54 protein-coding genes, 1 tRNA gene and 1 pseudogene (1 of these 56 running past the window's edge) are annotated in these 56660 nt (G+C 63.3%); 25 read left to right on the top strand and 31 right to left on the bottom strand.

Going from position 1 to position 56660, the window contains the following annotated elements; genetic code table 11:
* The 3 genes in view from RMN73_RS08130 to RMN73_RS08120 are tightly spaced (at most 31 nt apart) and all read right to left on the bottom strand, a layout consistent with a single transcriptional unit that may run on beyond the window.
* On the bottom strand, positions 1-969 hold the 5' portion of the coding sequence (locus RMN73_RS08130; RefSeq protein WP_309602817.1) for a DUF445 domain-containing protein. The gene continues 291 nt to the left of window position 1, outside the view; 969 of the gene's 1260 nt are visible here — the first part of the coding sequence; its start codon is at positions 967-969; the stop codon falls past the left edge of the window.
* 31 nt (positions 970-1000) lie between these two features.
* On the bottom strand, positions 1001-4087 hold the full coding sequence (locus RMN73_RS08125; RefSeq protein WP_309602816.1) for an efflux RND transporter permease subunit: 3087 nt from the start codon (positions 4085-4087) through the stop codon (positions 1001-1003).
* A 12-nt stretch (positions 4088-4099) separates the two neighbouring features.
* Positions 4100-5299 carry an efflux RND transporter periplasmic adaptor subunit gene (locus RMN73_RS08120; protein WP_405051555.1) on the bottom strand — a complete coding sequence of 400 codons (1200 nt, stop codon included), beginning with the start codon at positions 5297-5299 and terminating at the stop codon, positions 4100-4102.
* Between the two features lie 215 nt (positions 5300-5514).
* Here RMN73_RS08120 and RMN73_RS08115 point away from each other — a divergent pair, with 215 nt between their 5' ends.
* A complete protein-coding gene (locus tag RMN73_RS08115; RefSeq protein WP_405051552.1) occupies positions 5515-5781 on the top strand; it encodes a GlsB/YeaQ/YmgE family stress response membrane protein in 267 nt (88 codons plus the stop codon).
* 82 nt (positions 5782-5863) lie between these two features.
* Positions 5864-6583 (top strand): SIMPL domain-containing protein, encoded by a 720-nt coding sequence (locus tag RMN73_RS08110; RefSeq protein WP_309602814.1) that lies wholly within the window; start codon positions 5864-5866, stop codon positions 6581-6583.
* A gap of 56 nt (positions 6584-6639) precedes the next feature.
* Here RMN73_RS08110 and RMN73_RS08105 read toward each other — a convergent pair whose 3' ends face one another.
* From RMN73_RS08105 to RMN73_RS08095, 3 genes are all read right to left on the bottom strand, one after another.
* Positions 6640-6900, bottom strand: coding sequence for a GlsB/YeaQ/YmgE family stress response membrane protein (locus RMN73_RS08105; protein ID WP_309602813.1), 261 nt, complete (start codon positions 6898-6900; stop codon positions 6640-6642).
* 170 nt (positions 6901-7070) lie between these two features.
* Complete coding sequence (locus tag RMN73_RS08100; protein WP_309602812.1) at positions 7071-7370, bottom strand: DUF1153 domain-containing protein; 300 nt, start codon at positions 7368-7370, stop codon at positions 7071-7073.
* A 93-nt stretch (positions 7371-7463) separates the two neighbouring features.
* Entirely contained in the window at positions 7464-7697 is a 234-nt protein-coding gene (locus RMN73_RS08095) for a hypothetical protein (protein WP_309602811.1), read from the bottom strand.
* Between the two features lie 72 nt (positions 7698-7769).
* Here RMN73_RS08095 and mnmA point away from each other — a divergent pair, with 72 nt between their 5' ends.
* The 5 genes from mnmA to RMN73_RS08070 all read left to right on the top strand — a co-directional run bounded on the left by mnmA (position 7770) and on the right by RMN73_RS08070 (position 12327).
* Entirely contained in the window at positions 7770-8885 is a 1116-nt protein-coding gene (gene mnmA / locus RMN73_RS08090) for a tRNA 2-thiouridine(34) synthase MnmA (protein ID WP_309602810.1), read from the top strand.
* Between the two features lie 111 nt (positions 8886-8996).
* Positions 8997-9920: an alpha-L-glutamate ligase gene (locus RMN73_RS08085; protein ID WP_309602809.1), complete on the top strand. Its 924-nt coding sequence runs from the start codon at positions 8997-8999 to the stop codon at positions 9918-9920.
* Positions 9917-10957 carry an LLM class flavin-dependent oxidoreductase gene (locus RMN73_RS08080; protein WP_309602808.1) on the top strand — a complete coding sequence of 347 codons (1041 nt, stop codon included), beginning with the start codon at positions 9917-9919 and terminating at the stop codon, positions 10955-10957. Before RMN73_RS08085 ends, RMN73_RS08080 begins: the two co-directional genes overlap by 4 nt.
* A gap of 41 nt (positions 10958-10998) precedes the next feature.
* Entirely contained in the window at positions 10999-11484 is a 486-nt protein-coding gene (locus RMN73_RS08075) for an FKBP-type peptidyl-prolyl cis-trans isomerase (protein ID WP_309602807.1), read from the top strand.
* 9 nt (positions 11485-11493) lie between these two features.
* Positions 11494-12327 carry a PhzF family phenazine biosynthesis protein gene (locus RMN73_RS08070; RefSeq protein WP_309602806.1) on the top strand — a complete coding sequence of 278 codons (834 nt, stop codon included), beginning with the start codon at positions 11494-11496 and terminating at the stop codon, positions 12325-12327.
* On the opposite strand, the gene RMN73_RS08065 is transcribed toward RMN73_RS08070, so the two are convergent.
* Together RMN73_RS08065 and pdxH are read right to left on the bottom strand one after the other, a co-directional pair.
* A complete protein-coding gene (locus tag RMN73_RS08065) occupies positions 12324-13259 on the bottom strand; it encodes a cation diffusion facilitator family transporter (RefSeq protein ID WP_309602805.1) in 936 nt (311 codons plus the stop codon). The two genes, RMN73_RS08070 and RMN73_RS08065, sit on opposite strands and share 4 nt — an antisense overlap.
* Positions 13256-13834, bottom strand: coding sequence for a pyridoxamine 5'-phosphate oxidase (gene pdxH / locus RMN73_RS08060; protein WP_309602804.1), 579 nt, complete (start codon positions 13832-13834; stop codon positions 13256-13258). The genes RMN73_RS08065 and pdxH overlap by 4 nt, the downstream gene beginning before the upstream one ends.
* Positions 13835-13899: 65 nt before the next feature.
* On the opposite strand from pdxH, the gene RMN73_RS08055 reads away from it, so the two are divergent.
* The 4 genes from RMN73_RS08055 to RMN73_RS08040 are packed head-to-tail and all read left to right on the top strand — an operon-like array spanning position 13900 to position 17187.
* Complete coding sequence (locus RMN73_RS08055; protein ID WP_309602803.1) at positions 13900-14841, top strand: DnaJ C-terminal domain-containing protein; 942 nt, start codon at positions 13900-13902, stop codon at positions 14839-14841.
* The gene (locus RMN73_RS08050) at positions 14841-15866 is read left to right on the top strand and encodes a YihY/virulence factor BrkB family protein (protein WP_309602802.1); all 1026 of its coding nucleotides are present in this window, start codon (positions 14841-14843) and stop codon (positions 15864-15866) included. Before RMN73_RS08055 ends, RMN73_RS08050 begins: the two co-directional genes overlap by 1 nt.
* The gene (fabI, locus tag RMN73_RS08045; protein ID WP_309602801.1) at positions 15863-16666 is read left to right on the top strand and encodes an enoyl-ACP reductase FabI; all 804 of its coding nucleotides are present in this window, start codon (positions 15863-15865) and stop codon (positions 16664-16666) included. Before RMN73_RS08050 ends, fabI begins: the two co-directional genes overlap by 4 nt.
* Positions 16667-16668: 2 nt before the next feature.
* Complete coding sequence (locus RMN73_RS08040) at positions 16669-17187, top strand: hypothetical protein (protein ID WP_309602800.1); 519 nt, start codon at positions 16669-16671, stop codon at positions 17185-17187.
* Here RMN73_RS08040 and RMN73_RS08035 read toward each other — a convergent pair.
* The gene (locus RMN73_RS08035) at positions 17184-19616 is read right to left on the bottom strand and encodes a DUF305 domain-containing protein (RefSeq protein WP_309602799.1); all 2433 of its coding nucleotides are present in this window, start codon (positions 19614-19616) and stop codon (positions 17184-17186) included. The two genes, RMN73_RS08040 and RMN73_RS08035, sit on opposite strands and share 4 nt — an antisense overlap.
* A 61-nt stretch (positions 19617-19677) precedes the next feature.
* Positions 19678-20967, bottom strand: a complete 1290-nt coding sequence (locus tag RMN73_RS08030) for an adenylosuccinate synthase (RefSeq protein ID WP_309602798.1) — start codon at positions 20965-20967, stop codon at positions 19678-19680.
* A gap of 86 nt (positions 20968-21053) precedes the next feature.
* On the opposite strand from RMN73_RS08030, the gene RMN73_RS08025 reads away from it, so the two are divergent.
* The gene (locus RMN73_RS08025; RefSeq protein ID WP_309602797.1) at positions 21054-22049 is read left to right on the top strand and encodes an alpha/beta hydrolase; all 996 of its coding nucleotides are present in this window, start codon (positions 21054-21056) and stop codon (positions 22047-22049) included.
* Here the strand turns inward: RMN73_RS08025 and serA are convergent.
* Positions 22046-23623: a phosphoglycerate dehydrogenase gene (gene serA, locus RMN73_RS08020; RefSeq protein WP_309602796.1), complete on the bottom strand. Its 1578-nt coding sequence runs from the start codon at positions 23621-23623 to the stop codon at positions 22046-22048. The two genes, RMN73_RS08025 and serA, sit on opposite strands and share 4 nt — an antisense overlap.
* Before the next feature lie 84 nt (positions 23624-23707).
* Positions 23708-24826, bottom strand: a complete 1119-nt coding sequence (locus RMN73_RS08015; RefSeq protein WP_309602795.1) for a phosphoserine transaminase — start codon at positions 24824-24826, stop codon at positions 23708-23710.
* Between the two features lie 273 nt (positions 24827-25099).
* Between RMN73_RS08015 and RMN73_RS08010 the strand changes: the two genes are divergently transcribed.
* From RMN73_RS08010 to xth, 4 genes are all read left to right on the top strand, one after another.
* Positions 25100-26272: a serine hydrolase domain-containing protein gene (locus RMN73_RS08010; protein WP_309602794.1), complete on the top strand. Its 1173-nt coding sequence runs from the start codon at positions 25100-25102 to the stop codon at positions 26270-26272.
* 338 nt (positions 26273-26610) lie between these two features.
* Positions 26611-27561, top strand: coding sequence for a M23 family metallopeptidase (locus RMN73_RS08005; RefSeq protein ID WP_309602793.1), 951 nt, complete (start codon positions 26611-26613; stop codon positions 27559-27561).
* Between the two features lie 37 nt (positions 27562-27598).
* A complete protein-coding gene (locus tag RMN73_RS08000) occupies positions 27599-27925 on the top strand; it encodes an iron-sulfur cluster assembly accessory protein (RefSeq protein WP_309602792.1) in 327 nt (108 codons plus the stop codon).
* A gap of 2 nt (positions 27926-27927) precedes the next feature.
* Positions 27928-28701 (top strand): exodeoxyribonuclease III, encoded by a 774-nt coding sequence (gene xth, locus RMN73_RS07995; RefSeq protein ID WP_309602886.1) that lies wholly within the window; start codon positions 27928-27930, stop codon positions 28699-28701.
* Here xth and RMN73_RS07990 read toward each other — a convergent pair.
* Positions 28693-29854 (bottom strand): annotated as a pseudogene (locus tag RMN73_RS07990) (N-acetyltransferase). The gene xth and the pseudogene RMN73_RS07990 sit on opposite strands and share 9 nt — an antisense overlap.
* Before the next feature lie 118 nt (positions 29855-29972).
* Here RMN73_RS07990 and RMN73_RS07985 point away from each other — a divergent pair.
* Positions 29973-31064 (top strand): fatty acid desaturase family protein, encoded by a 1092-nt coding sequence (locus RMN73_RS07985; RefSeq protein WP_405051554.1) that lies wholly within the window; start codon positions 29973-29975, stop codon positions 31062-31064.
* A gap of 6 nt (positions 31065-31070) precedes the next feature.
* On the opposite strand, the gene lptG is transcribed toward RMN73_RS07985, so the two are convergent.
* Positions 31071-32168, bottom strand: a complete 1098-nt coding sequence (gene lptG / locus RMN73_RS07980; RefSeq protein WP_309602790.1) for an LPS export ABC transporter permease LptG — start codon at positions 32166-32168, stop codon at positions 31071-31073.
* Positions 32165-33331, bottom strand: coding sequence for an LptF/LptG family permease (locus RMN73_RS07975; protein WP_309602789.1), 1167 nt, complete (start codon positions 33329-33331; stop codon positions 32165-32167). Before RMN73_RS07975 ends, lptG begins: the two co-directional genes overlap by 4 nt.
* Positions 33332-33525: 194 nt before the next feature.
* Here RMN73_RS07975 and RMN73_RS07970 point away from each other — a divergent pair, with 194 nt between their 5' ends.
* On the top strand, positions 33526-34503 hold the full coding sequence (locus RMN73_RS07970; RefSeq protein WP_309602788.1) for a diacylglycerol kinase family protein: 978 nt from the start codon (positions 33526-33528) through the stop codon (positions 34501-34503).
* A gap of 7 nt (positions 34504-34510) precedes the next feature.
* Positions 34511-35365, top strand: a complete 855-nt coding sequence (locus RMN73_RS07965; protein WP_309602787.1) for a hypothetical protein — start codon at positions 34511-34513, stop codon at positions 35363-35365.
* Here the strand turns inward: RMN73_RS07965 and RMN73_RS07960 are convergent.
* Genes RMN73_RS07960 through RMN73_RS07950 form a run of 3 tightly spaced genes read right to left on the bottom strand, consistent with a single transcriptional unit; the run spans position 35322 to position 38808 of the window.
* Positions 35322-37313 (bottom strand): ATP-binding protein, encoded by a 1992-nt coding sequence (locus RMN73_RS07960; RefSeq protein WP_309602786.1) that lies wholly within the window; start codon positions 37311-37313, stop codon positions 35322-35324. The genes RMN73_RS07965 and RMN73_RS07960 overlap by 44 nt on opposite strands.
* 45 nt (positions 37314-37358) lie before the next feature.
* The gene (spt, locus tag RMN73_RS07955) at positions 37359-38591 is read right to left on the bottom strand and encodes a serine palmitoyltransferase (protein WP_309602785.1); all 1233 of its coding nucleotides are present in this window, start codon (positions 38589-38591) and stop codon (positions 37359-37361) included.
* A complete protein-coding gene (locus RMN73_RS07950; RefSeq protein WP_309602784.1) occupies positions 38563-38808 on the bottom strand; it encodes an acyl carrier protein in 246 nt (81 codons plus the stop codon). The genes spt and RMN73_RS07950 overlap by 29 nt, the downstream gene beginning before the upstream one ends.
* Before the next feature lie 68 nt (positions 38809-38876).
* On the opposite strand from RMN73_RS07950, the gene RMN73_RS07945 reads away from it, so the two are divergent.
* Together RMN73_RS07945 and RMN73_RS07940 are read left to right on the top strand one after the other, a co-directional pair.
* Positions 38877-39389: a Pycsar system effector family protein gene (locus tag RMN73_RS07945; protein ID WP_309602783.1), complete on the top strand. Its 513-nt coding sequence runs from the start codon at positions 38877-38879 to the stop codon at positions 39387-39389.
* A gap of 9 nt (positions 39390-39398) precedes the next feature.
* Complete coding sequence (locus tag RMN73_RS07940; RefSeq protein WP_309602782.1) at positions 39399-39974, top strand: Pycsar system effector family protein; 576 nt, start codon at positions 39399-39401, stop codon at positions 39972-39974.
* Here RMN73_RS07940 and RMN73_RS07935 read toward each other — a convergent pair.
* The 3 genes from RMN73_RS07935 to RMN73_RS07925 form a co-directional block, all read right to left on the bottom strand.
* Positions 39971-40873, bottom strand: coding sequence for an NAD(P)-dependent oxidoreductase (locus tag RMN73_RS07935; RefSeq protein ID WP_309602781.1), 903 nt, complete (start codon positions 40871-40873; stop codon positions 39971-39973). The genes RMN73_RS07940 and RMN73_RS07935 overlap by 4 nt on opposite strands.
* Positions 40858-41898 (bottom strand): GTPase ObgE, encoded by a 1041-nt coding sequence (gene obgE / locus RMN73_RS07930; RefSeq protein ID WP_309602780.1) that lies wholly within the window; start codon positions 41896-41898, stop codon positions 40858-40860. Before obgE ends, RMN73_RS07935 begins: the two co-directional genes overlap by 16 nt.
* 61 nt (positions 41899-41959) lie before the next feature.
* The gene (locus RMN73_RS07925) at positions 41960-42514 is read right to left on the bottom strand and encodes a TetR family transcriptional regulator (RefSeq protein ID WP_309602779.1); all 555 of its coding nucleotides are present in this window, start codon (positions 42512-42514) and stop codon (positions 41960-41962) included.
* Between the two features lie 76 nt (positions 42515-42590).
* Between RMN73_RS07925 and RMN73_RS07920 the strand changes: the two genes are divergently transcribed.
* Positions 42591-43466, top strand: coding sequence for a metal-dependent hydrolase (locus tag RMN73_RS07920; protein WP_309602778.1), 876 nt, complete (start codon positions 42591-42593; stop codon positions 43464-43466).
* On the opposite strand, the gene RMN73_RS07915 is transcribed toward RMN73_RS07920, so the two are convergent.
* From RMN73_RS07915 to RMN73_RS07895, 5 genes are all read right to left on the bottom strand, one after another.
* Complete coding sequence (locus RMN73_RS07915) at positions 43463-44005, bottom strand: GNAT family N-acetyltransferase (RefSeq protein WP_309602777.1); 543 nt, start codon at positions 44003-44005, stop codon at positions 43463-43465. The genes RMN73_RS07920 and RMN73_RS07915 overlap by 4 nt on opposite strands.
* A 174-nt stretch (positions 44006-44179) precedes the next feature.
* The gene (gene rpmA / locus RMN73_RS07910) at positions 44180-44455 is read right to left on the bottom strand and encodes a 50S ribosomal protein L27 (RefSeq protein WP_309602776.1); all 276 of its coding nucleotides are present in this window, start codon (positions 44453-44455) and stop codon (positions 44180-44182) included.
* 11 nt (positions 44456-44466) lie between these two features.
* Complete coding sequence (gene rplU / locus RMN73_RS07905; RefSeq protein ID WP_309602775.1) at positions 44467-45003, bottom strand: 50S ribosomal protein L21; 537 nt, start codon at positions 45001-45003, stop codon at positions 44467-44469.
* A gap of 129 nt (positions 45004-45132) precedes the next feature.
* Positions 45133-45498 carry a heat shock protein HspQ gene (gene hspQ / locus RMN73_RS07900; protein WP_309602774.1) on the bottom strand — a complete coding sequence of 122 codons (366 nt, stop codon included), beginning with the start codon at positions 45496-45498 and terminating at the stop codon, positions 45133-45135.
* Positions 45499-45538: 40 nt separating this feature from the next.
* Positions 45539-46219 (bottom strand): SDR family NAD(P)-dependent oxidoreductase, encoded by a 681-nt coding sequence (locus RMN73_RS07895; RefSeq protein WP_309602773.1) that lies wholly within the window; start codon positions 46217-46219, stop codon positions 45539-45541.
* 109 nt (positions 46220-46328) lie between these two features.
* On the opposite strand from RMN73_RS07895, the gene RMN73_RS07890 reads away from it, so the two are divergent.
* Positions 46329-46418 (top strand) — tRNA-Ser (locus tag RMN73_RS07890).
* Between the two features lie 33 nt (positions 46419-46451).
* Here RMN73_RS07890 and RMN73_RS07885 read toward each other — a convergent pair.
* From RMN73_RS07885 to RMN73_RS07870, 4 genes are all read right to left on the bottom strand, one after another.
* On the bottom strand, positions 46452-47627 hold the full coding sequence (locus tag RMN73_RS07885) for an acetyl-CoA C-acetyltransferase (RefSeq protein ID WP_309602772.1): 1176 nt from the start codon (positions 47625-47627) through the stop codon (positions 46452-46454).
* Between the two features lie 53 nt (positions 47628-47680).
* Positions 47681-48739 carry a PrsW family glutamic-type intramembrane protease gene (locus RMN73_RS07880; protein ID WP_309602771.1) on the bottom strand — a complete coding sequence of 353 codons (1059 nt, stop codon included), beginning with the start codon at positions 48737-48739 and terminating at the stop codon, positions 47681-47683.
* Between the two features lie 9 nt (positions 48740-48748).
* Entirely contained in the window at positions 48749-51820 is a 3072-nt protein-coding gene (locus RMN73_RS07875; protein ID WP_309602770.1) for a hypothetical protein, read from the bottom strand.
* Positions 51821-51927: 107 nt separating this feature from the next.
* A complete protein-coding gene (locus RMN73_RS07870; protein WP_309602769.1) occupies positions 51928-53547 on the bottom strand; it encodes a hypothetical protein in 1620 nt (539 codons plus the stop codon).
* 188 nt (positions 53548-53735) lie between these two features.
* Here RMN73_RS07870 and RMN73_RS07865 point away from each other — a divergent pair, with 188 nt between their 5' ends.
* Together RMN73_RS07865 and pgl are read left to right on the top strand one after the other, a co-directional pair.
* Positions 53736-54467 (top strand): TonB family protein, encoded by a 732-nt coding sequence (locus RMN73_RS07865; RefSeq protein ID WP_309602768.1) that lies wholly within the window; start codon positions 53736-53738, stop codon positions 54465-54467.
* Between the two features lie 4 nt (positions 54468-54471).
* Complete coding sequence (pgl, locus tag RMN73_RS07860; RefSeq protein ID WP_309602767.1) at positions 54472-55173, top strand: 6-phosphogluconolactonase; 702 nt, start codon at positions 54472-54474, stop codon at positions 55171-55173.
* A gap of 285 nt (positions 55174-55458) precedes the next feature.
* On the opposite strand, the gene RMN73_RS07855 is transcribed toward pgl, so the two are convergent.
* A partial coding sequence (locus RMN73_RS07855) for an MFS transporter (protein ID WP_309602766.1) occupies positions 55459-56660 on the bottom strand: 1202 nt, incomplete at its 5' end.

Here is a 56660-nt window from a genome sequence, read left to right as displayed (position 1 = left end):
CATTGCCGCATCGGGGTTACGTGCGGCGCGAATCATCGCCTCGCGACCTTTTTGCCATAGCGTATCGAGCCATAATCCGACCGACTGATTGTCGAGCAATTGCAACTTGAGATCCTCGACCTTGCCCTGGGTTTCGGGATTGGTCTGGAGGTCGTTAGCTAGGTCGGCCAGCGCCTGCTCAATCCGGATTCGCACCGGGTGCGCGGGGTCGGTGTGCATGTCGACGGTGAGCTTTTTCAGCCCGTCGATGATCGAGTCCGACAGTCGTGAATCGACCCCGGCGAGCTTAAGCACCCAATTGGTGCGTTTCTTGACCATCTCACGGATCAGGCTCTCGTTGGCGTCTAGCGCGCGGGCAGTCCAGCGGATCGCGGCCTCGAGCATCGGGACGTGGCGATCGTCATTGATCGAGCTCGCCAGCGCATGGCCAAGTAATGGCGCCACTTCCGCCTGCCGAAGTCGGCCCGAGATCGCACCTTTGACCAGTCCGCCTAAGCGTTCGTCATCGAGGCTCTCGAACAGATCCGCTATCAGCCGGCTTGCGCCCTGCCGAATACGGGTCGCTTCGCCTTGCGGCGTCTGGAGGAAACGTCCTGCAGCGCCCGCCAGGTCGATATGCTTCATCCGGCGGGCAACCACCGGGGCGATGAGGAAATTTTCCTTGAGGAAATTGGCCAGCGCCTCGCCGATGCGATCCTTGTTGCGTGGGATGATCGCGGTATGCGGGATCGGCAGCCCGAGCGGGTGGCGGAACAAAGCAGTCACCGCGAACCAGTCGGCCAGCCCACCGACCATCCCCGCCTCAGCGAACGCCTTGACCCAGGCCAGCCAAGGATAGTCGGGCTCGAACCCCCGCGCGATGATAAAGGTGACCGCCATCACCACCAGCAATCCGGTGGCGACGAGCTTCATCCCGCGCGTTCCGGGCTGCGACGGGTTGAATCGGGCAAGGTCCGGCGCGCGGGTCATGATCGGCACCTTAACCGGTCGCCAATCGATGTCACTCCGCCGGAAGCGGCTCAGTACCCGATGTGGGTGACGAATCTGACTCGAGCAGCCGGCCGAACTTTCTTCCCACCCATTTTTCGAGGTCGATGGCGATCGAGAAATAGGCCGGGACCAGCAGCAACGTCAGGGCGGTGGAGAAGATCAGTCCGCCGATCACGGTCACCCCCATCGGCGCGCGCCAGCTTCCGTCGCCGTTGAGCGACAAGGCGGTTGGAACCATGCCTGCGACCATCGCGACGGTGGTCATCACGATGGGTTGCGCGCGTTTGTGTCCGGCTTCGTAGATCGCCTCGTCCTTGGACATTCCGTGATCCATCATCTCGACCGCAAAATCGACCAGCAGGATCGAGTTCTTGGCAACGATACCGAGCAACATTAGCAGACCAATGAACACCGGCAGTGATACGGGCATTCCGGCGATGTGCAGGGCAATCCCGGCGCCGAGCGGTGCAAGCACGAGCGAAGCCATGTTGACGAATGGCGCAAGGAAACGGCGATAAAGCAGCACGAGCACTGCAAACACGAGCAGGATTCCGGCTATGACCGCGATGGCAAAGCTCTGGATCAACTCGCCCTGCCATTTCTGATCACCAAGCTGCAGCCTGGTGACGCCTTCGGGCATATTTTTGACCGAGGGCAGCTGGTCGATCTTCTTCCAGGCGTCGCTCGATACCAGTCCGGAGGCCAAGTCGGCGCCGATCGCGATCCGTCGCACCTGGTTAGTGCGCTGGACGGTCACCGGGCCAGAACCGAAACTGATTTCGGCCACGGACTTGAGCGGCACCGAACCACCGCTGGTCGTCGGTACCGGCAGATTGGCCAAGATCGAGAGGTCGGCGCGCGCGCTCTTGGGCAGGCTGACTATGATTGGCACCTGGCGATCCGATAGCGAGAATTTGGCGCTGTTCTGGTCGATATCGCCAATCGTTGCGATGCGGATCGTCTGGCTGAGCGCGGCGGTCGTGACACCCAGTTCGGCAGCCAGATCGAAGCGCGGCGTAACCAGGATTTCGGGCCGGACATTGTCGCCCTGGACGCGCGGCGCGATGACCTCGGGAAGGCGCTCCATCTCGGCTGAGACCTGGTTGGCAACCTTTTCAAGAAGGACCGGATCGTCACTACCCAGGAACATGGTAATCGCTCGGCCGCCGCCGCCTGGGCCACCACCACCCTGGCTGAGGAAATTGACCTGGGCGTCGGGGATCTGCGCCAGCCTCGGGTTGAGCTCGCGCTCGATCTCGAAGCTCTTTTTCTCGCGATCCTTCTTATATTTCACATTGACGAAGCCAGCACTGGTAAAAACTCGTTCGAATACCTTGTCGACGTCGGGGTGTTTGGCAATGATCGCGGCGGCTTCGCCGGCAACCCGCCGGGTCTGCGCAAGGGTCGTCCCGGGCGGCATGCCAATGCGGACGCGTGAGGTGTCGACATCCTGCTCGGGCTGGAAGGTCATCGACAAAGTTCCGAAAGCGACGACCGTCAGCACCAGTGCGCCGATGCCGCCGACAACTGCCGCCCAGCGGTGACGCAGGGTCCAGCGCAGCACGTCGAGATACTTGCGCATGGTCGGGCCCTCTGCGTGGGCCTGCTCGCCATGAGCGCGGAGGAAATAGGCGGCCATCAGTGGCGTGATCATGCGCGCCACGAACAGGCTCATCAGCACTGCGAGAACCACGGTGTAGCCGAAATTGCGGAAAAATTGGCCCGAAATGCCGGGCATCAACGCCACCGGCAGGAAGACGGCGACGATCGCCATGGTCGTTGCCAGCACCGCCAGGCCAATCTCGTCGGCGGCATCCATCGATGCCTGATAGGCCGATTTGCCCATGCGCATGTGCCTGACGATATTCTCGATCTCGACGATCGCATCGTCGACCAACACGCCCGCGACCAGCGCCAGGGCAAGCAGCGACAGGAAGTTGAGGTTGATCCCCATCAAATCCATGAAATAAAACGCCGGGATCGCCGATAACGGGATGGCGACCGCCGAAATCAGCGTGGCGCGGCCGTCGCGCAGGAACAGAAAGACCACGATCACCGCGAGCACCGCGCCCTCGATCAATGCCCAAACTGACGAGCTATATTGGGATTTTGTGTAGTCGGTGCTGTTGTTGATCTCGACGAAACGGACTCGCGGATCGTCCTGTTCGAGCTTCCGCAGCGTCTTCCACGCTTCGTCATAGACCGTGACTTCGGACGATCCGCGCGCGCGCTGCAGGTTGAAACTGACCACCGGACGACCGTCGAGCAACGCCGCCGTACGGTCTTCGGACGTCCCGTCGCGAATCGACCCCAGGTCCGCCAGCCGAACGACCCGCCCACCTGGAACGATGATCTGCTGTTGAGAGAGGTCGAAGGCCGTTTGACTATTACCGAGCACCCTGACGGTCTGCTCGGACCCGGCGATCTCGGCCCGACCGCCCGCCGCATTGATATTGAGCTGGCGTAGTTGCTGGTTAACCTGCGCCGCAGTGATGCCCTGGGCCTGAAGCGCCGCCGGATCGAGCTCGACGCGGATCTGGCGGTCGGTACCCCCCTCGCGCGTGACGGTCGCCATGCCGGGGACGGAAAGCACCGTCCGCGCGACCTTGTTGTCGACATACCAGCTCAGTTGTTCGAGAGTCATTTCGGTCGTTTCCGCAGCGACGTACGAAAACTCACCGCCGCCATTGGCGACGATGCGTTGCACCTGCGGCTCAAGGATGCCGTCGGGCAAATCGCTGCGAATTTGGGATACGGCGTCGCGCATGTCGGTCACGGCACGGTCCAGCGGTGTGCCAATGACAAAGGACACCTGGGTCGTGCTGCTACCTTCGCGAACGGTGCTGTTGATCTCCTCGATTCCCTCAAGTCCGCGCATCGCTGCTTCGACGCGACGCGTTACCTGGGTCTCCAGTTCGCTCGGCGCGGCACCGGGCTGGGAAATACTGACAAACGCTGCAGGAAATTCAACGTCGGGAAAATTATTAACGTCCATTCTCGCGAACGCGACGACGCCGGCCAGCAACAGGCCGATGAACAGCACGATCGGCGGAACTGGGTTGCGAATGCACCAGGACGAAATGTTGCGAAAGTTCACGGAGAAAAATTCCTATTTCGCGGTGGAAGCGACTGTTCTTGGGGCGACTTTTTGCCCGGGATTGAGGAACGGGCCCGCCGATTCGACAATTCGTTCCTGACCGTTGAGGCCCTCCGATATGCCAATTCCGCGATCACCGACGTCACCGAGCTTAATGGCGCGTCGCTCAACCATGTTACGAGCGTTGACGACATAGACGTAATTGCCCTTCGAATCGCTCAACACCGCGCTTTGCGGAAGCAGCGGCGCCGTCGTGATGCCGGCGGCGATGCGCGCTTCAGCGAAGCCGCCCGGGCGGATCGATGAATCGTAGGGGATGGAGATTCGCACTTCACCCTGCCGGCTTTGCGGGTTGATTACTGGCGAGACCTGCCAGATCGTTCCGGAAAACGTACGATCCGTGCCGATTGGCTTGACCGATGCCGCCATGCCCGAGCGAACCAGCGCCAAATCCTGTTGGGAAAGCGCGGCGCGCATTTCCATTTCGCCACCCTTGGCAAGACGGAACAAGCCACCAGCGCCGCCGGTCACCATCTGACCGACTTCGATGCTCCGGGCCAGGATCAGACCCGACGTTGGAGCACGAATGTCGAGTCGGCCGATTTGCGCCTGGGCAGCACCAAGTTGCGCCTGGGCGACCCGAACGCGCGCGTTGGCGGCATCACGCGCAGCCTTTTTGCGGTCGAGGTCTGCCTTCGACACGAAGCCGCGACTGACCAGCGCGGCACTGCGGTCAAATTCATTCTGGGCAAGGGCCGCGTCGGCGCGCGCGACCTGGATCGAGGCAGCGAGTTGCGCTGCGGTTTGCGACTGAACCGATCGATCAATCGATGCCAGCACCTGGCCCTGGCGGACCCAGCTTCCGGCATCAACATAGACTGCGCGAACCACCCCGCCTTCGCCAGCCACCCCGACCGGCTGGTCGCGGCGGGCAGCCAGCGCGCCAGATGCAGTTACCGTCCGGGCAACCTCAGTCCGGCCGGGAACAATCACCGTCACCGTCGGAACCTGTCCGCCGCGGCCACCACCCGCCGCTCGGGTACCAGCAGCACCCGCCGGAGCGGCGGAGTCCCCGCCGCCGCGGAACATCGCGAATGCGATCGCCAGCGCTATTACGATGACCACCGCCGCGACGATGATCCAGCGTTTGCGCCCCGGCCGATCGATGACGATCAACGAATCCGATGCCTGGAAACGGCTTTCTTGGTTCATGTCTGTCATTCTCTCGCCTTGATCGCGTTGTCACGCAGCTACCATCTTGCAGCTGTATTACGCGAATAACTCACTGGCTGCAACACAAGCCGTGGCGCGGGGCTCCGCCAAGCCATTTTCGACCAACGGTGCCGGTTGCTCCGCAAAGCGACGTTGGAGTTGACTGTGGCGCGCCGCGCGGACAGCATGGCGGCTGGAAAACAAGGGAGGCGACTGTGGGTTATCTTGAATCACACGGCTGGATTGCATGGATCATCATCGGTGGAATCGCGGGCGCCATCGCCAAGCTGCTGATGCCGGGCAAGGATCCGGGCGGCTGCATCGTCACCGTCCTGCTCGGCATTGCCGGGGCGTTGCTGGCCGGTTTCATTGGCCAACAGGTCGGCCTGACCAGCGCGTCCAACGGTGCCGGATTCATCGGCGCAATCGTCGGCGCGTTCGTGATCCTGTTCGTCTATCGATTGATCCTTCGCCGCCGCTAAGGCGCGCTTACGGCTCATTCAGCATCGATTTATCGCCGGGCGGCTATGGTCGCCCGGCGATTTCGTTCGCAGTGGAGAGTTTATGACCAAGATGCTTTTTCTAAGCCTTGCTGCCGCGACCGCGATGGCGACCCCGGCCGCGCTTCCGGCGCAGGCCGCCGCGATCATCCAGCCGGTGGCCGGCACCCGGCTCGATATCAATGCCACCGGCACCGTCAGCCGGGTCCCTGATCTGGCGATCATTTCGGCTGGGGTGGTGACCAAGTCGCCCACTGCAACCGGGGCGATCGGCGACAATGCGATGCGGATGGATCGGGTGCGTGCAGCGCTTCGGCGCGCCGGGATCGCCGGCAAGGACATTCAGACAAGTTCAATCAGCCTCAACCCCGATTATCGTTATGAAAACAACCAGACGCCGGTGCTGACCGGCTATCAGGCGTCGAACAATGTCTCGGTCAAATTTCGCGACATCCGCAATTCGGGCAAGATCCTCGATGCTTTGGTCGTCGAGGGGGCCAACCAGATCAGCGGGCCGAGCCTGACGATCGACAAGCCCGAGGCGGCCTATGACGAAGCGCGGACCAAGGCGCTTGTCGCCGGCCGAGCCCGGGCCGAGCTTTACGCCCGGTCACTGGGGATGCGGGTAGTGAAATTGCTGTCGGTCAGCGAAGCGGGCGGCTTCTCGCGCGCGCCAATGCCTTATGCGCGGGATGCGATGGCATCGTCGGCGGCCAAGACCGAGATCGATCCCGGCAGCCAGGACCTTGAGGTCACGCTGGCGATGAGCTTCGAGCTGCAATAACAAAAGGGCCGCGCGGACATGTGTCAGCGCGGCCCTCATTTCTTGGCGGCGACCGCTTAGCGGACCGAACCGCGACGGATCAGGTTGACGATCCCGAGCAGGATGATCGCGCCGACCAGCGACACCAGGATGTTGGTGATGTCGAGCGGGTTGCTGGTGTTGATATTGCCCTTGCTGATGATGAGGCTGGCAATGAACGCGCCAACGATGCCGACGACGATGTTCAGCAGGATGCCCTGCTGGCCGTCAGTGCGCATCACCAGGCTGGCAAGCCAACCAACGATACCACCGATGACGATCCAAATAATGAAACCCATGTGCAATTCCCTCCTGTTCGTGGCCGCTTTGCGCGAACCTTCCGGCATCAAGACGCGTGATGCTTGCGTCTTGTTCCGTATAAACAACAGGCTGTCCAGTCGGACCCGAAATGAAAAGGCCGCGGAACGATGTCCGCGGCCTCCTTCTGGTCGTCCATATTAAATAGCGATCAATAGCGCTGCTGGCGCTCATATTGTTCGCGATAATGTTTGATCCGGGTGACCCGCAGCCCCGGCATTCCGGACCGGTCAACCGCGCGCTGCCAGCTAGTGAATTCTTCCAGGCTCAAGGTGTAACGAGCGCAGGCTTCATCGACGCTGAGCAGTCCTCCGGCCACTGCGGCCACGACTTCGGCCTTGCGCCTGACGACCCACCGGGTGGTCCCCGCCGCGGGCAGCGAGTCGAGGGTCAATGGCTCGCCGAGCGGACCGATCACCTGGGCTGGCCGAATTTTCTGATTCTCGAGCATTTTATTCCTCAATCAAATTCGTGACGGTCGATGACCCTGATTAACGCGAGCCATTGAAGATATTCTGAAATGTGCTGGTAAATCGGATCGTCATCATTCCTTACCGTCGGTTAACCCTGTTTCACTGGCGATGGGGGCGAAGGCACCGCCCAGCCGGGCTGCGGCATCGCGCCATCCGTCTTGCCCGGAGAGGCAATTGGCGATCGCTTCGCTGCGGTTGACCAAATTGGCCGCAACTGGCCGGCGCAGCGCGTCGAGCAGCTCGCGGACGCCAAGCGACGCTTCCCCCGCTGCTTCGAATTCGCTCTCATGCCTGGCCAAACCCATGCCCCACTATTTTCTACCTTTGGTTTAGCCTCTCTATGCGGACAGGGTGAATTTCGGGTAAAGACGCAAATCATGTCCTCCATTTTCGACCTTGTTCGCCCCGCCGGCGACACCCGGATCGTCGTCGCCATGTCCGGCGGGGTCGATTCGTCGGTTGTCGCGGCGATGGCAGCGCGCAGCGGCGCGGAGGTGATCGGGGTCACGCTCCAGCTGTACGATCATGGCGAAGCGGTGAAGCGCACCGGCTCCTGTTGCGCGGGACAGGACATTTACGATGCCAAGACCGTCTGCGACCGGCTGGGGGTCGCGCATTATGTGCTCGATTATGAAAGCCGCTTCCGCACCGGGGTGATCGACAAGTTCGCCGACGAATATGCCGCCGGGCGCACCCCGGTGCCGTGCAGTCTGTGCAACCAAGGCGTAAAATTCGTCGATCTGGTGGCGTTCGCGCGGGAGCTTGGGGCGGACTGCCTCGCCACCGGCCATTATGTCCGCCGCGTGGTGGGCGCGGACGGCAAGCCGCAATTGTGGAAGGGCCGCGACCCGGCGCGCGACCAGAGCTATTTCCTCTACGGCACCTCGGCCGACCAGCTCGATTACCTCCGCTTCCCGTTGGGCGACATGCCCAAGAGCGAAGTCCGCAAGCTGGCCGAGGCCGAAGGGCTGGTGGTCGCCAACAAGCCCGACAGCCAGGACATCTGTTTCGTCCCCGACGGCGATTACGCCACTTTGGTCAAGAAGCTCCGCCCCGAAACCGCCGCGCCGGGCGAGATCGTCGACTTGAACGGCGAATTGCTCGGCCGGCATGAAGGCGTGGTCCATTTCACCATCGGCCAGCGCCGGGGGATCGACATCGGCGGTCAGGCCCAGCCGCTGTACGTGGTGCGGATCGAGCCCGACACGCGGCGGCTGGTGGTCGGCCCGCGCCGCGCGCTGGCGGTGGCATCGGCTGAGGTCGAAGGGCTCAACTGGCTGGCCGAGGATCAGATCGCGGTCGAGGCCAAGGTCCGCAGTCTCGCCCGTCCGGTCCCGGCGCGGTGGGAAGACGGCACATTGACCTTCGCCATGCCCGAATATGGAGTTGCGCCGGGCCAGTCGGCGGTATTCTACGACGGCGAGCGATTGCTCGGCGGCGGGACGATCGCGACGACGCAAGCGGCAGCAATGGACGAGGCGGTCGCGGCGTAACGCAGCTCGAGTCCGGCAGCGGTTTCGTAACCTATTGCCGGTTTGCTGCGAACCATGCCTTGCGGACGGTCGTTGTCAGTCCCAAGTGCCAAATGAACTTTGTCGGGGAAAATGATGACCGCGTCGCTGGCCATTTTGTACGAGCATCCCGCGTGGTTCGAGCCGTTGTTTGCCGCGCTCGACCGGCGCGGGGTGGATTTTGTGAAGGTCCATAGCAGCGATCATCGGTTCGATCCGGCGGGGTCGCCGCCGCCGGCGCCGTTGATCTTCAACCGGGTGGCGATGTCGTCATTCCTGCGCGATGCGGATCATTCGATCTTCTACACCATGGCGCTGCTCGATCATTGGCGAGGCGCGGGAGCGCGGGTCATCAACGGGCCCGAGGCGATGGCGATCGACGCATCGAAAGCGCGGCAATTGTCGCTGATCGAGCGGCTCGGATTTGCCACGCCGCGCACCCGCGCCGTCCACCGCGCGCGCGATGTTGTGGCGGCGGCGCAGGAAATTGGCTTCCCGTTGCTGGTCAAGGCCAATGTCGGCGGATCGGGCGCGGGGATCACGCGCTTCTCGTCGCTCGCCGAGCTCGAGGCTGCGGCAGCTGACACGATGCTCCCGACCAGCATCGACAACGTCCTCTTGGTCCAGGCTTATGCCACCGCGCGCGGCGGCAAGATCACACGGGTCGAGACGCTGGCGGGGAAATTTCTCTACGCGATCGACATCAATGTTGATGACAGCGGGTTCGACCTGTGCCCGGCCGATGCGTGCCAAATCCCCGGGCGGTCGCTGACGATGACCTCGGTGACTCCGCCCGCTGAGCAAATCGCCGCTGCCGAGGCGATTGTCCAGGCGGCAGGAATCGACATCGGCGGGGTCGAATATGTGATTGACGATGCCGACGGCATGGCACGTTTTTACGACATCAACGGCCTGTCCAACTTCGTCGCCAAGCCGCTCGACGTGCTCGGCTGGGACCCGCACGAGCGGCTGGTCGATCATCTCGAGACGCTGATCCGACAAAAGGAAATCGCATGAGGTTCGGTTACTGGATGCCGGTATTCGGCGGTTGGCTACGCAACATCGACGATGAAGGGATGGAAGCGAGTTGGGACTATGTCCGCCGCCTGACCCAACGCAGTGAGCAGACCGGCTGGGACTTGAGCCTGATTGCCGAACTCAATCTCAACGACATTAAGGGTATCGACCAACCCGCGCTCGACGCCTGGTCGACCGCCGCCGCGCTGGCGGCCGTGACCGAATCGATCGAGCTAATGGTCGCAGTGCGGCCCAATTTTCACCAGCCGGCCCTGTTCGCCAAGGCGGCGGCGAATATCGACAATATCGCCGGCGGGCGGCTCGCGCTTAACGTGGTGTCGAGCTGGTGGGCCGACGAAGCGACCCAATACGGGCTGACGTTCGACGCCCATGACGATCGCTATGCGCGGACCAGCGAATGGCTGCAGGTGGTCGACGGGCTGTGGAACAAGGACCGCTTCAGCTTCGACGGCGAGCGCTACACACTCAAGGATGCGATTTGCGAACCCAAGCCGGTGGCACGCCCGCGCCCGACCATCTATGCCGGGGGCGAGAGCGAGGCGGCGAAACAGCTGATCGTCACCCAATGCGACGCTTATGTGATGCACGGTGACAGTGTCGCGGCGATCGGCCCCAAGATCGCCAACATGGCGGCGCGGCGGGCGGCGACCGGGCTGGGGCCGATGCAATACGGGATGGCCGCCTATGCCATCGTCCGCGATACCGAGGAGGAAGCGCTGGCCGAGCAGGCGCGGATCACCGCGATGCCGGCGGTGCCGCCCAAGGGCTATGACAATTTCGAGCAATGGCTGTCGGGCACCCAGCTTGAGCGCGAGATCAAGCTGCGCGATTATTCGGTCAGCAATCGCGGGCTGATGCCGGGGCTGGTCGGAACCCCGGCGCAGGTGCGCGAGCGGATCGAGGCCTATGAGGCGGCGGGGCTGACCTTGCTGCTGCTCCAGATGAGCCCGCAGGCCGAGGAAATGGATCGCTTCGCCGAACAGGTCATCACGCCCATGAATGCAGCGCGGGGCTAGGGGCGCTTCCCTTCGTCGCCGTCTTCGCTAAACAGCCGCGCATGAACAAACTTGCTTTCGCCGTCATCGGCCTGTCGCTCCTGTCCGCCTGCGCCACCACCCCGCCGCTTCCCCCCGCTCCGCCGGTCACTGCGCCGGGGGCGGATTTCCTGGTTCGCAACGGGGTCGCCAAGGGGGTGGTGACGACCGCCTCAGGCCTGCAATATTTCATCGTCAAATCGGGACCGGTGACCGGCGCGATGCCGGTTGCTGGCAGCGAGGTGACGTTCGATTATGAAGGCAAGCTCACCACCGGCGAGACGTTCGACAGCAGCTTTGCCCGCGGCGTACCGCTATCGGGCGATGTCGACGGCTTTGTTCCCGGGTTTGCCGAGGCGTTGAAGCTGATGCGGCCGGGCGACGAGTGGGTCGTGTGGATCCCGCCCGCGTTGGGTTATGGCGCGGAAGCGTCGGGGCCGATCCCGGCCAACAGCGTGCTCCGCTTCCGGTTGGCGCTGCACAAGGTTGCGCCGGCGGTGGCAGGCTGACGCGCCGCAATGGCTGATTTCTGTCTGGTCGACGTGTTCGGGACGGGGCGCTTTTCGGGCAACCCGCTGCCGGTGCTGTTCGATGCCGACGACCTGTCCGATGCCGAGATGCAGCGAATCACGCGCTGGTTCGGATTTTCCGAAACCGCCTTCCTGGTCACGCCGACCGAGGAGGCAGCCGATTATCGGGTGCGGATCTTCACGCTCGATCGGGAGCTGCCGTTTGCGGGACATCCGACGCTGGGCGCATGCCATGCGTGGCGCTCGCATGGCGGCACGGCGAAGGGCGGCACCATTGTCCAGCAATGCGGCGCTGGGCTGATCGAAATTCGCACGACGGAGGGCACACTGGCATTCGCCGCGCCCCCGTTGATCCGCAGCGGCCCGGTCGACGAGGCCGAGGTGGTGGAGATCGCCACGTTTCTCGGCATCGAGCGCGGATCGATCGTTGATTCGCAATGGGTCGATAATGGGCCCGGCTGGGTCGCGGTGCTGCTCGCCAGTGCGGCGGACGCGTTGGCGATCAATCCGCCCGCCAGCGCCGCCAGACGGTTCGAGGTCGGCGTGGTCGGGCCGCATTCGTCAGGAGGCGCGGCTTATGAAGTGCGGTCGCTGTTCAGCGACCATCGCGGCGCGATCATCGAGGATCCGATCACCGGCAGCCTCAATGCGTCGCTGGCGCAGTGGCTGATCGCAAGCGGTCGATTCACCCCGCCTTATGTTGCGCGGCAGGGGACCGCTTTGGGCCGCGACGGGCGGATCATGATCGACTGTGACGACGCAGGGCAAATCTGGATCGGCGGGCAAACGATGACGATCGCGTCGGGGACCGTCGAAATCTAGATCCGCTCTGTCAGACTCGACGGAAGCATCGTCTCGCGGTCGGTGTGACCCTCGGGGTCGAGGTGGATCAATATTTCGGTGCCGGGGAAGCGATCCTGCAGCGCTTCCTCGACCGCATCCATCCGTTCATGCGCCGCCTCGACGGTCCAGTCGCCGGGCACCCAGACGTGGAACTGGACGAAATCATAGGCGCCGCTGGTGCGGGTTCGCAGATCGTGGAGACCGGCGAGCTCGGGATAATCGGCGGTTGCGGCAAGGAACGACTGGCGTTTGTCGGCCGGCCATTCCTTGTCCATCAGCTGATCGATCGAATGGCTCGCCGCGCGCCACGCACCGAACAATAGCCAGGCCGCAATCGCGATTCCGAACAAGGGATCGGCCATCCGCCAACCGAACCACTGGTCGAGCAAAAGCGCGATGATCACCGAGGCGTTGAGCAATAAGTCGGACTTGTAGTGGAGATGATCGGTCTGGATCGCGACCGAACCGGTCTGGCGGATGACGTGGCGCTGGTAAGCGAGCAGGGCGAAGGTCGCGGCGATGGCGATGATCGATACCGTCAGGCCAAGCTCGAGCCCCTCGGTCGCCGCCTTGCTGTTGAGCCGGTCGATGGCGCGCCACCCGATGGCGAGCGCGGAGATCGAGATAAGCACCACCTGGATCAAAGCTGCCAGCGCCTCCGCCTTGCTGTGGCCGAAGCGATGATCGTCATCGGCGGGCATCGCTGCCCAGCGCACCCCGACCAGGGTGACGATGCTGGCGATCAGGTCGAGCGCGGTGTCGGCGAGGCTGCCGAGCATCGCCACTGACCCAGTGTGCCACGCGGCGTAGCTTTTGAGCGCAACGAGAAAGACCGCCATCGTGATGCTGGCCAGCGCGGCGCGAGTGGTCAGGGTCGCGCGCGTTTTGGCGCGAGTAGCGAGATCGGTCACGGGTAGAGCATGCCTTCGCTCCAGCCCGCGCCGTCGCGGACAAACAAGCGGCGTTCGTGGAGGCGATGTGCGCGGTCGGCCCAGAATTCGATTCGGCCCGGGATCACCCGGAATCCCGACCAGCGCGGCGGGCGGGTGACCGGCTCATTCTCGAACCGCGCCTTCATTTCGTCGAACCGCGCTTCGAAGGTGGCGCGGTCGGCGAGCGGGCGCGACTGGTCCGACGCCCACGCCCCGAGCCGCGAATCGCGGCCGCGCGAGGCGAAGTAAATGTCGGCCTCTTCGTCGCTGACCGCTTCGACCGGGCCTTCGATCCGCACCTGGCGGCGCAGGCTCTTCCAGTGGAACAGCAAGGAAGCGTGAGGGTTGGCGGCGAGCTCATTGCCCTTGCGGCTGTCGAGGTTGGTGTAAAATACGAACCCGCGCTGATCATGCCCCTTTAAAAGCACCATCCGCACCGACGGTTTGCCATCGGCATCGGCGGTGGCGAGCGCCATGCCGTCGGGGTCGTTGGGCTCGCTCGCCTTGGCTTCGGCGAACCAGGCATCGAACAGGTTGATCGGATCGTCGCGCATCACGGGGCCGCTCTAGGCGTCCCGATGCTTGCCCTGCAAGGCACCCTGTTGCAGGAGGCGTCCCCATGGACCTTTATCAACGCCTGGGGATCAAGCGCGACGCGAGCGAAGCGGAGGTCAAGAAGGCCTATCGAAGCCTCGCCAAGCAGCTCCACCCCGATCGAAACCAGGATAATCCCAAGGCCGGCGAGCGCTTCAACCAGGTGACTCAGGCGTATGACATATTGTCCGACAAGGACAAACGCGCGCGCTACGATCGCGGCGAGCTGGACGAGGAGGGCAATCCCAAATTCGGTGGCTTTGGCGGCGGGAGCGGTGGCGGCTTCGGTGGCGGCGGCGGGCGACCGCGCAGCGCGCCGGATGGTTTTCCCGGCGGGTTCGACGAAGCGGCGACTGCCGATCTCAGCGATTTGTTCGAAGGCCTGTTCAGCGGCAGCCGGCGTGGAAATGCTGGCGGCGGCTTCGGCAACCGGGCGCGCCCTCCGCAAAAGGGCGGCGACATTGCCTATCGATTGAAGGTGCCGTTCCTCGACGCGGCAATTCTTAGCCCGCAACGGGTGACGCTAGCGGGGGGCAAGACGATTGACGTCAAGCTTCCCAACGGGGTTGAGGAGGGGAGCAAGATTCGCCTTGCCGGTCAGGGGCAGCCGGGGCCGGGCGGCAAGGGCGACGCAATCATCGCGATCGAGATCGCAGCCCATCCGCACTTCACTCGCGAGGGCAAGGACATCCGCCTGTCGCTGCCGATCAGCCTCAAGGAGGCCGTCCTTGGCGCCAAAATCAAGGCACCGACCCCCGAAGGCGCGGTGATGCTGACCGTCCCCAAGGGCGCATCGTCGGGCAAGGTTCTCCGGCTGAAAGGGCGGGGCTTCACCGACAAAACGGGCAAACGCGGCGATTTGCTGGTCACGCTGGCGATCGACATTCCGGCCGATGACACGGCGCTCGAGGAGTTTGCGAAGCAGTGGGACGGCGGCGGCAACCCGCGCGCCCCGCTCGGCGTCTGATGCAAGACCAGCACGCTTTATCGCCCGAAGGCCGGCGCAAGCGGCAAGCGGCTGAAACCGCCGCTTATGGCCCGCAAGTGGCCGAAGCGATCAAGGCCCCGCCGACCCCGTGGGAGATCACCAAGCGAGTGTCGATCGGGGTTTATAATGACGGCTTCATCCACGCCGGCAATCTCGCCTTCTTGTCGATCCTTGCGCTATTTCCATTCTTCATCCTGGCCACAGCCGTGGCGCAATTGCTCGGCCAGGGGGCGGACGGACAGAAGACCGTCGCCACCGTCCTCGCCAAATTGCCGCCGCAAGTCGCGAACGTCCTCGCCGGTCCGGTCAACGAAGTGCTGACGGTGCGCACGGGCACCTTGCTGTGGCTTGGCGCGATCGTCGGCCTGTGGACGGCGGCGAGCTTCATCGAGACGATCCGCGACATTTTGCGCCGCGCTTATGGCGTGACCTTCAGCGCGCCCTTCTGGACCTATCGCCTAAGCTCGATCGCGCTGATCCTGGCGGCGGTGCTGGTGCTGATGGCGGCGTTCGGCGCGAGCGTGGTGCTTAGCTCGGTCCAGCATGTGGTGGTCGAGCGAATTCCAGGGTGGAGCGGGGTCGCGACCCGGCTCGGCTTTTACCGGATCGCACCGGCGATCGCGTTGTTCGTGACCTTTTACTTCCTGTTCCTCGCGCTGACCCCGTCGCGGTACCGCAAGATCGGCTGCCGCAAATGGCCGGGCGCGCTAATGGTCACCGTGTGGTGGGTGCTGACGGCCGAATTGTTGCCGCTCGCGCTTGGCATGGTCGGTGGCTACGAGATTACCTACGGCAGCCTCGCCGGGGTGATGATCGCGCTGATCTTCTTTTTCATCATCGGGCTGGGGGTCGTCACCGGGGCCGAGCTTAACGCGGCGCTGGCGGATGCCGGGGGCCACGCGCTAAAAGGCGAGCATTATAGCGGGCCGTTCGTCAGGGAACTCGAAGTCGACGAGCCCGCGCCAGACGAAGAAGAACCAGAGTTGCAGGGGGTGCAGATATGACCGGAATCATGGCCGGAAAGCGCGGGCTGATCATGGGCTTGGCCAATGACAAGTCGCTGGCGTGGGGTATTTCCAAGCAGCTTGCAGGCGCGGGTGCGGAGCTTGCGTTCAGCTATCAGGGCGAGGCGCTGGGCAAGCGCGTTCATCCGCTGGCCGAGCAATTGGGCAGCAATTTCGTATTCGACTGCGACGTCAGCGACCCGGCCGCGCTTGATCAGGCGTTCGCCAATGTCGCGGAACGCTGGGACGGGATCGATTTTGTCGTCCACGCGATCGGCTTTTCCGACAAGAATGAACTTCGCGGCGGCTATGTCGACACCAGTCTCGACAATTTCCTGATGACGATGAACATCTCGGTCTACAGCTTCTGCGCCGTGGCCGCGCGGGCGAGGCGGATGATGAAGCCCGGCGGGTCGCTGCTGACGCTGAGCTATTACGGTGCCGAGAAAGTCATCCCGCATTACAATGTCATGGGCGTCGCCAAGGCCGCGCTCGAGACGTCGGTCAAATATCTCGCCGCCGATCTTGGTCCGGAGGGTCTGCGCGTCAACGCGATCAGCGCGGGCCCGATCAAGACGCTGGCAGCAAGCGGTATCGGCGACTTCCGCTACATCATGAAGTGGAACGAATATAACGCCCCGCTGCGCCGCAACGTGACAATCGAGGATGTCGGCGGGGCGGGGCTGTATTTGTGCAGCGACCTGGCAAGCGGCGTAACCGGCGAGATCCACCACGTCGACGCGGGCTATAATGTGGTCGGCATGAAAGCCGAAGACGCCCCGGACATTGCGACGGTCTGAGCGTGGCCAAACCGGCGGCGCGGCGGCTCCGCGACTTCGGTTCTTACGGTAATCTTGAGGCGCTCAATGCCTTGTTGTTGCCGGCGCTCGCCATTTATTACGGCTGGCCGACCGATCGCGGCGGCGTGATATTGCTGGCCGTTGCCAATGTTGCGCTGATTATCGGCCTGGTGATCGGTGCCTTTTATTGGTGGGGGGTCGCGGCGCGGCTCAAGCGCAACCGTCGGCCGATGGTGCGCGCGCTGCGCCTCGCCGATCTCGCCCAGCGCCCTATGCTGGTCGCGACGTTGGCCGCAATCGCGCTGTGCTTGTGGCAGATCGCCGCCGAAGGCATGACGTGGACCAATATCGTCGCAATCCTCCTGACGACCCTCGCCGCGCTCGAATATGTCAATTATTACCATGTCCAGTTGCAGTATTTCGACAATCGCGCGGACTTCACGAAGATGCGGCGCGGCGCGGGTTTTAAGCGCGCGCACATGGCGAGGGATCTGGCAGCGTTTCGGGCTGAGAAGCCTTAGTCCAACCGTCCCGCAATCGCCCGCAACACGTCGGCCAGCGCGTCGCGCCGTGCGGGGTCGTTGGGGGCGGCTTTCACCGCACCGGCCAGCGCGCGCAATTCGCCCGCCAGCGGCTTTACCTTGGCGCGCGCATCGAGCGGTGCCTGCGCCGCCGCAAGCGCTGCGCCAAGCTGCTGATCGAGCCCCGCGTCGAGCTGCCCCGCCCGCCGCAATTGATCCATATAGGCCCGCGCGACGACTGGCTCGGCGGGCCAGACAACCGGATATTGCTGCTGCGGGTTGAAAGTCTGGCCGGGGTTGGCGAGCGCCGCCGCCGCAATCTCGTTGGCGCTGAGCATCGCGCTCGGCTTCAACGCGAACACATCGATCCCGCGCGCAATCTCGGTCCCGTAAATCCGCCCGCGATAATAATAGGTCGACCAGTAACCGCCCAGCGTCGGGCGCTTGGCGTCGATCGGGCCACGGTCGAAGTAAGCGATTTCGCTCGGCGTGGCGCTATTGCTGAAATCGAACACCGACAGCCCGCCCTGATACCATGCCTGGACCATGATATCGCGCCCCGGCACCGGCACCATCGAGCCATTATGCGCGACGCAATTCTCCTGCTCGGACTGTGAGGCGGGCAATTTATACGTCCCCTTGCGCGCTAGCTTGCCGTTCTGGATGTCGTAAATCGCATCGGCTCCCCAGTCGCGCCGGTCATAGCTGCGGCAGCGCGGCCGCGATCCGCCGCCCCATTCGTCGGTGAACAGCACCTTGGTGCCGTCATTGTTGAAGGTCGCCGAATGCCAGTAGGCGAAGCCCGGATCGCTGACGACGTCGATGCGTTTGGGTTCGCGCGGGTTGGCGATGTCGAAGATGATGCCATTGCCCGAGCACGCCCCGGCGGCGAGCTTGCGGGTCGGGAAAACGGTGATGTCGTGGCACTGGTTGGTGACGCTGGTTTCCTGGCCTTCGTCGACCAGTTTGCCGCCCTTGCCCAAGCCCGCCATGCTGCCGCTTTGCTCGTCGGCGAACACCGCCGGGCTGGCGATGATCCGCGATTCGACGGGGTTGGCGACCGGGATTTCGATGATGTCGATGCGGAACAAGGCGGTGCGCGGATCGCCCGCGACATCGCCGATGCAACCCGGCAATTCCTCGGTCTTGCGCACGCCTGCGGTGCCTGAATTATAGACTAATATCCGGCCGTCGCCCTCCGGCCCCTTGACCACCGAATGGGTGTGACTGCCGCGACAGGTCTGGACCTGCCCGACCTGGCGCGGGCGCGCGATGTCCGAAATATCGAAAATGCGCAGGCCGCGGAAGCGATCTGGGGTGATGTCGCGCGCATTGCCCTGCAACCCGCAGTCGGTCCGCCCGCGGCCTTGTTCGACCGACATCAACAGCAGATTGCCGACCACCGACACGTCGCCCTGGCCGCCCGGGCACACCACCGAGCTGACCTGCACCGGGACCCCGTCAGTGCCGAGCCGATAGATGTTGAAGCCGTGATAATTGCCGACGAACAAGCGGTTGCCGTCGAACGCCATGTCGGTCTGGGCAAAGCTTAGCAACGGGTTGCGCTCGGACCATTCGGCATCCTTGGACTTGGCGTCGCCGGGGCGCGGATCGTCGCCCGGCTTGGCACCCTTCTTGGCCTTGGGCTTGGGCAAATCGGCCGGGTTGGCGGGGTCGAAGAAACCCGCCGGGCGCGGCAGCGAGGCGATCTTTTCGATGTTGAGGATCGCTTGGCCGGCATCGGCGAAGCCCGGCTTGAGGTCGCTTCGCGGGTCGGTCGAGAAGGTCGCGCGCAGCGTGTCCATCTTCTTGATTTCGGCGGTCTGTTCGTTGCTGACGTCGTTGCTGAACTGGTACAAGATCGGGTCGGCGGCGGTGCCGGGATGCTTGGTCAGCGCCTCGACCATGTCGACCGCGCCGCGATGGTGGGCGATCATCAGGTCGAGAAACTGGCGATCGAACGCGACCCCCTTGGCGGCGGCGAGCGCGGCCAGTTGCGCTGGTGTCGCCATGCCCTTCATCATCGGGCCCGAATGATCCATCGCATGGCCCGGCATCATCATCGCCGCATGGTCCGCCGCCGCCATCACCAGCGGCGCGCGGCGCTCGGTCAGCCAGTCGCGCATGAACTTCATCTCGTCCTTCTGCGATGCGGTGATTCGCCCGGCGATGGTCAGCACCATCGGATGATTGGTGCGCGACGGGGCCAGCGCCGACATCTCGACCGCCTGGTTATGATGGACGATCATCATCTGCATGAACTCGACGTCGGCGCCGATGAAACTGGTGTTGGCGATCCGCGCGGCTTCGGCCGGAGTGATGACCCTGACCGCCGCGCCGGGCGGCCCGGGCTGGATGATGCTGACCTGCGCCGCCGCTGGGGCGGCAAGGGCGATGACGGTAGTGAGAAATAGGCCGCGCTTGGTCATGAGGACTCCCCGGAAAATATTGCGGGAGCCTAGCCAGATCGGCGGGGATGGGAAGGGGGGTTCAGCCCGCGAACGGATCGCGCACCAAAATCGTATCCTCGCGATCGGGCGAGGTCGAAACCAGCGCTACTGGGCAGCGGATCAATTCCTCGATCCGGCGGACATATTTGATCGCCTGCGCGGGCAGGTCGGCCCAGCTGCGCGCGCCCGCCGTAGTGCCTTCCCAGCCGGGCATTTCCTCATAGATCGGCTCGACCGCGGCCTGGTCGGCGGCGTGCGGCGGAAGGTAGTCGTAGATCGTCTCGCCAATCCGGTAGCCGGTGCACATCTTCACCGTCTCGAACCCGTCGAGCACGTCGATCTTGGTCAGCGCGATCCCGGTGATTCCGCTGACCGCCGCCGACTGACGCACCAGCACCGCATCGAACCAGCCGCAGCGGCGCTTGCGCCCGGTGACGGTGCCGAATTCGCGGCCCCGCTCGCCCAGTCGCTGGCCGGTCTCGTCGTCGAGCTCGGTCGGGAAGGGGCCGCTGCCGACCCGCGTGGTGTAGGCCTTGACGATGCCGAGCACGAAGCCCGCCGATCCGGGACCGGTGCCGCTGCCAGCGCCAGTGGTCCCGGCAACGGTGTTGGACGAGGTGACGAACGGGTAAGTCCCATGATCGACGTCGAGCAGCACGCCCTGCGCACCCTCGAACAGGATCCTCCGCCCGCGCCGTCCGGCCTCGTCGAGGTCGCGCCACACTGGCCGCGCGAACGACAGCACGAAGTCGGCGATTTCCGACAGATCATTCTTGAGCCGCTGGCGGTCGACCGGGGGTTCGTTGAACCCGGCGCGGAGCGCATCATGGTGCGCGCAGAGGCGGTCGAGCAACGGGTCGATCTGGTCGAGATGCGCCAGGTCGCAGACGCGGATCGCGCGGCGGCCGACCTTGTCTTCATAGGCCGGGCCGATCCCGCGCCTCGTGGTGCCGATCTTTCCTGCGCCGCTGGCATCTTCGCGCAGCGCGTCGAGATCGCGGTGGATTGGCAGGATCAATGGGCAGGTCTCGGCGATCATCAACAGTTTGGGATTGATCTCGACCCCCTGGCCGCGCAATTTTTCGACTTCGGACTTGAGCGCCCACGGGTCGAGCACCACGCCATTGCCGATGATCAACGGCGTGCCGGTGACGATCCCCGACGGCAGCAGCGACAATTTGTAGACATTGTCGCCGACCACCAATGTGTGCCCGGCATTATGCCCGCCCTGGAAGCGGACCACCATGTCGGCTTTGGCGGCAAGCCAGTCGACGATCTTGCCCTTGCCCTCGTCGCCCCATTGCGCGCCGATGACGGTGACGTTGCCCAAGCGTAATTCCTTAACCCTAAGTGGTCAGCCGCGGTTCAGCGCGCCTCCTATTGAATGCGGACCTTAGCGTCCAGTGGAGAGGTCGGATGAGCAAATTGATTGCGAGCGCCGGGGTCGCGACCCTGCTGGCGGGGAGCATGGTGGTGGCGCAGCAGCGCGAACGCCTGCCTGCCGAATGCCGTCAGGAGATCGCCGAACTGTGTCGCGGCGCGGAGGGCGGTTTTCGCTCGTGCATCCGATCGGCCCTGCCCAAATTGAGCGACAATTGCCGCAAGGCGATCGGTGAGCGCGGGTCGTCGGCGCCGCCGCCAGCCGGGACTCGCGAACTGGCCTATGGCGCGGACCCGAAGCAGCGCCTCGACTTGCTGGTTCCCGCCAACGTCCCGCGCGCGCCCTTGCTGATGTTCGTCCACGGTGGCGGCTGGTCGATCGGCGACAAGCGCACCGGCGCGGGGGTCAAGGCCGCGCATTTTACCGCACAGGGCTGGGCCTTCGCCTCGGCCAATTACCGGCTGGTGCCGACCGCCACGGTTGAACAGCAAGCCGCCGACATCGCCAGCGCGATCGCTTTCGCTCGTGCGCATGCCGCCGAGCAGGGGCTCGACCCCGACCGGATCGTGCTGATGGGCCATAGCGCCGGAGCGCATCTTGTCGCCCTGGTCGGGACCGATCCGCGCTACCTCGCCGCCGCGGGCGTTCCCCAAAGCGTGGTCAAGGGCGTCATCCTGCTTGACGGTGCGGGCTACGACATTGCCGGTCAGATGGCGCGTCCGGGCAATCCCGTCGGGTTGATGTACGATGCCGCCTTCGGCAAGGATGTGGCGCGGCAGAAGGCATTGTCGCCAACCCTCCACGCCGCCGCGCCCAATGTCGCCAATTGGCTGATCCTGCCAATCGACCGGCGCGACGATTCGAAGGCGCAATCCGAAGGCCTCGCTGCGGCGCTGCGCCCGGCAGGGGCCGTGGCCGAGGTCGTGCGGGTGCCCGGGGAGAGCCACGGCAGCCTCAACAAGGGGCTCGGCGAAGCGGGCGATTTCGCCACCGGCGAAGTTGACAGATTTCTCGCCCAACTACCTCGCTAGAAGCGCAGCGGGACCACTTTCCGCACCCCGTCGAGCTCGCACAGGGTCTTGACCACCTCGGGGCCGATCAAGCCATCGACCGCGAGCAGCGCCGCGGCATCGTCGCGGGCCTTGCGGCGGCCGAGGTTAAAGGTCGCGATATTGATCCCGGCTTCGCCCAGCGCGGTACCGAGCTTGCCGATGAATCCGGGCGTGTCGGTGTTGACGATGTACAGCATCGCCCCGTCGAGTTCGGCCTCGATCTCGATCCCGAACAGTTCGACCAATCGCGGGCTGTTGTTGCCGAACAGGGTCCCGGCCACCCGCCGCACGCCCTTTGACGTGGTCGCCTCGACCGCTACCAGGGTCTGGTAATCGCCCTCGCGGTCATGGCGCACTTCGCGCACGTCGAGCCCGCGTTCCTTGGCCAGCACCGGCGCGTTGACCATGTTCACGGTCTGCGAATAAGTGCCCATCAGGCCGGCCAGGACGGCGCCTGTGATCGGCTTCTGGTTGAGCTGAGCGGCAGCACCCTCGACCTCGATCGCGACCGACTTGATGTCCTCGCCCAATATCTGCCCAACCAGCTTGCCGAGATTTTCGGCCAGCGCCATGTACGGCCTCAGCCGCGGCGCTTCCTCGGCGGTCAGGCTCGGCATGTTCATCGCATTGGTCACCCCGCCGAGCAGCAGGAAATCGCTCATCTGCTCGGCAACCTGGATCGCGACATTGACCTGCGCTTCGCTGGTCGATGCGCCAAGATGCGGGGTCGAAATGAAGTTGGGGGTGCCAAACAACGGCGACTCTTTGGCCGGCTCCGACGCGAATACATCGAGCGCCGCACCGCCGACCTGGCCGCTATCGAGCGCCGCCTTGAGTGCTGCCTCATCGATCAACCCGCCACGCGCGCAATTGACGATCCGGACACCCTTTTTGGTCTTGGCAATGTTTTCCGCTGACAAAATGTTGCGGGTCTGATCTGTCAGCGGCGTATGCAGCGTGATAAAGTCGGCGCGACGCAGCAGATCGTCGAGTTCGACCTTCTCGACCCCGATCTCGACGCTGCGTTCGGGCGACAGGAACGGGTCGAACGCGACCACCTTCATCTTCAGCCCGAGCGCCCGGCTGGCGACGATCGACCCGATATTCCCGGCCCCGATCAGGCCCAGAACCTTGCCGGTCACCTCGACCCCCATGAATCGGTTCTTCTCCCACTTGCCGGCCTGGGTCGATGCGTCGGCTTCGGGCAATTGGCGGGCGAGCGCGAAGATCAATGCAATGGCATGTTCGGCAGTGGTGATCGAATTACCGAACGGCGTGTTCATCACGACCACGCCGCGCTGCGTGGCGGCGGGGATATCGACATTGTCGACCCCGATGCCCGCGCGCCCGACGACCTTGAGGTTGGTCGCCGCGGCGAGGATCGCGGACGTGACCTTGGTCGAGCTACGAATCGCCAGCCCGTCATAATCGCCAATGATCGCGGCGAGTTCGTCGGGCGTATTGCCGGTGATCTCATCCACCTCAATGCCCCGCTCGCGGAAAATGGCGGCGGCGCGGGGGTCCATGGAGTCGGAGATGAGGACTTTGGTCATTGCAATGTTCCTTGGATGAATTGCGCTCCTGCACAGGCAGGAGCCTTGGCGGCCAGGGCTCCGGCATCCGCCGGAGCGCGCGATTTACGAAATGCGGCTCTCGGCAAATGCCCAATCAAGCCACGGCCCGAGTGCTGCGACATCGGCTGCATCGACCGTCGGCCCGCACCAGATCCGAAGCCCCGGCGGGGCATCGCGGTAGCCGGCGATGTCGTAGGCGACATCCTCGGCCTCGAGCAGGTTGACCATCCGCTTGATCCGGTCGGCATCGGCCCCGGCGAGCGTCAGGCACACGCTGGTGATCGAGCGGCTCGCGGGGTCGGCGGCGAGATAGCCGAGCCACTCGCGCCCCGCGACGATTGCATCGAGCGCAGCCGCATTGGCCTGTGCCCGCCCAATCATCGCATCGAGCCCGCCGATCGACTTGGCCCACTCCAACGCAAAAATCGCATCCTCGACGGCCAGCATCGACGGCGTATTGATCGTCTCGCCGGTGAAGATGCCCTCGATCAATTTGCCGCTTTTCACCATCCGGAACAGTTTGGGCAGCGGGCGGTCGGGGGCGTAATTCTCGAGCCGCTCGACCGCGCGCGGGCCAAGGATCAGCACCCCGTGCGCGCCTTCGCCGCCAAGCGCTTTCTGCCAACTGAAGGTCGCGACATCGATCTTCGCCCAGTCGATATCATAAGCGAACACCGCGCTGGTCGCGTCGGCGAAACTCAGGCCTGCGCGGTCGGCGGGGATCCAGTCGGCATCGGGCACGCGCACGCCCGAGGTCGTGCCGTTCCAGGTGAACAACACGTCGTCGTTCCAGTCGACGGCGCTCAGATCCGGGAGCGCGCCATAATCCGCGCGGATGATGGTCGGATCGAGCTTCAACTGCTTGGCCGCGTCGGTCACCCAGCCTTCGCCGAAGCTTTCCCACGCCATCGCCGTGACGCCGCGCTGCCCGAGCATCGCCCACATCGCCATTTCGAACGCGCCGGTGTCCGACCCGGCGACGATGCCGATGCGGTGGCTGTCGGGCAGGCCCAGGCCTTCGCGCATCAAATCGATGCAATAGTGCAGGCGCTTCTTGCCCAGCCCGCTGCGATGCGACCGGCCGAGCAATTGGGTGTCGAGTTTTTCAGGAGCCCACCCCGGCGGCTTGGCGCAGGGTCCGGACGAGAAATAGGGGCGCTGAGGGCGCAATTCAGGTTTCATTATCTTCTCTCTCCTCACAGAGAGCGCGCGCCGCGTTGGGACGGCGTGGCCCGCCGCCGCCAATAGCGCAAAGCAGGTGGCACGCAAGCCGGCGTGAAATTTTCGTGGGGACGATCGCGTCGCGCATTGACCCTTGCTCCACGGCCATGGAATAGGGGGGCTTGACCGCATTTTGGGGAAGGCCGAGCTGAATCCGCACTGGAGGGATGCGCTGCTTGAGGCGTCATTCGTCCGATGCCACGGCAAGTATCCGGCCTGAATCGGGAGACGATCATGAAGCTTGCAATCCACGGCGCGGCCGCACTGCTGTCGCTGTCCGCCTGCACCACGCCTTCGGGTCGGTTGTCGGCTGCGGCACCGGTGCCAACTGCTGCGGTGATCGACGCCACCGTCGCGCATGCAATGGCGTCTACCGGTGCCAAGGGGCTCGCACTGGCGGTGATCGACGATGGCCGGCCGGTCTATGTAAAAAGCTTCGGGATCCGCAATCCGAAGGGCGATCCGTTGCGCACCGACACGATCATGTACGGTGCGTCGCTGACCAAGGCGCTGTTCGCCTTCATCGTGATGCAATTGGTCGATGAGGGAAAGCTTAATCTCGACACGCCGATCGAGCGCTACCTGGCCAACCCCTTGCCAGCCTATTCCGAGCCGGACGTAGAGGACCGCTATGCCCGCTGGAGCGACCTGGCCGGCGATGATCGGTGGCGCAAGCTGACCCCGCGGATCCTGCTGACCCACAGTCCGGGTTTCGCCAATTTCGGATTCCTCGAGCCCGACGGCAAGCTCCGTTTTCATTTCGATCCGGGCGCGCGTTACGCTTATTCGGGTGACGGCATCATCCTCCTCCAGTTCGTAATCGAGCGTGGCCTCGGCCTTGATTTAGGCCGCGAGATGCAGCGCCGGATTTTCGACCGCTTTGGGATGGCCAACACCAGCATGATCTGGCGGCCCGACTTTCGCGCCAATCTGGCCGATGGCTGGGACATGCAGGGCAAGGTCGAACCGCATGACGAACGCAGTGCGGTGCGGGCGGCCGGTTCGATGGATACCAGCATCGCCGATTTCGCCCGCTTCGCCGCCGCCTTTGCACGCGGCGAGGGGCTCACCGCTCGCTCGCGGGCGGAGATCACCCGCGGCCAGCTTCCGATCACGACCCGAACCCAGTTCCCGACGTTGCAGCCCGAATTGCCATCCGCCGAGCGCCGGCCGGACCTCGCGGCGGGCCTCGGCGTGATCACATTCACCGGACCCCAAGGACCCGGGTTCGAGAAGGGGGGCCACAACGACGTCACTGGCAATTCATGGGTCTGCGTCGAACGTCGCCGAAGCTGTGTCGTCCTGCTGTCCAACGACGTCCGGGCGGAGGCGGCCTTCCCCGACATCGTCCGCGCCATCCTGGGCGAAACCGGCGCGCCTTATGCATGGACCAAAAGCCTGCCCTGAATACCAGCTTTTAGTGGGTACATTTGCTTGCGGAATCGGTCGACCTCAGGCGATCTCAAACATCGAAATTCGCTGCATTGGCGTCACAAAGTCGCCATTTTTCCTAATGCAAAGCAACATAAATTCTCACTTCGTCCCACACCTCATGCCGTTCATCCTTAACCACGGAACAAGAGGTTGAATTGCTTAACCATTCGGGGACAAGTCTTCGCTCCGACCAAACGTGGGCAAACGCGTGGTTGGAGTAAGGGGCTGGGGAGCTCCGGTTTGAAAGATTACCCCACGCTGCGCGGCTTCGGTCGACGCGGTGTCTGGTAGGGTTTTGGGAGCGAGCGACAATGACGAACATCTTGGCAGCATCGGGCGCGTTGTTCCGCGACCGCGACCTGTTCGTCCATGACGGCAAGCAACTTCGCCGCCTTCGTATTTCGAGCGATGTGCAGATGTTGTGCGCACTCGCGCTGGGCCTGTTGATCGCTTTTTCGACTTACTCGCTGGTGCGGGTGTTTACCCCGGCTGCGGCACCGATCGCAGCGACCGTCTCGTCCGACATTTCACGCCTTACCTCGCTGACCGAACAGAAGATCAAGATCATCGAAGATCGCCAGCAATTGCTCGCCTCGATGCTCGCCGGTGACGATATCGACCCGGCCATTCTCCGCCAGATTGCAACCACCTCCGCCGCCCAGTCGCTCGGTCAAGGTGGCCCGTTGGAGCCGGTCAAGGCCGACAGCGATTCGACCTTCAAGCAATTATTCTCGAGCTGGAAGAAGCTCGACAATCTCCAGGTCGGCGCCATCGCCGTCCCGTCGGAAAAGCCGGTCAAGATGGCCGCCTTCACTTCCGGTTATGGCACCCGGTCAGACCCGTTCAACGGCAGCGTCGCGCGCCACATGGGGATCGATCTTGCCGGCCCGATCGGCACCCCAATTTACGCCACCGCCGACGGCGTCGTCAGCGCCTCGGGCTATAACAATGGCGGCTATGGCAACCTCATCAAGCTCGATCACGGGCGCGGCGTCGAAACCCGTTACGGCCATTTGTCGGCGATGCTGGTTACGGACGGCCAGCGCGTTGCGCGTGGCCAGCTGATTGGCCGCATGGGTTCGACAGGCCGCTCAACCGGCAGCCACCTCCACTATGAAGTGCGGATCGAAGGCAAAGCCGTCAATCCGATCCCGTTCATGAAGTCGACCGACTATCTGCTCGCAATGCAGAAGAATGGCGTCGGCGTGTCGATGGACTCGCACGTTGTCGCGCTCGGCGGTCCGCAGCCGGTTCGTCGCTGACCTTGCTGACCGGGGTTGGCGCCCCTATCTCTCAACCGTGACCGATCAAATCCAACTCACCAGTTCCGCCGCCAAGCGCGTGGCTTTTATCGCCCATAAACAAGGCGTTGCCCCGGTTTTGCGGCTGTCGGTCGATGGCGGCGGCTGCGCCGGCTTTTCCTACAAGTTCGAACTCGGAACACTCGCCGCAGATGATGCTCGCAGTGCGACTGATGGCGTGACACTGGTGGTCGATCCGGTCAGCCTCGATCTGCTGCGCGGATCGGCGGTCGATTATGTCGAGGATCTGGGCGGCTCGGCGTTCAAGGTCACCAATCCCAATGCGGCCTCGGGCTGCGGCTGCGGGTCGAGCTTCTCGGTCTGATGATCCGGCTGGTCACGTATAATCTCAACGGCATCCGCGCGCGTTTGCCGCGGCTACTCGAGTATCTCGCGCGCGAAGCCCCCGACATCGTTTGCCTTCAGGAATTGAAATGCGCCGACGACGCATTGCCGATCGGCGACATCGAAGCCGCCGGCTATCAGGCGGTGTGGCACGGGCAGAAGGGGTTCAATGGGGTTGCGATCCTCGCCAAAGGAACCCAGCCCACGCTCCGCCAAATCGGCCTCCCCGGTGACCCCGACGATGCCCACAGCCGCTACATCGAAGCCGAAATCGATGGGCTGATCGTCGCGTCCATCTATCTGCCCAACGGCAATCCGATCGGGACCGAGAAATTCGATTATAAGCTGAAATGGATGGAGCGGCTCGACGCGCGCGCCGCGGAATTACTCGCCGCCGAGCGACCGACCGTGCTGGCGGGCGATTACAACGTCATCCCCGAGGACCGCGATACATTCAGCCGCCGCGCCATGGCCGGCGACGCCTTGTTCCAGCCCGAGAGCCAGGCCGCGTACCGCCGCCTCGTCAACCAGGGCTGGACCGACGCCCTGAGAGCGCTCCACCCCGACGAGGCGAAGCTATTCACGTTCTGGGACTATCAGGCGGGGGCTTGGGCGCGCGACGCGGGGTTCAGGATCGACCATCTATTGTGCTCGCCGCAGGCCGCCGACCGGCTGCGCAGCGCCGACGTTCACAAATGGGCGCGCGGCGAAGAAAAGGCCTCAGACCACGCCCCGGTGTGCATCGAGCTAAGCTAAGCTCTTTTCGTATATCCGATACGTGTGGTTGATGTCCGCACCGGGCAATTGGGCGATCAATCATGCCCTGATTATCCTCCAGCACCCAGCCGAACTCGCCGTAATGGACGCCATATTTCTCGACGCAGGCGCGGCGAATGAATTCGATCAGCATAAAGGCCAGTTGCCCGGCGAGCCGCGTTCCCTGATGTTTCTTGGCGACCCCCATCAACGGCACTCGCACCCGCTGCGTGCGCGGCTTGCGCAGGCGCCACAGCAATTTCGCCCAACCGAACGGGAACAGATTGCCGTTCAAGTCGCGAATCATTTCGTTGACGTCGGGGATGGTGATCATGAACGCGGCAGGCTCAAACTTTGCGTCGGACTCCGGCCCGGTGGCAACCTCGGCGATCCGCACCATATCCTCATAGATGATCGGCTTCAGTTTCTTGCCGGCATAGGCGATCTCGGCCTCGGTCAGCGGGACATAGCCCCAATTGTCCGACCAGGCGTCGTTAAGCAGCCCCATAATGATCGCGGCTTCGGATTCGAACTTTGACTTGTCAACTTCGCGGACGCGGATTCGCGGGTTGTTCTCGCCGGCCTTGATCAGCCGGGCGATCACCGGGACCATGTCGATGCGGATGTCGAGCTGATAGGTGTAGAGATCCTTGGCCTTGATGTAGCCGGCAGCCTCGATCCATGCGCGGTAGGTCGGCAAATGATGGCCCATCATCACCATCGGCGATTGCTCGAACCCATCGATCAGCAGCCCGGGCTCATCCCAGATCGAGATTGAGATCGGGCCGAGCGCCTTCACCATTCCTTCACCGCGAAGCCATTGCTCGGCATGGGCGATCAGCGCGGCCGCGACCTCGCCGTCAAGCGCCTCGAACATCCCCCAATGGCCAAGCCCGGCTTCGATATGGGTCTGCACCAGATCGTCGACCTGCGCGCTGATCCGCCCGACCACGCGGCCGTCGCGGATAGCGAGGAACAAGGCGGCGTGCCCATGCCCGAACCACGGATTTTTCTTGGGATCGAGCAGTGCATGAACTTCGGCCTTGAGCGGCGGAATCCACGCGGGATCGTTCTTGTAAACCTCCCACGCAAAGTCGACGAACGCCTTGCGCTCCTGCTTGGTGGTGACTGTACGGATATTGATTTCGTTCATGATCGATGGGCTAACGGTTCGCCTTTCGCTTGTCACCTGCGCCCGCCATGACCCTTTAATCGCCATGATCGTGCCACTATCTCCAGTCATCCCGCTTGCCGGACAAAAGCTTATGACCATGATCGCACTCGCCAGAGACGTCGCCCCATTGGGGCAGGCCACGTTCGATCCCCGCCCTCGCGGGGACGACAAGGCAATGCTGCGCGCGGCGGCCGACCTCACCCGCCAGCTCAACAACCCGAATGCGGCAATCTATTGGGCCGACATGATCGGCTCGGCCGTGGTCGGCTATGGCGCGCTGGCTTTGGCGATTTTCACTCACGTTCTGCCACTGGCGATCATCGCGGGGGCGGTTTCGATCCTCGCGCTGTATCGGGCCGGTCTGTTCATCCACGAAATCACTCATTTGAAGGCCGGTTCGCTGCGCGGGTTCAAACTCGCCTGGAATGCTTTGGTCGGGGTTCCCTTGTTCGTGCCGTCGTTCATGTACGAAGGCATTCACAACATGCACCATGCCAAGATCCGTTATGGCACGGTTGAGGACCCCGAATATCTGCCGCTCGCTCTGATGAAGCCGTGGACCTTGCCGGTGTTCGTGCTCGCTGCTTTGCTGGCGCCGGTCGCGCTGATTTTCCGCTATGCAGCGTTGACCCCGCTGTCGCTGCTGATCCCGCCGCTCCGCAAGCTGGTGGTCGAGCGTTTTTCCGGTCTGCAGATCAACCCGTTGTTTCGCCGCAAGTCGCCGGAGGGGGAGTTCGCCCGACAATGGGGCTGGATGGAAGGCGCGGCGAGCCTGTGGGGGATTGCCTTGCTGACGATGGTCGCCACCGGAATCGTCCCGCTGCGCGCGTTCCTGATCTTTCTCGCCGTCGCCTCGGGCGTGATGCTGCTCAACCAGGTGCGGACCTTGGTCGCGCATCTGTGGGAGAATGACGGCGATCCGATGAGCGTGACCGACCAATATCTCGATACGGTCAATGTCCCGCCGCCGGGCATTTGGGCCGAATTATGGGCGCCGGTCGGACTTCGCTATCATGCGTTGCATCATTTGCTGCCGGGCATTCCCTATCACGCACTGCCTGTCGCGCATCGCCGGCTGCGGACGGAGATGGGGGCCGATTCGGCCTATCACTCGGCCAATTATCGCGGGCTATGGCCGCTCGTCGGGCGGCTCGCGGTCAGCTCGTGGCGGGGCGGCAAGGCCGGCTGACCCGCTCTATTCCTCGCTCCTGATCAGCAGGCTCTCGCCAATCAGCAGGAACAGGAAGAACGGCGCGAAGGCCGCCAGCACCGCTGGATAAGCACCGACATTGCCAAGCGCGAGGCTCAGATTGTCGATCACGAAGTAAGCGAAGCCAAGCCCCATTCCGGCCCCGGCGCGAAGCAGCATCTTGCCCGACCGGGCGAGCCCGAACGCGGCCAGAGCGGCGAGCAATGGCATCAGCACGACGGACAATGGTCCGCTCAATTTATGCCATAATCCCGATCGCGCTTCGTCGGTCGGGCGACCGGCTGACTCAAGCTCGGCGATGGAGCCGCGGAGCGAGACAAAGTCATGCTCGTCGGGTTCAACCTTGGCGAGCGTGAAGCGGTCGGGGGTAACCCCCGCCAGTCCGAACGTCTGTTTCTGCTGCCGAACGAGATTCATGTTGGCATCATAGCTTTTGACATTTTCCAGTCGCCAGCGACCGCCATCCTGCACCGCACGCTCGGCATCGACTACGCGGTCGAGTGTCGGTCCGGAGCGTTCGTAGATGGTAACATTGCGCAGAGTCAGCGCAGCGCCGCTTCCCGACACCAGCCGCGCCCGGACGAAATCCTGATCGACCTTGATCCACACGTTGGACAACAGGTCGCGCGATTCGCGCATTGGTTCATAATCATTGTCGGTCCACGCATTGACCGTTCGCGCCGCTCGAACCGCAACCCGCTCGTTAAAGGCGAAGGCGAGCCCGGCGATCACCAGGCTCGCCAGAATCAACGGCGCCAATATCTGGTGCGCCGACAGTCCAGAGGCCTTCATCGCGACGACCTCGCTATGCTGGCTTAGACCGGTGAAGGTGATCAATGCCCCGAGCAATACGGCAAAGGGCAGGAATTTCTGGATTAGCAAGGGAACGCGCAAGCTGACGTAACGCCATAATTCGCCTTCGCCATTGCCAGCCACCTTCAGGATCTTGCCTGACTCGCCGAGCAAATCGAGCGCCATCAGCACCAGCACCAGCAGTACGAGCACCGCCGCGCTGCGGGCCAGAAACAGGCGGATCAGGTAAAACGCGATCTGCCGCGACGGCAGGAAGTCGAAATTGATCATGCCATTCGCTCACGCTTGGGCAGTAACCGGCGGATCGACGACACGATTTTCGATGCCCCGCGCTCGAGCGCGCCGATCGGCTGACCGCCGGGCCGATGCGCAAGGACATGATACATCCACGCGATCAACGCCGTGAATGCCAGGAATGGCATCCACAGGACGAGCGACGGCTCGAGCTTGCCCTGGGTCCCCATCTGCAGCCCATATTGATTGATCTTGTGATAGGTCACCACCATCACGATCGACAGGAAGATGCCGAGCGACGAATTGCTTCGCTTGGGTGGCACGGCGAGCGCCACCGCGAGCAACGGCAGCATCAGCATCATCACGACTTCGACCAGCCGGTAATTCATGTCCGCCCAGGCACCGCGGCGGGTCTTTTCGTTGCGGCCATAAAATGCCTCGCGCGCAACTTCGGGCAGGGTCAATTCTTCCTGGTCGTTGCCGCGCTGCCGGAAGCGATCGCCGGCCGGCAGGTTGATCGGCAAATCATAACTGTCGAAGGCGAGGGTGCGCGGCGTGGTGAACTTGGTCGCCTGCTGGATCAGGCGGCCCTTTTTCAAGCGGAAGATGATAGTTTCCGGGTCGTCGGTAGCCAGGAACTGGCCCCTTTCCGCGGTTGCCGAAATAGCGGTGCCCGACTTGTCGTCCATCGCGATGAAAATGCCGCTCAGCTGCGTGCCGCCATCGTTACTGCGATCGATGCGCAACGTAAGCCGTTTGCCGAGGCGATTGAATTCGCCGACCTTGATCGCCGCGCCGAGCGCGCCGGAGCGGAGATCGAAGCGCAGTCCTTCATAGCGATAATGCGAAATTGGCTCGAGCCACCCGACGATCGCCAGGTTAAGGCCCATCAGCGCCACCGCATACATGTAGGGCACCCTGAGCAATCGGCCGAAACCGATCCCAATCCCGCGCAGCGCATCCAGTTCGGACGATAGAGCGAGCTTGCGAAACGCCAGCAAGATGCCGAGCATCAGGCCGATCGGGATGCCGAGGCTGAAATATTCGGGCAGCAGATTGGCCAGCATCCGCCAAACGACACTGACCGGGCCGCCGGCATCGACCACAAAAGAGAATAATCGCAACATCTTGTCGAGCACGAGCAGCATCGCGGCAAGGATCAGCGATCCGACCAACGGGACGGCGATGGTTTTCGCCATATAGCGGTCAATCAATTTCCCGCTGCGCAACTTTCGTCGTCCCAACACCATGATTTGGCCGCAAAGCGCGCCGATGAATGCCAGTCTGGCCACACGAGGGTCGCCGCCAGACTGTGCGGCTATAGCGAACCGAGAGACAAAAGCATGCATTATCGTTTTCAATTCGGTTCAACCGTTGGCCGCCAGCCTCGATAATGGGGCGGCCACGGATCACCTTGCTGTCCAACCCGCGCTCGACAGGTAATGTCGCGCAGCTGCCGCGGATTCGCGCCTTTTGTGCCGAGCATCCCGATGTCTTCCATTACGAAGTCGAGCACGCCGAACAGATTGGCGACGCGATGAAGACCATTGCGCGGGTCAAACCCAAATTGCTGGTGATCAACGGCGGCGATGGCACGGTGCAGGCGGCGCTGACCGAATTGCACAATGGCGGCCATTTCGCCGATGGCGAGGTTCCGCCGGTGGCGGTACTGCCAAGCGGGAAAACCAATTTGATCGCGATGGACCTTGGCGTCCACGGCGACCCGGTGACCAGCCTTGCGCGCCTGGTCGCGCTCGCCCAGCATGACCTGACGCCACATCTCGTCGCGCGCCAGATGATCGCGCTGAGCGGCGGCGCGAAGGGCGGCAAGCCGGTGATCGGCATGTTCCTCGGCGGTGCCGGGTTGGCCGACATCATGCTCTACTGCCGCAACCGCATCTATCCGCTCGGCCTGCCCAACGGGATCAGCCATGTCCTGACTTTTTTCGCGGTGGTCCTTCGGCAGGTGATCGGTCTGAAGGCCAAATTCCTCCCGCCCGATCCGCGCCCGCTGAGCATTTCGGTGCGGCGGGAAGGCGTCATCACCGGGCGCTTCGCCTTGCTCGCTGTCACCACGCTCGAGAAATTGTTGCTCTCTGGGGAGCTGAATGGGCAAAGGCAGGGGACGCTTAAGTTCGTCGCCGTCGAGCAGCGTGCCGGGTCGTTGCTCAATGCCTTTGTCGCGACCCTGCGTGGGCGCCTTGGCCGGACCAAGATGGCCGGTGTCCATGTCGAGGAAGCCGACGAAATCAGCATCGAGGGCGATTCGAGCCAGGTAATCCTCGACGGCGAAACCTTCAGTGCCGAGATCGGCATGCCAATCTTTCTGCGGCGCGCATCGCCGTTGTCGTTCGTGCGCCTCGCCGCATAGGCCACCCGTGGATGAGCTTCGCGACCTTGTAACCGCCGAGCTTGGCGAAACCGTTGATCCGCGGGTGGAAGCTATGGCCCTGGCGATCGCGGCCAAACATGGCGAGGCGAGCCGTGCCGTCCTTTTCTACGGATCGTGTCTGCGGGAGCAGCAACTCGATGGGTTGATGCTCGATTTCTACCTGATCGTGTCCGATTATCGCGCGGCTTATCCCAAGCGCTGGATGGCGACCGCCAACCGGCTGATCCCGCCCAATGTCTTCCCGTTCGAGCATGACGGGCTGATGGCCAAATATGCCGTTCTCAGCGAAGCAGACTTCGATCGCCTGAATGGGCCGAAAACGCGCAACGTGTCGGTCTGGGCACGGTTTGCGCAGCCTTCGCGGTTAGTGTGGTCGAGTGACGCGGCTGCGCGCGATCGGGCGATCGGCGCCGTCGCGAAAGCGGTTCCGACCTTGCTCGGTGCGGCTGGCCGGCAAGATAGAGAAGATGTGCTCGACTGGTGGCGGCGGGCGTTCGCGCTGACCTATTCGGCCGAGCTTCGGGCCGAGCGCAAGGGCCGAAGCCAATCGGTGGTCGACGCCGATCCCGAGCGCTATCGCCGCTTTGGCCAGGCTGCAGCGCCGCTCATCGGGTCCAATGCTGGAGGCTGGGATCGGCGTCGCTTCGAGGGCAAAGCATTGTCGGTCATCAGGCTGGCCAAGGCGAGCGCGACCTATGCCGGGGGTGCCGATTATATCGCGTGGAAGATTAATCGCCACGCCGGGACCAAGATTGTCCTCACCGATTGGCAGCAACGCCATCCGCTGCTGACCGCGATCAGTTTGCTGCCGCGGCTCCTGAAATCGGGGGCGATCCGCTAGCGGAGGGCGCGTGGCGCGACAGTGCGGCGGCGACCGCCGTCGCGAGCGCGCTGACGGTGAACGGTTTGCGGAGCAATTCGTAACCGACCAGGTCATCGCCCTCGCCATCACCGACATAGCCGGTCACGAACAATACGGCGACGTCGGGCCGTTTGCCCTTGATGATCCGGATCATCTCGGGCCCGGTCATCTCCGGCATGATGACGTCGCTGATCACGAGGTCGAACGTCTGGCCATCGAAGGCGACGATCGCATCGGCCCCGCTGGAACAGGCCATGGGTTGATAGTCGAGGTCCTCGAGCGCCCCGACGGTTGCCGCGCGAACCCGGGGGTCATCTTCCACCAGCAGGATTCGTGCGCCGGGCACGACCGGTTCAAGGTCGCGACCGTTGGGATGCGGCTGCATCCGGATCGGCGCCACCGCTCTGGTACGCGGCAAATAGAGCGACACGGTGGTGCCTTCGCCGGTCTTGCTTACAATCCCGACCTCTCCCTCGGACTGGTGAGCGAATCCGAATATCTGGCTCAGGCCGAGACCGGTGCCCTTGCCGACCGGCTTGGTGGTGAAGAAGGGCTCGAACGCGCGGTCGCGCACTTCGTCGCTCATCCCGCAGCCTTCGTCGGTGATCGATATCTTGAGATATTCACCCGGCTGGATGTCGCCGACAGCATTCGCGGTCATCGTCACATTTTCCGACGAGATGGTCAGCAGACCTTCGCCGTCCATCGCATCGCGGGCGTTGACCGCAAGGTTGAGAATCGCATTCTCCAGCTGATGTGGATCGACGAACACCGGCCAGGCATCGGGTGCCAGCTGACGTTCAATGCGGATCTGCTCACCCAGCGTGCGGTCGAGCAGGTCGGACATGTTGCCGACCAGTTCCCCACTTTCGATCCGCTCGGGGAGCAAGGGCTCCGACCGCGCGAAGGACAGCAAGCGCCGGGTTAAGGCCGCGGCGCGGGTGGCGCCTTCCATGGCATTGGTCAGATGGTGCATCACTTCCTTGCGCGGGCCGCTCAAGCGGCGGCGGGCAAGGTCGATCCCGCCGACCACAACGGCCAGCATATTATTGAAGTCATGCGCGATTCCGCCAGTCAGCTGGCCAACCGCCTCCATTTTCTGGACCTGACGAAGTTGGGCCTCGGCCGCCTGCCGTTCAATCGCTTCTTGCTTGAGCGCCTGGTTCGCCTCCCACAATTCCTGGGTCCGGTCGCGAACGGCGGACTCTAGCTGGGCTGCGCGATCCGATTCGCTCTCGGCTTGGCGCCGGGCAGCTGCGTTGAGGCGCAGCGCCTGAACCGCGACGACGCCGAGAAAAATCGCCCCGACCCCGACTATAAGCCCCAGCCAGCTGAGATAGTCGGTCAGCCGGTCGGCTTGGGCGGTGACGATCTGACTGCGGGTAATCCGCTCGCGCAGTGCGTCGCGCTCGGCCGAGGCGATCTCGTCGAGCTTGGCGTCGAGCTTTTCCTGGGTGAGGGTCTTGCCGGCAGCAAAGAAATAGGAGGTACCGCCTTGACCTTTCTTGAGCACGGCTGCGCGGGCTGGAAGCGCGAGTTCGCTTCCGCGCAGCGCGTAAAGCGCCTCCAGTTCGCCAACCCGCTTGAGTTGTTCGGGATTAGTACGGACCAGCGCCTTGAGCTGGTCAATCTGGAAACCGGCAAGCCGCCATTGGCTGTAATAGATGTTGCCGCTAACCTTGATTTCCTCGTCAAGGACGAAGCGGCCAAGTGCAGCTTCGGCGCGTGACGCGCTCGAGCTGACGCTGCGCGTGACCAACGCCACATCATAAGCGTGACGCTCGGCGGTCAGCGCTTCCTCGCGCGCGTCGTTGGAGAACGAGACAAGCACCACCATGCCGAGCAGAACCAGGGTCGCGATGAAGGCGATCGCGGCGGCCCATCCGCCTCGCCAGTCGCCGCGCGCTTCGTCCGCCCCGTTGCTCATGTGCCTGTTCTAGCCTTCAACTGACGCTTGCGAAAGAGTCCGCGATCAGGCGATGATGCCCGTCGCGCGGCCTGCAGCAGCGAACATGCCGAGGATTTGGTCGACCTGCTCGCTCGAATGTTCGGCACAGAGTGAACAACGCAGCAGGGTCATATTGGCCGGGGTCGCGGGCGGGCGGGCGAGGTTGACGTACAGGCCCTCGTTGAGCAGCGCTTCCCACATCATCGCGCCTTGCTCCAGATCAGGCATGATCACCGCGATGATCGCCGATTGCGACGTTTCGGTGCCAAGCGTGAACCCGAGCGCCTTCAGCCCGGCGTGGAGCTTCTTGCTATTCTCCCACAAATGCGTGCGCTTGTCGGCACCGTGCATCAGCTTGCGAATTGAGGTGGCGGCGGTGGCGACGACCGACGGCGGAAGCGAGGCTGTGAAGACATAGGGTCGGCAGACCAGCCGCATGATCTCGAACTTGGGGTGGTTGGAGACGCAGAAGCCGCCGACCGTCCCGACCGACTTGCTGAAGGTGCCGATGATGAAATCGCAATCGTCGATCACGCCCTGCGCTTCGGCGACGCCGCGGCCATGTGGCCCGATGAAGCCCATCGAATGCGCTTCGTCGACCAGCACCATCGCGCCAGCCGCCTTCGACACCGCGACCATTTCCTTCAGCGGCGCAATATCGCCAAGCATCGAATAGACGCCTTCGAGGATGACCAGTTTGCCAGCACCCTCGGGGATTCGCTTGAGCCGCTTCTCTAGCGCCTCAACATCATTGTGGCGGAACGGGACGATATTGGCATTGCCGAGCGCGCAACCGTCGTAGATCGAGGCATGGCTGTCGATGTCGAGGACGATATAATCGTCCTTGCCGGCAATGGTGCTGATGATCCCGAGATTGGCCTGGTAGCCGGTCGAGAAGACCATCGCATGGTCCATCGCGTAAAATTCCCGGAGCGCGGCCTCGCAATCCTTGTGCGGCGAGTAAGTGCCGTTGAGCACCCGGCTGCCGGTGGTGCCGCTGCCGAAATCATCAAGCGCTTGCTTGCCCGCGGCAATGACGTCGGGATCGAACGTCATGCCCATATAATTGTAAGTGCCGAGCAAAATCGTCTTGCGGCCGCTGCAGATCGCGACCGTCGGCGAGATCACTTTTTCCATCACCAGGTTGAACGGATCGGTCAGCCCGGTCGAGAGCAGGGCTTCACGCTGATCGATCAGCGGCTGAAACTTGTCGAACAGATCGCCCACGTCAGGCCGCCTTGAGCGCGATGACGGCATCGACCAATTGCCCGACGGTCTCGATCTCGGCTTGCTGGTTCATCGTGATGAGGATGTCATATTCGTCTTCGATATTGGCGACGAAATCGAGCACGGTCAGGCTGTCCCATTCCAGGTCCTGGGCAAAGCGGGTTGTTTCAACGACCTCGACACCCTTCTTGTTGAATGGTTCAATGAGGGCCAGTATCCTGGCAGCAGTATCGGCGCGATCGGTCATCGAGTGGTCCTAATTGGGGCAATGGCGTTTCGCAATCGATTGGGGCGCAAAGAGGGCGAGGCGGGGGAATGACTGAGACACGCAAATTTGGCGGCGACGCGATCCAGGCGGTCCGCACCGCCAGTCAGGCGCAATATCATCTGTCGGCGATGGCCGATCGCAAGGCGAGTATGATGATGGGCGCCTCGTTCGTGGTGTTCACGATCTGCGTGGCGCAGGCGACGTCGCGGGGTCATTTGCCGCTGCCGCTGATGGTGCTTGGCGTTTCGGCCTTTCTGGCGGCGGTTATCTCGGCAACCGCGGTGATGCCGACCATCCACGCCGCCAAGGATTTGCAGGGCGAGCGCAATTTGATGTTCTTCGGTGGCTTTGCCGACATGAAGGAAGACGAATATGTCACCGAAATGCTGGGCCGGCTGGCTGACCAGGAGAAGTTTCTGGCGATGGTGGCCCGCGACGTTTACCAGAACGGGCAGGTGCTGGCGCACAAGAAGTATCGCTTGCTGAAGTACGCATACTCGATTTTCATCATCGGCCTGTTCGCCAGCATGGCCGCGTTCGTCGCGACCGGGATCCAATAAGGGGGCACGATGAGCGATTCCGAACCCAAGGCGATCGGCCAGCCCGGCGAACTGAAGATTGGTGATCCCGGTTATGAGTTCCCCAAGGAGGTCCACAACCTCCTGATGGCGGCCAATTCGACCAACATGACTTTGTCCGAAATGGCCGACAGTAAAGCATCGATCCTGCTCGGTGCGAGTTTCGTCGTCTTCTCGCTGTCGATCGGCAGCATTGCCGAGGGCAAGGCCAATATCGCGCTGCTGGTGCTGACCAGTTTCTCGTTCATCGCCACCCTGTTCGGGGTCATGACGGTGCGCCCCAACCGAATGCGCAAGGCCAAGGTCCCGCTCACCGGCAAGAAGGTCAACATATTGTTTTTCGGCAGCTATATCGACTGCCCGAGGGAGGAATATGTCGATGAAGTAATGCGGGTATTGTCGTCCGAGGAGGAGACTTACCGCCGGCTGGCACGCGATTTGTGGGACCACGGCCACATCCTGCGCAACGACAAATATCGCTGGCTGTACTGGAGCTTCACCTTCTTCCTCTACGGCATGATCGTCACCGCAGCGGCGTTGATCGTCCAGCTGGTGTTCTTCCGTTAGAGCCAGCCGGCCGAGCGATACCAGGTCGCGGTGTCGGCGAGGCCTTGCGGTGTCGGGATCGCCGCGTGCCACGACGTCGGCGCTTGGGCGGGATCGACGACCCAATCGGGGTGGCAGAAATACGCCACGCGGTCGGGGGTGAGCTTGGCCTTCTTGCCGCGAGCTAGGCGATCGGCTCGGGCGGCGGCGGTGAGGATCAAGCGCGGCATCGAGACAGTATGCACTTTGCGACCGACCGCTACGCCGAGGGCATTGCCGAAGCCGCGGTGGGTCCAGCCGTTGGCGCGGCCGTCGTCGGGTTCGATCATGCCGGTCTCGGTCGAGGCGGCGATTGAAAGCAGCAGGCTGGCAAGGTCGTCGACGTGAATCAGCGAGAGACGGCCGGCCGGCGGAAGCAGGACGAAACCGCGCGAGGCCATCTTGAACATGTCGAGCATCTCGCGGTCGCCGGGCCCGTAGACGGCGGGCGGGCGGACGATCGCGGTCGACAGCGGGGAGGCGGCGACGAGCGCCTCGGAGCGGGCTTTCGACGCGCCGTACATCGACAGTTGCGGTTCGCGGGCGGCGAGCGAGCTGACATGGACGAAACGGGCGATCCCGGCTCGCTCAGCGGCGGAGAGGATTGCGCCAGTGCCCAGCACGTTGCCCGCCTCGAACCCAGCCGCATCGGCGTTGACCACCCCGGCGACGTGGATAACCGCATCGGTGCCCTCGACCAATTTCGCTAGGCGTTCGGGCTCATCAAGCGCGCCTTCGATCCACGTCACGCCGAAGCGCACTGCCTGTGATCGCCGCGTGAGGGCGCGGACGTGATGGCCTTGAGCCAGCGCCATATCGAGCAGGCGCTGGCCGACGAAGCCGGTGCCGCCGGTGATTGCCAGCTTCAGAGCGGCGACCATTCGCCCTCATGGATTTCCTCGACCTCGCTGGCTTTTTCGCCAGTGACCTTGTCGAGGATCGCGTCGAGCAATGGCTCGATCCCTGCCCCAGTCGCGGCGGAAATGACAAACGGGGCGGTGCCCGAGGCTTTGGCGAGCTTCTTCTCTATTTTCTTGATCTCGGCCGCGGTCAGCAAATCGGTCCGCGATAAAGCCAGCACTTCCGGCTTGTCCTCTAGTCCCGCGCCATAAGCCTCTAGCTCGCCGCGAACGATCCGCCATGCCTCGACCGGATCGTCGCCCGCCGCATCGACCAGATGGAGCAACACGCGCGTGCGCTCGACATGGCCAAGAAAGCGATCGCCGATCCCGGCACCGTCGGCGGCGCCCTCAATCAGCCCAGGAATGTCGGCGAGGACGAACTCGCGGGTCTTGTGGGTGACTACGCCAAGTTGCGGGCGGAGCGTGGTGAACGGATATTCGCCGACCTTGGCGACCGCATTGGTGGTACGGTTGAGGAAGGTCGACTTGCCCGCGTTGGGCAATCCAAGCAGCCCGCAATCGGCGAGCAATTTCAAGCGCAACCAGACGTAGCGTTCCTCGCCCGGCCAGCCCGGCCCATGTTGGCGCGGGGCGCGGTTGGTCGAGGTCTTGTAACTGGCATTGCCGCGCCCGCCGTCACCGCCGCGCAGGAAATGGATCGTCTGGCCCTCGGTAGTGAAGTCAGCGAGCAGCGTGCGTTCCTCGTCATCGGCGAGGATTTGCGTGCCGATCGGCACCTTGATCACCAGATCGTCGCCGCCCGCGCCGGTCATATTCGAGCCTGACCCGCCCTTGCCGCGCGGCGCACGGAAATGCTGGGTATAACGAAAGTCGATCAACGTATTGAGCCCGGCCACTGCCTGGAACACGATGTCGCCGCCCTTGCCGCCCTGGCCACCATTGGGCCCGCCATATTCGACGAACTTCTCGCGCCGGAACGCAACCGCCCCCGCGCCGCCCGCGCCCGAGCGGATGAAAATCTTGGCCTGATCGAGAAAATGCATCCGCGCCCCTTAAGCGAAGGGGGCGCAAATGGCTATCCGGCGGGGGTGGGTGGGGGGCGCGTCAGTCCTGCACCACCATCGCCGCGATTTGCCGCACAGCGATTTCGCGCACTGCTTCGCGGGTTTGGCCGGTACCTTCAGACACTTCCTCGCCGACCAAACTGTCACCGACCGCCAGCAGGACCAAGCCGAGCGTGACCTTGTCCATCGGGCGCTGATCGCCCGACGCGGTGAAATCGGCGACAATTGCGGCAATGGTTTCGATCACCGGTTTCAACGCGTCGCGCTGGCGGGTGAGAGCGATCCAGCCGATCAACTCGCCAGCGCCGTCGCGCGCGAAGGCGTCGAACATCGCGTCAACCACGTCACGCTCGGTGGCGAGGCCCTGGCGGCGGCTGGCAATGGCCGAGGTGATCGACGCCGAGACAGTGACGGCAATATCCTCCGCCAGCGCGCGGTGGAGCCCGGCGACGCTGCCGAAATGGTGGAGGAGGTTGGCGTGGGTGCGGCCGATCTTCGCCGCGACGGCCTTAAGGGTAATGGCGGCGGCGCCCTGATCGAGCAGCAGAGCACGCGCGGCGGCGACCGCGGCGGCGCGGCTTTCCTCCTGGGTCAATCGCCTACGCGGCAAGGCTATTGACATTTATGTCAGCAAGAACCATTTTTTCATGATCAACGCATGGAGTGGTTCGATGAACGCCGCAAGCATTTCACCAACGCCGACCGACCTGACGATCACCCCGCGCGACCGGCGCTTCGGGCGCGAGGTTGCGACGCCTCGGCTGTGGCACGGCGGTCGGGTCGAGGCGACGGCATTGTACAATGCCCTGTCCGCGACTTTTCCAGTGGGCGAGGCGTTCTTCGTCGAGAGCGTGCGCGCGTTTCGCGACGGTGCTGACCCCAAGCTGGCCGCAGACATCCGCAATTTCACCACGCAGGAGGTAGTCCACAGCCGCGAGCATTTGGCGTTCAATCGTCGTGCGGCGGATTCGGGCTATGACCTGACCAAGCTCGAGGCACAGGTCGAAAAGCGCTTGGCGGTGACCCGGTCGAAGCCGAAGATCGTCAGCCTGGCGGCGACCATGGCGCTCGAGCATTTCACTGCAATCCTGGCGCATGAGCTGCTCGCCGACCCGCGCCACCTGGCGGGGTCGGAAGAAGCGACCGCCAATTTGTGGAAGTGGCACGCGAGCGAGGAAATCGAGCATAAGGGCGTGGCTTATGACACGTGGCTCCACGCGACCAAGGACTGGACCGCAGGTAAGCGCTGGAAGGTCAAGGCGTTGATCATGCTGTACGTGACTCGCAATTTCGTTGTCGACCGGACGGCGGGCGCGCTCGAGCTGATGCGGCAGGATGGGGTCGTCGGACCGCGCGCATGGGTGAAGCTGGCGTGGTATGCGCTAGGATCGCCGGGGATGATGCGCAAAATCTTCGCCGCCTGGGCCGCCTATTTCCTGCCCGGTTTTCATCCGTGGAATGTCGACGACCGCGCGCTGATCGCCGAATATGAGGCGACCAGCGGCGCGGCTTTCGACAGCGCGAAGAAGGTTCGGCGCGCGGCTTAGGCAGCGATCGCGACGTCTTGGCTCACCATGACCTTGCGGCACAGCTTTGCCACCGAATCCTGCCCGCGCGCGCAGCTGTAGCGTGGGGCCGAGAGGCCGGTCGGGCTGAAGCCGAGCTTCTCGAGCACCCGGCCCGACGCCGGATTGTCGATGAAGTAGGAGGCTTCGAGCCGCTGCAGCCCAAGCGCTTCGGCGATATCGAGCAGGGCATAGCCGGCCTCGGTTGCATAGCCTTGGTTCCACGCGTCGCGCGCGATCCAATAGCCAAGCTCGACCGCGCCCGAGGGGCGGCGACCAAGCCCGCACGCGCCGACCAGCTGCGGCGCTGCAGCGGTGCGCTCGAAAATCAGGAACGACGGAAACGCCGGATCTCGCGGTGCGGCGAGGAATGCCTCGGCATCGCGCAGTGCGAACGGCCACGGCGCAGAGGCAAGATTGCGGACGATCGCCTCATCGGCAATCGCCTGCGCCAGCGCGGGCGCGTCCTCGGCCCAACCCGGTCTCAGCAATAATCGCTCGGTACGCGCAAACATGGTCATTCCCTTCCCCTTCAGGCGCCCCGCTAGAGCCGCCGTGTTTCAGTTTCGGGAGAAGAAAGAGACGCAAACAAAAAGGGAGAGGAGGGGGCTGCCCTCTTCTCCCTTTTGAAACCTCGAGTGTCGGTCCCAGCTGGGCTGCCCCCTGTCGGGAGCAGTCCTGATCGACCGATCCCGTTATTTCGTCGCCGTCGTCGGCATAATCGCTTCTACGTGGACGTATTTGCGACCCAGTTTGCCATCGCGGAAACAGACGCGGCCGTCGGTTAGTGCAAAAATGGTGTGATCGCGGCCCAGGCCGACATTGTCGCCCGGATACCATTTGGTGCCGCGTTGACGCACGATGATGTTGCCGGCGCGAACTGCTTCGCTGCCGAACTTCTTGACGCCAAGGCGCTTCGATTCCGAGTCGCGACCGTTGCGCGAAGAACCGCCTGCTTTCTTATGTGCCATCGTGCTTGCTCTTACTTCTTGGGTTTCGCAGCAGCCTTGGGAGCTGCCTTCTTCGCCGCCGCCTTAGCAGGTGCAGCATCTTTTGTCGATGCGGCCGGGGCCTTTTTGGCTGCCGGTGCCTTCTCGGCAACAGGCTTGGCCGCCTTGGCAGCGGGCTTTTCAACCTTCGCTTCGACCTTGGCCGGGGCCTCGGTCTTCGCCGGAGCCGTCTTGGCTTCACCCTTCGGCTCGGTCTTTTTCTCGGCCTTTTTGCCGCCAATCGACACAATCTCGATGATCGTATGCTGCTGGCGATGACCGGCCTTGCGGCGGTAGTTGTGACGACGGCGCTTCTTGAACACCGTGACCTTGTCGGCCTTCGCCTGGGCGATGATCTTGGCCGCGACGGTGAGCCCGACAGTCGACTTCAGGTCGCCGCCTTCACCCGCCAGCAGGACGTCGGTGATGTCGAACGTGTCGCCCGCCTCCCCGGCCAGTTTCTCGACGACGATCTTATCTCCGGGGGCGACGCGATATTGCTTGCCGCCCGTGCGCACGATTGCGAACATTGGCTTCTTTCTAAAAAAATCCGTGACCGCGCGAAGAAACGGCCCAGTTAAGCCAGGTTCCGCGCGGAAAGCGTGCCGACTAAGCGGGGCGGTCCGCGCTGTCAATGGCGCGGGGGGTGCGATCCAGCCCTAATGCCGATGCTTGGGGCGAAGTTTGTAACGGCCGTCGTCATAGCCGTCGAACAAGCCGTCGATCGCCGGATGATCGACCTCGCCGCCATCCTCGTCGGCGAGCAGATTCTGCTGGCTGACGTAGGCGATGTAGCTCGATTCGGAATTCTCCGCGAACAAATGATAGAATGGCTGGTCCCGCGCCGGGCGCATCGCCTCGGGAATCGACTCATACCATTCCTCGCTATTGGCGAATTCGGGATCGACATCGAAAATTACCCCGCGGAAGTCGAGCAAGCGGTGGCGAACCACCTCGCCAATCCCGAAACGGGCCGAGGGTATGGGAGATCCGCAGTCTCGGGGAGATTCGAAGGCGTTGGTCATCAGCCTAAAATAGGCGCCTGCGCGGCAGAGGCAAGGTCGGTCACGGGATGATGCGCTCCCCGCGATAATCGAAGCAACCGCCGCTGTCGGTCGGATCGAGCCGGTCGAGCGTGTCGAGCAGGTGGGTCGCGCTGACCGCCGGGGTGAGCAATTGCCCGTCGGCAAGCCCGCGCTGGAAGGGAGCGCTGAGCGCGCTGTCGACCGTTCCGGGATGAAGCGCGACGCAGATTGTTTCGGGGCGGATGCGGGCGAGTTCAATGGCGAGGGTTTTGATGATCTGGTTAAGCGCCGCCTTCGACGCGCGATAGCTCAACCAGCCGCCGAGGCGATTGTCGCCGATCGACCCGACCCGAGCGGAGAGGGCGGCGAAGATCGCGCGGCCATCGGTGCGGAGCAACGGCAGGAAATGGCGTGCGACCAGCGCCGGGCCGATGGTGTTGATGCGCAAGACCTGTTCGAGCGTGGCGCCGTCAAGCTGGCGGTAGGTTTTTTCGGGCGCGACGCCAGCACCGTGGAGAATCCCTGAGGCGACGAAGATCAAGTCGAACGGGCCCTGGCTGGCGAGGGTGGCGGCGGCCTGCTCGATCGACGGGTCGGACTCGAGGTCGATCGGCGGCGCACTGCTGCGCGATAGGCGGATGACGGCTGCGCCGCGCGATTCGAGCCCATCGCACAGTGCCGCCCCGATCCCGCCGCTGGCGCCGATGACAATCGCTTTCATGGCTTAGGGCCGTGAAGCGCAGCGATGCTCTTTGCAAGTGTGAGCAGCGCTGCTAGAGGCCGCCGCGACCCGATGTCGGCACCAAGCCGGCCAGCGTTTCCTGTCTTGCGGAGAGGTGGCTGAGTGGTCGAAAGCACCGCACTCGAAATGCGGCGTGCCCGTGAGGGTACCCAGGGTTCGAATCCCTGCCTCTCCGCCATTTTTCTTTGTTAGCGGGCCGGTGCCGCTTTCTCTACAATGCCTCGATGATCGTCGCGTTGGCGATTCCGCCGCCTTCGCACATTGTCTGGAGGCCGTAGCGGCCGCCACGGGCGCGTAACGCGTGGACGAGGGTGGCCATCAATTTGGCGCCGCTTGCGCCGAGGGGATGGCCGAGTGCGATGGCGCCGCCGTTGACGTTGAGGCGCGCCGGGTCGGCCTTGAGATCGCGCAGCCACGCCAAGGGGACGGGGGCGAAGGCTTCGTTGACCTCGGCAAGATCGATGTCGGCGATGCTCCGGCCCGATCGTTCGAGCGCGCGGAGCGTGGCGGGGATCGGCTCCATCAGCATGATGATGGGGTCGCCGGCGGTGACGGTCATGGTCTCGATGCGCGCCAGCGGAGTGAGGTTGTGGCTCTTAAGCGCACGCTCGGAAACGATCAGCACGCCGCTCGCGCCGTCGCAGATCTGGCTGGCGTTGCCGGCGGTGATGACGCCGTCGGCGGTGATCGTCTTGAGCGCGCCGAGCCCTTCAAGCGAGGCGTCGGCGCGGATTCCCTCGTCATGGGCGTGGCGGCGCGGTTGCCCTTCCTTGTCGGTGACGTCGAGCGAGACGATTTCGCGATGGAACGCGTTGGCGGCGGTTGCGGCGGCGGCCTTGCGGTGACTGTCGAGCGCGAAGCCATCGAGGTCATCGCGGGTGAAGCCATAGTTGCGGGCGATCATCTCGGCGCCGGTGAACTGGCTGAATTCGGTCACGCCGAAGCGGTCCTTGATCGATTGCGGCCACGGTCCGATCCCGATCCCGGCCTGCAGCGGCAATAAGGTCGGCAGGCCCATCGGCACGCGGGTCATCGATTCGACGCCCGCCGCTATGACCACGTCCTGCACCCCGCTCATCACCGCCTGTGCGGCGAAATGGACCGATTGCTGCGAACTCCCGCACTGGCGGTCGATGGTCACGGCGGGAACCGATTGCGGGAGCTTGGACGCAAGCACCATGTTGCGGCCGACATGGAAGCTCTGCTCGCCGACCTGGCTGACGCAGCCGACAATCACGTCGTCGATCGCCGCCGGATCGATGCCCGATCGATCGACCAGCGCATTGAGGACTGCGGCACCAAGATCGACCGGGTGCCAGTCACGCAGCGCGCCGCCGCGTTTGCCGCCGGCAGTGCGCAATGCTTCGACGATATAGGCTTCGGCCATGCGATTCGCTCCCTCGCCGCCATTGATAGCGCGCGAAGCGCAGAATCAAGCGTCTAGCGCGGTTTGACCTTTTTTGCCTTGAGCCGCTCTTCGAGCTCGGAGATTTCCCAATAATCGTTGCGGCTGAACGGGAGCAACGGTTTGAGTGCAGCGAAACTGGCCTTGCCGATGGCGTGGCGCAACGCCTCGAGGCGGTCGAACGCGGCACCAGCCTCGACCTCGACCTTCGAGATATCGTCGAGCTGGTCATGGAGCGCATCTTCGGCGGTCCAGGCGAGGAAGGTCAATTGCTCACAATATTCGCGAATATTCTCGCCTGTTTTGGAATCGGAGCGGGCGACCAGAGCAGCAATCTTCTGGCCGCTGCCATCGGCCGGAAAACCGCCCGATTGCCATGCCTCTAGCGCCAGCCGGTGGACCTCTCGCTCGTGGCTTAGCCAATGCTGCGCCTCGATCGCGCCGAAGCGGAACATCCCCATGATTAGGAAAGGGGCGACGGCAAGGGTGGCGATCAGCGGATAGATAGGATTTTCGGGAAACTGGTTGAACGCAGTGTGGATCGCCACGGCACCGAGATAGCCGGGGATGAACCACAATAAGCTGAAGTTGAAATCGGCCACCGTGCCGCGGTTTTCGCGCTCTGCAAATTCATGCGCGGTGGCGGCAAGCACAGCGACCGACGTTCCATGCATTACCGCGGTGCCGAGCCCGCGCACCATCCACGTGGTCGGCGCGAGGTCGGGAAAGCGGGTCAGGTATACGATATTTTCGACCACCGAGAAGCCGGCGCCGATGGCGAAGCCCGAGATCACAGCGTCGAGCTTGAAACCGATGCGGTTGAAGTAGAACAGGCCGACGATCGCCAGTCCCTTGATTGCTTCCTCGACCCACGGCGCGGCAAAGCGACTGTAATTGGAGTAACCGAGCGGAAGCTGGTCGAGAAAGATGCCGCTGACCGGATAGGCTATCGCCGCAGTGACGCCGCCAATCGCAAGCAGGCCGAGCGTTTCCCACGTCGTCATGAGCTTGAACACGTCGAGCCAGATGAACATCATCAGCATCACAAGCACCGGCACCAGCGCGATCGACCAATTGGTAAGCTCAAGGATCATCAACGCGGCCTACAAGATTTTGAGCGAGGCGAGAAACTCGGTCTTTTGATAATGGCCATCCTCGAACCCGCCCGCCGCGCCGATCGAGAAAATCATCGGCAGGCGCACCGCGAAGGTAAAATTCAAATCGACCTGTCCGCCGAGGTTCACATATTTGTGATTGTCGCCAACCGCGTCGCGGGTCAGCATGGTGCCGACGAACAACGCCGGGCGGGCATAGCTCAAGTAGAAACTGGGGGTGCCGATTTCGGAGAAGCGGATCGGCGGCAAATTGATCTCACCGGTCAGCTTGGCATAGCGGCGGGCGCTGATCTGGTCGATTTCGAAGCCGGGGAAACTCTCGACCTCGCGGTACCGTTTCTCGGGCCGGTTATCGACGTAATTGTTGCGGAACGATCCGAAGTAGAAGCTACCCAGCGGGCTTCGCGAATCGCCTCCCGCGATCCCGGCATGGGCGTAGATCCAGGCCGAGGCATTGGAGATCGGCAGCGGAACGCCATAGTCGAGTCCGAGCTGAAGCTTGGGAAAGGTTTTGCTTTCGGCAAAATCGCTGCTCGCGATGGCGCGCCAGGCAATTCCCTTTTCGTGATCGACCCCGCCCAGTGACTTGCGGGTATTGGTATATTTGACCCCGCCTTCGACCGAAAAGATGTTCTTCGGGCTGGTGATGTTCTGCGAAGACGGGAGCTGGGCGAGCCCGAAATAGGCGGCTGCCGAGCCAAAGAAATCAAGCTGACGCGGGGGATCGTAAATCTTGTTCTTGTTCCAACTGACGATGAATGCGTCGCCCTTCCGGCTGCGTTCGATCGGTCCGAACAGGTCGTAGAAGTCGGCCCCATTATGTTTATATTCTGCGGTCCAGTTGAGCGTTTTATATTTGAGCGCGGCGTGGAAGCGCTCGCCCGACGGCAGGCTGCCGTAAGGCGAAATGCTGAATGTCGCATCGAACTGGTTGAACTGCATCGGGTCTTCGAAATGGAAATAATAGCCCGGTGAAAACTTACCCTGATAGCCTTCGATGATCGGGTAAGCCGCGGCGAGCTTCATGCGTTTGGTCGGGCGATATTTGCCGCGCTCGGTGATCAACGGCTCAAGATCGACTTTCGCCGGCGAGCCAACTCCCCACGTCTTCAATTCGGGGCGCGCCTTGATCAATTTGGTGCCAAGGAATTCGACCGTTCCAAGATCGTCGCGTTTCTGCGGGATGATCTTCGACGGGGTCAGGCCAGCGCCGGTATATTCGTAAACCAGCATGCTGCCGTCGGGTTGCAGCATCGGGCGGAAGAAACCGGTGGAGGCATTGCTGACCACGTCATATTTCTGGGTCGCGATGTCGAACGTGAAGACGTTCGAGACACCGGTGTAATAAGCGGTGCCGACCAATGTCTTGCCGTCGGGGGTGAAGGTAAAGGTTTCGGGCGTCGAGGGCGGCAGGTCGAGCCGTGCGACCTCCTGCGGCCCGCCCCCCGACAGCAAAGACTCGGTGGTCCACACCCGGACCGACTGCTTGCCATCAATCTCGCCGAAACTGGCCGCAACCCTGGTGCCGTCGGGCGAGATGTCGAGATCGAACGGGGTCTGCCCATAATCGAAGGTGTGGACCTGATTGAAGCCGGCGTAAGGTAAAGGAATGCGGACGATGGTCGCGAAGCCATTCTGGTGGCGGATTCCCCAGATCGACTTGTCGACCAGATTGACCACGAAATCGCCGATCCGCGCATCCTTGAGCAACATGCGTTTCTTGCCGGTGTCGACATCGATTTCGATAATGTCGCGGAAGGCGTAATTATCCTCGGTATAATAAGCTTTGCGCGCATCGGGATCAAAGGCGAGGCTGGTTACCTTGTAGAGCATCATGCCCTTGATTTCGGACAATTTGGTCAGCGCGCCGGTGGCCAGATCCATCCGGCCGATGAAACCGATCGTACCCGGATAGCGGAAGGCGGCGATTAGGCTGTTGGTCTTGGGATCGACGAATCCCCTGGAGATTGAGCCGAGTCCCTTGGGCGAAAGATGGGTGACGTCGGTCAGTGGATAAGCGGACAGCTTGGCCAGCTGTTGCTTCTGGAAATCCTGCTCGAACCCGATCCATTCGCTCCACGCATTGTCGAGCTTGCGATCGAATACATTGCGAAACTGAGCGGCGTAAAATGCCTTGCTGCCCTCGTCGCGGCGGAGCCATTGGACGACCTTGTCGGGGCCATATTTGAGCGCCAGCCACGAGAAGAAGCGAGTCCCGTACAGATAGTCGTTGACCCCAACCTGGAAATCGATCGCCGTTCCTTCGGATTCGAGGCCGAGCGGCGAATAGAATTTGTCGCCGTCGCGAACCTTGGCGCGGAACACCATTTCGTCATAGGCGCCCTGCGCGCGGCCAAGCCCGCCCGCCATCCACGTTTCGAAGAACACCGCCGAGCCTTCGAGGTACCAGCGCGGGACGACGTTGCGCGGCGTCGCGAGATAATTCCACAGGATCGATTCGGGATGTTCCTGAATCGCCATCGGCTTGCCCGCAAGGAAGCGCCGCCAATAGGCGTCCTTGCGGTTCCATACGTCCATCGTCGCGACATGCGCGAGCTCATGATTGGTCAGGGTGAAAAAGCGCTCGCCGGGGGTGAATGTCTCCATCGACACCGACAATGGCGCAACATCGAGCAGCACGGCGTTGTTGGGCGAGGAGCGCGCGGCGGCATTGCCGTAATCGCCGAAATCCTTGAGCAGCAAGGTCGTCCGGTCCCACGGCGTCCAGTTGAACTTCTGGCGGTGGAAAACCAACGCATTTTCAAACGCGCGGGCGATGTAAGGCGTAAGATACGTCTGCACCGGGTCGAAATAGAGCAAGCTGAGATTCTTGGTCTCGAGCGTCGACAGGTCGATCCCCGACGCATCGGGCGGGACATGGTCGGGACCCTTGTCTTCCTCATCCTGTTTCGGATCGTCGAGCGGGGCGGTTGGCCGCGCGGTCTCGGGCGCGGCGACCGGTTCGACGACGGTTGTCGTTGCGGGTGGCGGCGGGAGTGGCTCGGGTGTTTGCTGGGCATAAGCGGTAGTGGCCGCGCTACTCGAAAGCAGCGCGGCCACGGACCCCCTGATGATGACCTGGCGATTAAGCCGCCGTACCCCCGTCATCGACCCCCTTTTTCGGCTCGAAAGCCGATGCCCGTTGTCAGCAGGCGAAGCTTACCATTTTAGCGTTCGTCAGAACCCCTAGCGGCAAAGCTCGCGTCGCGTGCACCCGCTTGCACCGCCTGGACGAAGCCCGGGCTTTGCACGGCAGCAGCGAAGCTCGCATTCATCGCCAGCGCCTGAAAGTTTGCATTGCGACCGAGCGCATTAAACGCTTGGGCATTGCGGGCGAATGCCTGCAATGCTGCCGGATTCTGCGCCAGTGCGGCAAACGCCTGCGGATTGGCTGACATTGCCGCAAACGCTTGCGGGTTTTGAGCCATCGCCGCCATTGCCTGCGGATCCATTCGGCCTTGCGCTGCCATGTTTGCCGCCGCTGCCTGCGAATTGAACGCCTGCGCCGCGCGGGCTGAGGCGGCCAGTGCGTTGGCGTTGCGGGCAAGCGCCGAGAAGGCATTGGCGTTGCGGGCCATCGCCCCCAAGGCTTGCGCATTCATCGCCGCCGAGAAGGCCTGCGCATTGGACGCCAGCGCATTGAAGGCATTGGCATTGCGACCGAGCGCGGAGAAGGCCTGCGCATCGCGCGCCAGAGCCGACATTGCCGCGCTATCCTTGGCAAGTGCCTGGAACGCCTGCGCATTGCGGGCCATTGCTGCGACCCCGGCGGGGTTTCGTGCCGCCGCCGAGAAGGCATTGGCATCGCGCGCATAAGACGCAAAGGCATTGGCATTACGCGCCATCGCCTGGAACGCCTGCGGATGACGCGCCAGCGCCGCAAACGCCTGCGGATGTTGCGCCAAGGCGGCGAATGCCTGCGGTTGCAGTGCAAGCGCACTGAACGCCTGCGAGTTCATTGCCATTGCCTCGGCGGCATTGGCGTCGAGCGCATTGGCCGCGCGACCTTGCGAGGCGAAGGCTTCCGCCGATCGCGCCGCAGCAGCGAGACCCTGAGCATTGCGGCCCATCGCCTGGAAGGCGTCGGCATTCCTTGCCATAGCGTCGAATGCCTGAGCGTCCTTGGCCAGTGCCGACATTGCCGCGCTGTCCTTGGCCAACGCCTGGAACGCCTGTGCGTTACGCGCCATGGCGGCCACACCGGCCGGGTTACGCGCCGCAGCCGCAAAGGCATTGGCGTCCTTGGCGTAAGCCGCGAAGGCCTGCGGATCGCGGGCCATTGCCTCGAACGCCGCCGGATGCCGCGCCAGCGCATCGAACGCATTGGCATGGCGCGCCATCGCCGAGAAAGCCTGCGCCTGACGAGCGTCGGCACCACGTGCGGCAGCGGCCGTTGCCTGGGCATTGCGCGCCATTGCCGCAAACGCCTGCGGATCCTTGGCCAATGCGGCGAAGGCGGCAGGATTGGCAGCCATGGCCGACATCGCGGCCGGATTGCGCGCCAAAGCGGCGAACCCGGCATCGCGAGCCAGCGCCCGGAAATTGGCGTCCTTGGTCATCACCTCGAACGCGTCGGATTGCATCAGCTGCGGAACAGCAGTGTCGCCAAGCGTGACATCGCCTTCGCCGACCTGCGACGAGACATAGCGCTCGGCAGGAGCGATCGTGCCCTCACTTGGGCCGATCGGCGGATACACTCGCCCTACGCCATAAGCGGCGGCAGCGACGGCGACGACAATCGCGCCGGATGCAAGAAACTTGCGATTATTTGCGGTGGTAGCGGTCATGAGTTCCCCCTCGTTGGACCAAGGCTCACATTTTACCGATATTTAACCGGAGTCAATGATTCATGCTCAACTTACGTATCATTGCGGGCCATAACGAATACAAATTGCGCCTAACCGAATGCTGGAAAACCGGCGGTTTTGCGTGGCCGAGCGCAACCTAGCGCGGCGAGGACCGTTTCGGTTCGGCCATGTATCGACCTGCCCCCAGCCTAAGCGAGCGCACCGCGACCATCACCTTCGTGGTGCTGGTCCATCTCGCCTTGGCCTATGCGCTGATCAACCTGTCGGGCGCGGTTAATTTGCCGGGGCGTGACGCGCTGACCCAGTTGATCGACATTGCGCCCGAACCGCCGCCCCCGCCCGTGGTGATCATCGATCCGCCGACCCCGAAGCCGAAGGAGAAAGAAGCGGCGGCATCGGCCAAGAATATCGAGAGCAAGGCGACCCCAGTGGCCGCGCCCAAGCCGGTGATCCCGGTGCCGACGCCCAATCCGGTTGTGGCCACGACCACGCCGCGCGAGGGCAATCAGGCGACGCAGGGCGCCTCCGACGTGGTCGGTCCGGGGACCGGCGCGGGCGGGGTCGGCAATGGCGACGGCAGCGGCGGGGCGGGCAATGGCAATGGCGGCGGCGGATCGGGGATTGCCAGCCGCGCCAGCCTGATCTCGCCCAGCTTGCGCACGCGCGACTATCCGTCCGGGCTGCGCGATCGATTGCTCGATGGCGGCGCGCCGTTCGTGATGTTCACCGTCCAGCCCAATGGCCGGGTCACCAATTGCCGGATATTTCGGTCGAGCGGGGATGCGGACATCGACAGAGCGACCTGCGCGCTGGTAACGACGCGGTTCGCTTATCGGCCCGCGATCTACCAGCGCGGCCAGCCGGTGGCATCGGACATGGCGTACGAACAAAGGAAATGAGCGGATGATCGAAGCCGAATGGTGGGACTATGACAGTGTCGACGAACTGGCCGACGCGGTCGCGGGTGACATCGCCTTCATCATCGAAAGCGCATTAGACGCGCGCGATTCGGCGCTGATCGCGATTCCCGGCGGGTCCACCCCGATCCCGATCTATGCCAAATTGGCAGCAGCCAAATTGCCGTGGAAAAAGGTCATCATCATCCCTACTGACGACCGGCTGGTCCCGCTCGACGATCCGCGTAGCAATATTCGCGCGATTGCCCAAATCTTATTGCCGACCGGCGCGCGGGTGTTCCCGATCTCGACCGGGATTGCCGATTACAAAATGGCCGGCGGTGCGGCGGATGCGCGGCTGCAAGATTTGCCATGGCCGCCCGATCTGGTGTGGCTGGGGATGGGCGAGGACGGGCACACCGCGTCGATCTTCGCCGGGCCCGACCTGCAGGATGCGCTCGACGCCCCCAAGGCGCTCCGCGCGGTGGGTGTGATGCCCGACCCGATGCCGGCGGATGCACCGGTGGCGCGGGTGACGCTGACCCGCGCTTCAATCTTGGCGGCGAAGACGGTGACGATCGTCATCACCGGGCAGCAGAAGCGCGATTTGCTCGAGCAGGCGATCGCCGACGGGCAAAGCTCAAAACTCCCGATCGGCCGCGTGCTGGCGGAGGCCGAGCAGGCGATCGACATTCATTGGTGCGCTTGAGGTCGGTCATTGAGAAATTTATGCGACGAAAAGCGAATGTCCCGCCTCTGCCGCTACAACGACTGCTGAGAGCACAGTCAGAAATCCAGCCACTTTCTGCCAAAAGCTAAGCGTTATGCGTTTCTCAGTTACTATGACTTTCCCATCCCAGTAGACACGACCATCATCGCCCACTCCTAATGAGCTTAGTCCTTCGACTGAGATCGGACGAACTCCAAGCGGCCAGTGAGTAGGAGCAGAAGCAGTGGACTGGGCCCAATGTTGGCGTTCGTTTTCCATGTGTAGCTAACAATCCTCCAGCGGCTTGCCCCTAGTTTCCTTCAGGAACAAAATCGTCACCACCACGCTTAGCGCCGTGAAGCCGACCGCGTACCACAGCCCGGCATAGATATCCCCGGTGATGGCGACGATGGCGAAGCTGGTGACGGGGAGGAAGCCGCCGACCCAGCCGGTGCCGATATGGTAGGGCAGGCTGAGCGCGGTGTAGCGGATGCGGGTCGGGAACATCTCGACCAACGCCGCAGCTTGCGGGCCGTACAGCGCGCAGGCGGCGACGACGAAGCCCAGCAGCACTAGCAGCAGGGTGGGGTAATGAACTGCCTTGGGGTCGGCGGTGGCGGGATAGCCGGCGGCGGTTAGCTGCGCCTTCAAACTGTCGCCGGTGCTGGTCTTGAGCGCCTTGAGGCCGGGGTCGTCGAGCGTCGCGCCACCCGAGACAGGAAGCGCCGAATTGCCGATGCGGATCACGGTCTGGCCGTCAGTCGAGACGGCGTTGGCGTAGGAAATGCCCTTGGCGACGAGCAGGCTCTTGGCGATGTCGCAGGCACTGTCGAAGCGGCGCGTGCCGGTCGGGTCGAACTGGACTGCGCAGGTCGCGGGATCGGTGACGACGACCACCGGGGCGGCGCGCTGCGCCTCGACCAGCGCCGGATTGACCGACGCGGCTATGAGGTGCGAGCCGGGGAAATAGAGCGCCAGGCCGAGCAGCATCCCGCCGAGCATCACCGGCTTGCGGCCGACGCGGTCGCTGAGCCAACCGAAGAACACATAGAGCGGCGCGGAGACGATGGTCATCGCGATCAGCAGCATGTCCTTGGTCGCGCCGGGTAGCCCGAGCGATTTTTCGAGGAACACCTGCATGTAGAAGAAGGTGAAATACCACACCGCGCCCTGCGCGCACATGATCGCGAAGAAGGCGATCAGCACCTGCTTGAGGCTGTCCCGCCGCGCGAACGCCTCACGCAGCGGTGCCTTGCTGGTCGCGCCCTCATCGCGCAGCTTGGCGAAGGTCGGGCTCTCGGACAATTTGACCCGCATCCACAGCGAGATGCCGAGCAACAAGGCCGAGGCGAGGAACGGAATCCGCCAACCCCAGGCGAGGAACGCCTCCTCGCCGAGCGCGGTGCGGGTGACGACGATCACCAGCAAGGCGGCGAGCAGCCCGATCGAGGCCGAGGCCTGGATCCAGCCGGTCGCCGCGCCGCGCT

The sequence above is a fragment of the Sphingomonas sp. genome, assembly GCF_031372575.1.
Taxonomy (GTDB): Bacteria; Pseudomonadota; Alphaproteobacteria; order Sphingomonadales; family Sphingomonadaceae; genus Sphingomicrobium.
Note: the sequence above shows the minus strand (reverse complement) of the source record. Positions and strands in the feature narration are given on the sequence as shown.

Coding starts and splice junctions, on each gene's coding strand:
- RMN73_RS08120 (WP_405051555.1), bottom strand. CDS start 5,299: ATGAACCAAGAAAGCCGTTTCCAGGCATCGGATTCGTTGATCGTCATC.
- RMN73_RS08110 (WP_309602814.1), top strand. CDS start 5,864: ATGACCAAGATGCTTTTTCTAAGCCTTGCTGCCGCGACCGCGATGGCG.
- RMN73_RS08105 (WP_309602813.1), bottom strand. CDS start 6,900: ATGGGTTTCATTATTTGGATCGTCATCGGTGGTATCGTTGGTTGGCTT.
- RMN73_RS08100 (WP_309602812.1), bottom strand. CDS start 7,370: ATGCTCGAGAATCAGAAAATTCGGCCAGCCCAGGTGATCGGTCCGCTC.
- RMN73_RS08095 (WP_309602811.1), bottom strand. CDS start 7,697: ATGGGTTTGGCCAGGCATGAGAGCGAATTCGAAGCAGCGGGGGAAGCG.
- mnmA (WP_309602810.1), top strand. CDS start 7,770: ATGTCCTCCATTTTCGACCTTGTTCGCCCCGCCGGCGACACCCGGATC.
- RMN73_RS08085 (WP_309602809.1), top strand. CDS start 8,997: ATGATGACCGCGTCGCTGGCCATTTTGTACGAGCATCCCGCGTGGTTC.
- RMN73_RS08080 (WP_309602808.1), top strand. CDS start 9,917: ATGAGGTTCGGTTACTGGATGCCGGTATTCGGCGGTTGGCTACGCAAC.
- RMN73_RS08075 (WP_309602807.1), top strand. CDS start 10,999: ATGAACAAACTTGCTTTCGCCGTCATCGGCCTGTCGCTCCTGTCCGCC.
- RMN73_RS08070 (WP_309602806.1), top strand. CDS start 11,494: ATGGCTGATTTCTGTCTGGTCGACGTGTTCGGGACGGGGCGCTTTTCG.
- pdxH (WP_309602804.1), bottom strand. CDS start 13,834: ATGCGCGACGATCCGATCAACCTGTTCGATGCCTGGTTCGCCGAAGCC.
- RMN73_RS08055 (WP_309602803.1), top strand. CDS start 13,900: ATGGACCTTTATCAACGCCTGGGGATCAAGCGCGACGCGAGCGAAGCG.
- RMN73_RS08050 (WP_309602802.1), top strand. CDS start 14,841: ATGCAAGACCAGCACGCTTTATCGCCCGAAGGCCGGCGCAAGCGGCAA.
- fabI (WP_309602801.1), top strand. CDS start 15,863: ATGACCGGAATCATGGCCGGAAAGCGCGGGCTGATCATGGGCTTGGCC.
- RMN73_RS08035 (WP_309602799.1), bottom strand. CDS start 19,616: ATGACCAAGCGCGGCCTATTTCTCACTACCGTCATCGCCCTTGCCGCC.
- RMN73_RS08025 (WP_309602797.1), top strand. CDS start 21,054: ATGAGCAAATTGATTGCGAGCGCCGGGGTCGCGACCCTGCTGGCGGGG.
- serA (WP_309602796.1), bottom strand. CDS start 23,623: ATGACCAAAGTCCTCATCTCCGACTCCATGGACCCCCGCGCCGCCGCC.
- RMN73_RS08015 (WP_309602795.1), bottom strand. CDS start 24,826: ATGAAACCTGAATTGCGCCCTCAGCGCCCCTATTTCTCGTCCGGACCC.
- RMN73_RS08010 (WP_309602794.1), top strand. CDS start 25,100: ATGAAGCTTGCAATCCACGGCGCGGCCGCACTGCTGTCGCTGTCCGCC.
- RMN73_RS08005 (WP_309602793.1), top strand. CDS start 26,611: ATGACGAACATCTTGGCAGCATCGGGCGCGTTGTTCCGCGACCGCGAC.
- RMN73_RS07985 (WP_405051554.1), top strand. CDS start 29,973: ATGATCGCACTCGCCAGAGACGTCGCCCCATTGGGGCAGGCCACGTTC.
- lptG (WP_309602790.1), bottom strand. CDS start 32,168: ATGATCAATTTCGACTTCCTGCCGTCGCGGCAGATCGCGTTTTACCTG.
- RMN73_RS07975 (WP_309602789.1), bottom strand. CDS start 33,331: ATGGCGAAAACCATCGCCGTCCCGTTGGTCGGATCGCTGATCCTTGCC.
- RMN73_RS07970 (WP_309602788.1), top strand. CDS start 33,526: ATGGGGCGGCCACGGATCACCTTGCTGTCCAACCCGCGCTCGACAGGT.
- RMN73_RS07960 (WP_309602786.1), bottom strand. CDS start 37,313: ATGAGCAACGGGGCGGACGAAGCGCGCGGCGACTGGCGAGGCGGATGG.
- spt (WP_309602785.1), bottom strand. CDS start 38,591: ATGCCGTCATCGCGCTCAAGGCGGCCTGACGTGGGCGATCTGTTCGAC.
- RMN73_RS07950 (WP_309602784.1), bottom strand. CDS start 38,808: ATGACCGATCGCGCCGATACTGCTGCCAGGATACTGGCCCTCATTGAA.
- RMN73_RS07945 (WP_309602783.1), top strand. CDS start 38,877: ATGACTGAGACACGCAAATTTGGCGGCGACGCGATCCAGGCGGTCCGC.
- RMN73_RS07940 (WP_309602782.1), top strand. CDS start 39,399: ATGAGCGATTCCGAACCCAAGGCGATCGGCCAGCCCGGCGAACTGAAG.
- RMN73_RS07935 (WP_309602781.1), bottom strand. CDS start 40,873: ATGGTCGCCGCTCTGAAGCTGGCAATCACCGGCGGCACCGGCTTCGTC.
- obgE (WP_309602780.1), bottom strand. CDS start 41,898: ATGCATTTTCTCGATCAGGCCAAGATTTTCATCCGCTCGGGCGCGGGC.
- RMN73_RS07920 (WP_309602778.1), top strand. CDS start 42,591: ATGAACGCCGCAAGCATTTCACCAACGCCGACCGACCTGACGATCACC.
- RMN73_RS07915 (WP_309602777.1), bottom strand. CDS start 44,005: ATGACCATGTTTGCGCGTACCGAGCGATTATTGCTGAGACCGGGTTGG.
- rpmA (WP_309602776.1), bottom strand. CDS start 44,455: ATGGCACATAAGAAAGCAGGCGGTTCTTCGCGCAACGGTCGCGACTCG.
- rplU (WP_309602775.1), bottom strand. CDS start 45,003: ATGTTCGCAATCGTGCGCACGGGCGGCAAGCAATATCGCGTCGCCCCC.
- hspQ (WP_309602774.1), bottom strand. CDS start 45,498: ATGACCAACGCCTTCGAATCTCCCCGAGACTGCGGATCTCCCATACCC.
- RMN73_RS07895 (WP_309602773.1), bottom strand. CDS start 46,219: ATGAAAGCGATTGTCATCGGCGCCAGCGGCGGGATCGGGGCGGCACTG.
- RMN73_RS07885 (WP_309602772.1), bottom strand. CDS start 47,627: ATGGCCGAAGCCTATATCGTCGAAGCATTGCGCACTGCCGGCGGCAAA.
- RMN73_RS07880 (WP_309602771.1), bottom strand. CDS start 48,739: ATGATCCTTGAGCTTACCAATTGGTCGATCGCGCTGGTGCCGGTGCTT.
- RMN73_RS07870 (WP_309602769.1), bottom strand. CDS start 53,547: ATGACCGCTACCACCGCAAATAATCGCAAGTTTCTTGCATCCGGCGCG.
- RMN73_RS07865 (WP_309602768.1), top strand. CDS start 53,736: ATGTATCGACCTGCCCCCAGCCTAAGCGAGCGCACCGCGACCATCACC.
- pgl (WP_309602767.1), top strand. CDS start 54,472: ATGATCGAAGCCGAATGGTGGGACTATGACAGTGTCGACGAACTGGCC.